Consider the following 57,103-nt stretch of genomic DNA (forward strand, 5'->3'; position numbering starts at 1 on the left):
CATGAAGCCCCCCTCAAGATGAGACTTCCCATCTATTCGATAGAGTAAGATCCCTCAGAGACGATGAGGTAGATAGGTTCGGGGTGGAAGCATGGTGACATGTGTAGCTGACGAATACTAATCGATCGAGGACTTATCTATACACCTTTTGTTTGACCTTGTCTTTCTTATCTAGTTTTTAGGGTATATATCCTATATATAGTCTGGTGGCAATAGCGAAGAGGTCACACCTGTTCCCATGCCGAACACAGCAGTTAAGCTCTTCAGCGCTCATGGTAGTTGGGTTTACCCCTGCGAGAGTAGGACGTTGCCAGGCACTTACAAAAACTCCTTAGTACATACACTAAGGAGTTTTTTGTGTTTAATCATTACGCCTTATCTGCTATCCTAATATGTAAGAAATAAGTAGATATGCATGTTATGTTATCCCGGCTAAGCATTACTAGCCATTGGCAGGGAGAAATTCTATTCTGACAAAAGGCAGACTTTATCGCCATATCGAGGAGGAAATAAACAATGGAAAAAATAAAACAATTAACGGAAGCAAATTATGAAGAAGTATTAGCACTAAATCAATACGCTTTCCAATATACATTAACAGAAGAAGAGAAAGCTCGTTACAAAAAGAAAATGACAAATCATACGATTTTGGGCTGGATGGAATTGGATGAACTAGCAGCCAAAGTACATATTATTCCTTTTCAAGTATATATTCATCGTGAGTTGATGGAAATGGGTGGAATAGCTGCAGTTGCGTCTTGGCCAGAACAACGCAGAGGAGGAAAAGTGAAACAGCTTTTACAAGAGGCCTTGCAAATTATGAAAAGGGAAGGAAAAACTTTATCTTATCTACATCCTTTCTCTGTGCCATTTTATCGTAAATATGGCTGGGAGCTTGCTTTTGACAACTTAGCTTCTTATATTCCAATTAAACATTTTCGAAAAGATTGGGGGAGCACAGGAACAGTTAGCCGATTGACTAAGAGCAGTGAAACGATAGCTTTACTGCAAGGGGTATACACTGCTTATGCCAAAACATTTAGCGGTACACTGAATAGAACAGAGCACTGGTGGGACATCATTTTAAATGACAAGGATCAAATAGCAGTCGCAAACCTGCAATCGCCAGAAGCTTACGTTATATATGAGATGAAAGGTAATGTTTTTCATGTAAAAGATGCCGCCTTTTCTACATTAAATGGACGAAAACAATTACTGGCGTTTATCGGTAACCATGATTCAATGGCAGAACATGTACAATGGCAGATGGCAGTTAATGATCCATTACCACTGCTTACAGAAGAACCACGATTTGAACAAAAACGAAGTCCTTATTTTATGGCACGAATCGTAGATGTGGAGGGGTTTTTACGTCAGTATCCATTTGCTGAAACCAGTTATGAGGCAGAACTTACAATAGCAGTGCAAGATGATTTTCTCCCTGAGAATACGGGACAATACCGATTAAGCATTAATCAGCGGCAAATAACAGTGACAACAGTAACGTCTGCTAAAACAGCAGATATAGTTATGGATGTTCAGCAACTCGTACAAATTCTTTTAGGGTATAAAAGACCTCAAGAATTATCAGCTGCAGATCTTATAAAAGGAGAGGCTCCCTCCATTGAGCTGTTGGAAGCAATCACTCCGAGAGCACAAACATTCCTCCCTGATTTCTTTTAAAGAGGATGTTCATGCACTTTAAGGTCGTAAATAACCTCTTAAAAGTAATGGACCACGGAGTAGTTATGCTTGATGCGAGGACTACGAAGAGTTCATTAATATAATACAAATAAACTTTTGCTTCCCGTCAATCTGTGTTTGACTGTCGAAAAGAAAGGTTATACTAAAAAGGGATTAAATTGTTTTCAATTAGAAGAAGTTACAGTATAATATAAGTATAGTCAAATATAGTCAAAGTCAGATTGGAGGAGGGAAAATGCGTAATATTTCAGATATTATAGAACAATATTTGAAAGAAATTATGTATGATAATCAACATCAAATTATTGAAATCAAACGAAGTGAAATTGCGAATCGATTTGAATGTGTGCCCTCTCAGATAAATTATGTCATCAATACGCGCTTTACGTTAGAGAAAGGTTATTTAGTGGAAAGTAAACGTGGAGGCGGCGGATATATTCGAATCAGCCGTATTACCAATAAGGACAAAGCGAAATTAATTGATGATATTATTGAGCTTATTTACCCTGCACTATCACAGCAGAAAGCCCATAATATTTTGGATCGCTTAGTGGAAGAAGAGCTGATTACAGTGAGGGAAGCGAAATTGATGAAGAGTGCAATTGACCGTGATACCTTAGTATTACAATTGCCATTACGCGATGAAATGCGCGCCAGAATACTCGCATCTATGCTTCATGCATTGAAATATCATTCTTAGGAGGTGTATGATGTGGAATGTCAAGAATGTCAGGAACGGCAAGCGACAGTTCATTTTACACAGGTAATTAACGGTGAGAAGATGGAAGTACATCTATGCCAACAGTGTGCGAAAGAGAAGGGCTATGTCTCTCAGGATGACGATCCGTACTCTTTACACCATTTGTTATCAGGACTTTTCCATCAAAAGGCAAACACATTGTCTCATTCCTCACAGCAAGCTCATTCATATCAGGAATTAGTTTGCGACAAATGCGGAATGACATATCCACAGTTTCTTAAAATTGGAAAATTCGGCTGTGCCCATTGTTATGACACATTTTCGGAACATCTGGATCCTTTGTTTCGCAAAGTTCATAGTGGTAATACGACACATGAAGGAAAGGTGCCAAAAAGAACCGGTTCAGATATACATCATCGAAAACAGCTGCGCCATTTAAAACTGTCCTTGCAGCAGGCTATAGCCGCTGAAGCATTTGAGGAGGCTGCTAGATTGCGAGATCAAATCAAAGCAATGGAGAAGCGTACTGAGGAGCAAGAGGAAGGTGATAAGCAATGAGCCTGGAACATTTTATGAGTGAGGCGGTCAGTCCATGGTTAAAAGAAGATGGTCCTGATAGTGATATTGTAATGAGCAGCCGTATTCGTTTAGCTCGAAATTTCTCTGCCTATCCTTTTCCATTAATTGCAGGCGATGAGCAAATGGAGCATATACTTCATATTATGCTAAATATCTTTGACCAACGTTCGTTTGCAGACTATAAAAAACTAGAGTTTGTCAAGATGTCAGACTTAAAAGCGATAGAAAAGCAAGTTCTTGTAGAGAAGCATTTGATTAGTCCGCATTTAGCAGATAAATCAGATTATGGGGCTGTGCTTATTTCAGAAAATGAGCAAGTCTCTATTATGATTAACGAAGAAGATCATATTAGGGCACAGTTATACTTCCCTGGATTCCAACTCGGGGGAGCGCTTGAGCAGGCATTTCAGCTGGATGATTGGTTAGAGGAGAAGGTTGATTATGCTTTTGATGAGGATAGAGGGTATTTAACATGCTGTCCTACTAATGTTGGCACAGGTTTGAGGGCTTCTGTGATGATGCATTTGCCAGCATTGGCTATTACTCGTAAAATTAACCGGTTGATTCCTGCTATTAATCAGTTAGGCTTGGCGGTCCGAGGTATATATGGAGAGGGCAGCGAAGCTTTAGGTAATATTTTTCAGATCTCTAATCAAATTACGTTAGGCCGGTCTGAAGAAGATATTATCGAAGATTTAAAAGGAGTGGTTGAGCAGCTGATTGAACATGAGCGACAAGCTAGAAGAGTCTTGGTAGAGCAATCTCCACTTGAACTGGAGAATCGCTTGTTCCGTTCACTGGGTGTTTTACAGCATAGCCGGATTATTGAGTCCAAAGAAACCGCCAAATGTCTGTCAGATGTGAGATTAGCTATTGACCTTGGATTTATTAATAATATATCGAAGTCAATTTTAAATGAACTGGTGGTGTTAACGCAGCCGGCTTTTCTGCAGCAATATGCGAAGCGGCGGTTATCGCCAAATGAACGAGATGTATTTAGGGCTTCTGTGATACGGGAGCGACTTAATATGGAACAGAAGGAGGAATTGTAACATGATGTTTGAACGTTTTACAGAACGGGCTCAGAAGGTATTGGCACTATCCCAAGAGGAAGCAGTGCGTTTAGGACATAATAATATAGGCACAGAACATATTCTCTTAGGCTTGGTAAGTGAAGGAGAGGGGATTGCTGCCAAAGCACTTCAGGCTATCGGCCTTGGTGCAGATAAGATTCGTAATGAAGTAGAAGCCCTTATCGGAAAAGGTAATCAAGTATCCCAGACTATTCACTACACTCCTCGTGCCAAAAAGGTGATTGAGTTATCCATGGATGAAGCTCGTAAATTGGGACATTCTTATGTAGGTACAGAGCATATCCTTCTGGGCCTTATTCGTGAAGGAGAAGGGGTAGCCGCCCGCGTCCTTAATAACTTGGGTGTAAGTCTTAATAAAGCCCGTCAACAGGTTTTACAGCTGCTGGGCAGTACAGAAACAAACTCACAGAACAGCCGCAATACGCAGAATAATAATGCCAGCACACCAACACTTGACTCCTTAGCTCGTGATCTGACAGCTATTGCAAAAGAAGGTAATATCGATCCGGTTATTGGCAGGGCCAAAGAAATTGAGCGTGTTATTCAAGTATTAAGCAGGCGTACGAAGAACAACCCTGTACTCATTGGTGAGCCTGGTGTAGGTAAGACAGCTGTGGCGGAAGGGCTGGCTCAGCAGATTGTCCAAAACGAGGTGCCAGAAACGTTACGGGAAAAGCGTGTCATGACATTAGATATGGGAACGGTTGTTGCTGGTACGAAATACCGCGGGGAATTTGAAGATCGTCTGAAAAAGGTAATGGAAGAAATTCGTCAAGCCAATAATGTGATTTTATTTATTGATGAGTTACACACTTTAATTGGTGCCGGCGGGGCGGAAGGTGCGATTGATGCTTCTAATATTCTGAAGCCATCATTAGCACGCGGAGAGCTGCAATGTATCGGCGCAACTACATTGGATGAGTATCGTAAATATATTGAGAAAGATGCCGCCTTAGAACGTCGTTTCCAGCCGATTCAAGTGGATGAGCCGACTGTGGAAGAAGCAGTACAAATACTTCGGGGATTAAGAGATCGCTATGAGGCACACCATCGTGTAACAATTACCGACGCAGCGATTGAAGCAGCCGCTAAATTCTCTGATCGTTATATTACAGACCGTTTCCTGCCAGATAAAGCAATAGACTTAATTGATGAGGCAGCATCGAAAGTTCGTTTGCGTTCTTATACGACTCCGCCTAACCTAAAAGAATTAGAGAATCAATTAGAAGAGGTGCGTAAAGAGAAGGATGCCGCTGTTCAAAGCCAGGAATTTGAGAAAGCTGCGGCACTTCGAGATACAGAACAACAATTGAAAAAGGAATTGGAACAGACAGAGGCCAAATGGAAGGAAAAACAAGGACAGGAGAACTCAGAAGTAACGGTTGAGGATATTGCCAGTGTAGTTTCCATTTGGACGGGAGTCCCGGTTTCGGCTTTAACAAAGGACGAAAGTGAGCGTCTATTAAATATGGAAGAGATCTTACATGACCGTTTGATTGGTCAAGAAGAGGCTGTTAAAGCGGTATCGAAGGCAATTCGCCGTGCTCGCGCTGGTCTGAAGGATCCGAAACGACCAATAGGTTCTTTCATTTTCTTAGGTCCAACTGGTGTCGGGAAAACAGAATTGGCACGTGCATTGGCAGAATCCATGTTTGGCGATGAGGATGCTATGATTCGGATTGATATGTCGGAATATATGGAGAAACATGCAACCTCCAGGTTAGTTGGTTCCCCTCCAGGTTATGTTGGATATGAAGAAGGCGGACAATTAACAGAAAAGGTTCGCAGAAAACCTTATTCCGTTGTTTTATTAGATGAAGTGGAGAAGGCTCATCCCGAGGTATTCAATATCTTGCTGCAAGTACTAGAAGATGGGCGCTTAACAGATTCGAAAGGTCGTACCGTAGATTTTCGGAATACGGTTCTGATTATGACATCCAATGTTGGAGCTAGTGAATTAAAACGTAATAAATATGTAGGCTTCAGCCTTGGTGAGGAAGAACAGAACTACAAAGATATGCGTTCCAAGGTTACTGCAGAATTGAAAAAGGCATTCCGTCCTGAATTCTTGAATCGAATTGATGAAACGATTGTCTTCCATTCTCTAGAGCGTAAACATATGAAAGATATTGTAGAATTAATGGTGAAAGAACTGCAGAAGCGACTAGTCGAACAGGGTATAGAATTCGAATTATCTGATCAAGCTGTTGAAAAAATCGCCAATGAAGGTTTTGATCCAGAGTATGGTGCAAGACCATTACGCCGGTCGATTCAAAAGAACGTTGAGGATCTGCTTTCTGAGGAGTTACTAAAAGGTAATATTAACAAAGGTCAGAAAGTCAAAATTGATATAGATAAATCGGAACAATTCGCCGTAAGCATTGTGGAAGATATAGGTGTATCATAAGAAAATCGGAAGGGTATTTATCCTTCCGATTTTTTACCACTATATATAGATACTCAACTTTCGCACCTAGAAAAACTGTATACTGTCCATAGACACAAGTATTTGTAGTTATTTCAGGGAAAAGAGCAAAATTATTGATAAATTCTACACTTTTTACATACACCTTTAACTAAATTGATAGATCTCTGTAACTTATGCGGGGGAAATTTCGTATATAATAGAGAGGGGAGATACCAATGGCTAAACGAAAATCCAAGTTTGTCTGTCAATCTTGTGGGTATGAATCACCAAAATGGATGGGAAAATGCCCTGGTTGTCATCAATGGAATACATTAGTAGAAGAAATAGAAGCAACGAAAAGTGCCAGAGGAAACTGGACTAAAGACAGCACGGCTGCACGGAAGCCAGAAAAGCTAGCCAACATACAATTACAAGATGAGCCGCGAATGAAAACACAAATGCAGGAATTAAATCGAGTATTAGGCGGAGGGATTGTGCCAGGCTCTTTGGTTTTAATTGGCGGTGATCCAGGTATCGGTAAGTCAACCCTCTTACTGCAGGTGTCACATCAATTAGCGTTAGACAAGTTAGACGTGTTGTATATCTCTGGAGAGGAATCGGCTAGACAGACGAAGCTAAGAGCAGATCGTTTAGGTATAGCTTCTGACAGCTTATATGTCCTGTCAGAAACTAATATGCTGGATATTGCCAATCAGATCGATCAGTTGAATCCTAGCTTTGTGGTCATTGATTCGATCCAAACTATTTTCAAAGAAGAGGTCACCAGTGCTCCAGGAAGTGTCTCGCAAGTACGTGAATGTACAAGTGAATTACTACGGATTGCAAAGCAGAAACATTTGCCGATTTTTATTGTTGGACATGTGACGAAAGAAGGATCTATCGCTGGGCCAAGGCTTTTAGAGCATATGGTAGACGCCGTTCTATACTTTGAAGGGGAACGACATCACACCTTCCGAATTTTACGAGGTGTCAAAAATCGGTTTGGCAGTACAAATGAAATGGGTATATTTGAAATGAAGGAAGAAGGTTTAGTAGAAGTACTTAATCCTTCTGAAGTTTTCTTAGAAGAAAGGTCTCAAGGGGCAGCAGGGTCGACGATTGTGGCTTCAATGGAAGGAACAAGACCTGTATTAGTCGAGATTCAATCTTTGATCTCACCGACAAGTTTCGGTAATCCAAGAAGGATGGCGACAGGGATTGATCATAACCGTGTACCATTATTAATGGCCGTATTAGAGAAACGGGTAGGTTTAATGCTTCAGAATCAGGATGCTTATGTGAAGGTAGCTGGCGGTGTCAAATTAGATGAGCCTGCGATTGATTTAGCAGTGGCCATCAGCATTGCTTCCAGCTTCCGCGATAAATCTCCTCAAACCGATGATGTATTAATTGGTGAGGTTGGCTTAACCGGAGAAATACGCCGGGTATCGCGTATCGAACAGCGAGTGCAAGAAGCGGCTAAATTAGGCTTTAAACGGGCGATTATTCCCGCCAAGAATATGGACGGCTGGACTGCTCCGAAACATATTGAGATTATTGGCGTTCAGTCAGTACAAGAGGCAATTAAAGTGACCTTGGGAGATTAGAGACAGGATGTTAACTTGATCGGCTGCTCAGGTATCTGTGCTGGACCCTGATAAGCTGGTCTCGGTTTTATCAGAAGTTATTTTCAGCAGTCCTATTTTTTGGACAAGCTTATAAAACTAGATTGTGTATAGGACTGCAGACAGCTATTACATCATTACAACAAGAAACTGGATAAGAAATTAAGTCTTGGATGTTTAAAATAAAGCTAGATGGAGAGAATACTAAATAGGAGGTGACCGTGGTGCTAAAACGTTTTGTACAAATTTTCTTTATTATTGCTGGTGGTACAGCAGGATATTTGTATATCCCGCTTTTACTAGAGTTAGTAGGTTTTGGTGAAGGAACATGGATTAGATCTGAATATGTAGCACCCTATGTTGGTTTAGTGGTTGGAGCAATCATATTATTTATTTTATCTCTATGGGTTTCAGATTACTTTATCCGGTTTTTTGGTTGGGTAGAAGAAATATTAATGAAAGCTCCAGTAGGCGATTTATTATTTGGTAGTTTAGGTATTATCATTGGTTTAATTATAGCTTACTTCTTGACTATTCCGATCCAAGCAATAGAAATTCGCATCATTTCGCAAATCGTACCTATCTTTTTGAGTTTGTTATTAGCCTATTTCGGTTTTCAGGTAGGTTTTAAGCGCAGGGATGAATTCCTGAATTTATTAACCTTGCCAAAGAAGGAAAAGAAAAAGGCACAGCCATCTGAAGAAATTAGTCAAGAGGTGCCGAAACCTAAAATTTTAGATACTAGTGTCATTATCGATGGGCGTATTGCGGACATTTGTCAAACGAGCTTCTTAGAAGGAACGATTATTATTCCTCAGTTTGTCTTAGAAGAACTGCAGCATATAGCTGATTCTTCTGATTCCTTGAAGCGTAATCGCGGACGCAGAGGATTAGATATTCTTAATCGAATCCAAAAAGATCTACCCATCAAAGTAGAGATTTATGAAGGGGACTTCGAAGAGATCAGCGAAGTTGACAGTAAACTGGTGAAACTGGCGAAGGTGATGAATGGTATTGTTGTAACGAATGATTTTAACTTAAATAAAGTTTGTGAATTTCAAAAAGTTCCCGTTTTAAACATCAATGACTTAGCTAATGCAGTGAAGCCAATTGTCTTGCCGGGTGAAGAATTAATGGTCCAAGTGATTAAAGATGGGAAAGAACAGAATCAAGGGGTGGCTTACTTGGATGACGGTACGATGATTGTTGTCGAGGAAGGAAAGAACTACATCGGACAGAATATCGGTGTTGTCATCACTAGTGTATTGCAGACATCAGCTGGCCGGATGATTTTTGCAAAACCAAAATTGCTTGAAAAAGCCTTGTAAAAAAGGTATAACTTATAAAGGGTATAAAAAAGTGATAACCTTGGTTATCACTTTTTTATATGGAAAGCGAATGTTAGAGTATAAGCAGCGGTTTACTTTTTCTAAATAATAAATAAATCAACGATCATCTTGTGTTTCATCCCACGTTATAGGGAGAATAGATGATATAATAGGTGTAAGCAGATTAGAAATAGATTGGGGTGGCCGCATGGAGAAATATACAGTGATTGTGCTGGCGGCGGGACAGGGAAAACGCATGAAGACAGGCAGGAATAAGCAATTTATTGAACTTTTGCATAAGCCTTTAATTATACATACTTTGGAGAAATTTGTCCGGGATAATTGGTGTGAACAAATCTATTTGGTGATTAACCCAGCAGATCAACAGGTAATGATGGAACTGATTTCAAGTTACCGTTGGCGGGGGCAAATCCAGTTTGTTCATGGGGGCAAGGAACGTCAGGAAAGTGGTTATAAGGGATTGTTAGCTGTCGAACCAGCACATCAAGAAAAAGTAGTGATGATCCATGATGGGGCAAGACCTTTTGTCGAAGAGCAGCATTTACATCATTTGGCTGTTGCTGCAAGAGCTAAAGGGGCGGCCTTATTGGCTGTGCCTGTGACAGATACGATTAAACGTAAAAATGGTGATCAGCTGGATACGTTGGACCGTTCTATCTTATGGGCAGCTCAAACACCACAAGCTTTCGATTACCAGCTTATTAAACGGGCGCATGAACATGCAGCTTCCGAACAGATTCTTGGAACAGATGATGTCTCTTTAGTAGAATTATTAGGGGCTCCAGTGGAAATTGTGCAAGGTTCCTATCAAAATGTAAAGCTAACAACACCGGAAGATATATTGCGGGCAGAAATGATTTTAAATAGCCAGGGCTAATCACTTCATAGTCCGATCTCTGAAAAAAAGAAGGCTGAATAGCTGATACTTTTAAGATAGATGTTGAACAACCTCTTGAACACTTTTTTACAAAAAATAAATAGGAGGACATACGATGTTTCGAATTGGACAAGGGTTTGACGTACACCAGTTAGTAGAAGGCAGGCCTTGTATTATTGGCGGGATAGAAATTCCTTATGCATTAGGTCTGTTAGGTCATTCAGATGCAGATGTGTTACTGCATACGATTACCGATGCTTGTTTGGGTGCTATTGGAGAAGGAGATATTGGCAAACATTTTCCAGACACTGATCCGGCTTTTAAAGATGCGGATTCTCAGAAACTCTTGCAAGAGGTATGGAAGCTGGTGCAAGAGCGCGGCTATCAATTAGGTAATCTCGATTGTACTGTCATTGCTCAAGCACCAAAAATGGCACCACATATTGACGCGATTCGTGATAATATTGCAAGGTTGTTGACATGTGATCCATCACGAATCAATGTGAAGGCTACAACGACCGAGCAATTAGGTTTCACCGGCAGGAAAGAGGGAATTGCTGCCCAGGCAGTTGTACTGTTAGAGTCGGGCACAAAATAAGCGGTAAGGTTGTCATCAGCGACCAGCCTGTTTGAGGATGTTACCAAATAATAATTACTCACGTATCTAAAATATATAGACCTTCTTGCAGCTGGAAGGTTTTTAAACATGCACTATTAGAGGATGTTCAAAAAGTCCAACAAAATGACGCATCGAATTTCTGCGTTGGCTTGCTTTTCCGTTACTCACGTATTTAAAAGTATACGCTCCGTTACTCAAAGCTACACCGCCTTGAACTTCTTGGTCCTTTTTATCGGACTTTTTGAACACGCACTATTAGATAAGATTTAGCATAAAACAATAACATTTTACAAAAGTTAATGATAAAATAGAGAATAAGGTTATACAGACGTAAATTCATACAAAGGAAACGTCATTTGACGGGATTTGAATCCCTAGGGAGTGACCGTTGAATCAATCGGAGTGTCAACATCTAGTATGCCACCTCCTGCAAACAAGCGGGCGGTTGATAGATATTGACTCCGGATAAATGGAGGGCATTGTATTATGGCAAATGAAGTACGTGTTCGTTATGCACCAAGTCCAACTGGGCACTTGCATATCGGAAACGCAAGAACTGCATTATTTAATTACTTGTATACGAAACACTTAGGTGGTAAGTTTATTATTCGTACGGAAGATACAGATGATAAGCGTAATGTCGAAGGTGGAGAGGAAAGCCAATTACGTTACTTAAAGTGGCTCGGTTTGGAATGGGATGAAGGTGCTGATATTGGCGGAGATTACGGCCCATATCGTCAGACAGAACGTTTAGATATTTACCAGCGCTATGTAGATGACTTATTAGAGCGCGGCCTGGCTTATAAATGCTACATGACAGAAGAGGAGTTAGAGGCAGAGCGTGAGGAACAGCGGGCAAATGGACAAGTTCCAAAATATTCAGGAGCACATCGTGATTTAACAGAAGAGCAGATGCAGCAATTTGAGGCGGAAGGCCGCAAGCCGAGTGTTCGCTTCCGAGTGCCTGAAGGAAAAACGTATGTATTCAATGATATAGTCCGTGGCAATATTACATTTGAATCTAGTGATTTTGGCGATTGGGTAATGGTCAAGAAAAACGGCATCCCTACGTACAACTTTGCGGTTGCGATTGACGACCATCATATGGAAATCAGTCATGTATTACGTGGAGAAGAGCATATTTCCAATACTCCAAAACAAATGATGATTTTTGAGGCTTTTGGCTGGAAGGCGCCAACTTACGGCCATATGACATTGATTTTGAATGAAAACCGCAAGAAATTAAGTAAACGTGATGAACATATTCTGCAGTTTATCGAGCAATATAAGAATCTGGGATATCTTCCGGAGGCAATCTTTAACTTTATTGCATTGCTAGGCTGGTCCCCAGTTGGAGAAGAAGAGTTATTCACCCAAGAAGAATTTATTCAAATGTTTGATCCAGAACGTTTGTCCACGTCTCCGGCAATCTTTGACCCGGCCAAGCTGAAATGGATGAATAATCAATATATTAAACAAATATCTTTAGATGAAGTCGTGGAATTAAGTTTGCCGCACCTTATCGAGGCAGGTAAATTACCGGAAGATCTGTCTGCCAAACAAAGGGAATGGGCCATCAATTTGATTGGCTTGTACCATGATCAATTATCATATGGTGCAGAGATTGTCGAGTTAACAGAACTTTTCTTCCAAACCAAAATCGATTATAATGAAGAGGCAATGGATGTATTGAAAGAAGAACAAGTACCAGAAGTGCTTGCCGGATTCCTTGAACAATTTAGTGCGATCGAGGAATTGACACCAGAAGCAGTGAAGGTGAGTATCAAGGCGACACAAAAACAAACAAAACAGAAAGGCAAGAAATTGTTTATGCCTATCCGTGTGGCAACAACAGGTCAAGTACATGGTCCAGAATTGCCAAACGCCATTCATTTGTTAGGAGCAGAAACAGTCAAGACAAGACTGGAGAATGCCCTTGCCTTAATAAAGTAACAAATTAAACGAGATGAACTATAATAGTGATAAAACGTGGATGAGGAGAAGTAAAAAAATAACCCTGCTTCACACAGAGAAAACCATCATTGGCTGAGAATGGTTCAAGCAGCTGTTTTTGAAATGCACCTCAGAGTTTTCTTTCTGAACTACAGTAAGAAAGAACGGTTAACCACCGTTACTTGGTGAAAGTGGAGGGGAGAGTCTGTCCCCTAAACAGAGTGGAACCGCGCGGGAAAGCGTCTCTGAGTATGATAACTTAGAGGCGTTTTTTTGTACTATAAGAAGTTGTTCAAAAAGTCCAATAAAAATGACACGGCGAATGTCGGAGTTGACGGTAGGGGAACTTCTACTAAGATCCCCCACATCGTGTGGGCAAAGCAGAAGTCAACACACCCTGTGCAAGTCCGTGGCTTAAAGCTGCGCCACCTTGAACTTCAACGTCTAGGGCGTCATGGGTTTAGCCTGCCGACGCACACGATGTGCTAGTATCGGTGCTGTAACAGGACGTTGCGAACTTAACTGATGATGGTCCTTTTTATCGAACTTTTTGAACACATATTAAAGGGAGCATAAAAGTCAGGCATAATTGCTTCAGAAACAATCTTGTTGAGAATAAACATAGGATGAAGATGAATAGATCAACTGTGTAACAAAGAGGGGGAATGATGTATGGGCTTCTTTAAGCAGTTAAAGGAAGATATGGATGTTGTCTTTGATCAAGATCCAGCGGCACGAACTTATTTTGAAGTTTGTTTGACGTATTCAGGGCTGCATGCCATTTGGGCGCACCGGGTAGCACATGCCTTTTATCGTAAGAAATTCTTTTTTATTGCACGGGCTGTCTCACAGATCAGCCGTTTCTTTACGGGGATCGAGATCCATCCCGGTGCTAAAATTGGGAAACGTTTTTTCATTGACCATGGTATGGGTGTTGTCATTGGGGAGACATGTGAAATCGGGGATAATGTAACTATTTTCCAAGGGGTTACCTTAGGTGGAACAGGAAAAGAAAAAGGCAAGCGCCATCCAACCATACATGATAATGCATTGATTGCTACAGGAGCCAAGGTATTAGGTTCGATTACAATTGGCGCCAACTCAAAAATCGGGGCAGGATCTGTTGTGTTGAAGGATGTGCCGGATCATTCGACAGTAGTTGGTATACCGGGTAAAGTAGTGGTGCAAAATGGAGAGAAGGTACGAAGAGATTTAGATCATCATAAGCTGCCCGATCCAGTGAGTGAAATCATGAAAGAGATGAGAGAGGAAATCCACCAGCTGCAAGGTGAGTTAAAGGAATTAAAAGAAGGAGTGAAGCAGTATGACGATTAAAATATATAATACTTTAACCCGTCAGAAAGAAGTGTTTGAGTCGATAGAGCCTAATCTTGTGAAGATGTATGTCTGCGGCCCGACAGTTTATAATTATATTCATATCGGTAATGCCCGGCCAGCTATTGTATTTGATACGGTTCGCCGCTATTTCGAATATAGAGGTTATCAAGTAGACTATGTGCTGAATTTCACCGATGTAGATGACAAATTAATTAAAGCGGCTAAAGAATTGGGAGAAGAAGTGCCAGTAATTGCTGACCGTTTTATTCAAGCCTATAAAGAAGATGTCAAGGCACTGGGTGTGAAAGAAGCAGCGGTTAATCCCCGTGTCACAGAATCAATGTCTGATATTATTGCGTTTATCGCAACACTGATTGACAAAGGCCATGCTTATGAGTCAGATGGAGATGTTTATTTCAAAACACGCTCATTTGACGGCTATGGAAAATTATCGCATCAATCGATTGACGAATTGAAGTCAGGTGCACGAATTCAAGTTGGAGAGAAAAAGGACGATCCACTTGATTTTGTTTTATGGAAGCAGGCGAAAGATGGGGAAATTTCTTGGGACTCACCATGGGGGAAAGGACGTCCCGGCTGGCATATTGAATGCTCTGCCATGGCGAAGAAATATCTTGGAGATACTATTGATATTCATGCCGGCGGTCAAGACTTAACCTTTCCGCATCATGAAAATGAAATTGCCCAATCGGAAGCATGCAATGGCAAGACTTTTGCTAATTACTGGATGCATAATGGATATATTAATATTGATAATGAAAAAATGTCGAAATCCTTAGGAAATTTTGTATTGGCACATGATCTCATTCAAAAACACGACCCAAAGGTAGTGCGTTTCTTCATGCTCAGCGTACATTATCGCAATCCGATTAATTTCAGTGATGCCTTACTGGAAAACGCAAAGAGCAGCTATGACCGGATGGAGAATGCGCTTATCAACTTAAATCATCGCAGACAAACCAGTATGGGTTTGACTAAGGATAATCAAGTATGGTTCGACAAAATCGAACAATATCAACAGCAATTCGAGCAAGAAATGGATGATGATTTTAATACAGCCAATGCGATTTCTGTTATTTTTGATGTAGTGAAGGAAGCAAACCTGTATTTACAATCCCAGCAGACGCATACAGCGGTAATTGATGCCTTTATCGAGACCCTTACGCAATTTCTGGAGGTGCTGGGCATTCCGCAGACTGGTGAAACAGAGTTACTAGATGATGAGATCGAGGCATTAATTGAAAAACGAATTGAAGCCAGAAAAAACAAAGATTTTCAGCTGGCTGATCAGATAAGAGACGATTTAGTGGAACGACACATCATCTTGGAGGATACACCGCAAGGTACAAGGTGGAAGCGAGGGTAATAATGGCAAATCAGAATCCAATAGAATTAAAAAGTTTGGCACTTGCTTATATGGGTGATGTCATTTATGAGAAATATATTCGGGAATATTTGATCACAGAGGGTATCGTCAAAGTACAGCAGCTTCATCAGCATGCGACTAAATTTGTCCGGGCGACAGCACAGGCAAAAGTGGTTCATTTCTGGATGAAACATGATATTTTAACAGATCAAGAACTCGCCATTGTCAAAAGGGGTCGAAATGCAAAATCTAGTTCGACTCCTAAAAACACGGGAGTGCAAGATTATCGGTATAGTACGGCATTTGAGGCTTTGATCGGTTTTTTATATTTAGATGGTCAGACCGAACGATTAGATACCTTAATTGCCCAAGCGATTGATATTACAGAGAAAGGGGATGTATAGCAATGAATGATGAATGGATAATGGGGAGAAATACAGTTATAGAAGCTCTCGAATCAGGCCGAACGGTGCAAAAGTTATGTGTATCAGATAGTTTAAACCCTGCCTTTTTGAGGAAATTACAAAAATTAGCCAAGGAACATGAGGCACCCTTACAGCGTGTCCCAAGGAAGAAGTTAGATCAGTTAGTGTCGGGAAACCATCAAGGTGTAGCTGCCCAAGTTGCGGCTTATGAATATGCGAGTCTGGAGGATTTGTTTGCAGCGGCAGATACGAAGGGAGAACCACCATTTTTTGTAGTATTGGACGGAATAGAAGACCCTCACAATTTAGGGTCTATTTTGCGTAGTGCCGATGCGACTGGCGTACATGGTGTGATTATTCCGAAACGTCGGGCGGTTGGTTTAACCTCCACCGTAGCCAAAACCTCCGTAGGGGCGATCGAGCATATTCCTGTTGCACGGGTGACTAATATTGTACAAGCGATTGAAGAATTGAAAGCCCGTCACGTCTGGGTAGTAGGGACGGAGGCAACAGCGACAGAAGACTACCGTCAATTGGATGGTAAGCTGCCAATCGCATTGGTTATGGGTAATGAAGGAAAAGGAATTAGTCGGTTAGTAAAAAAGAACTGCGACTGGACGATCAGTTTGCCTATGATCGGTTCTGTTTCCTCTCTAAATGCGTCTGTAGCGGCTAGCGTGTTGATGTATGAGGTGCTTCGTAAAAGAGATCAACAAGGTGAAGATTGATGGATGTATTGTTAGTCGATGGCTATAACATGATTGGGGCTTGGGAAGAATTAAAGGTATTAAAGGACACCGACTTGGAGCAGGCACGGCAGCTGTTGATTGAGAAACTAGCAGAATATCAGGCATATCGCAGCCGCAAAGTAATCGTTGTGTTTGATGCCTATGAGGTAAGGGGTTTAGAGAGCCGGGAAGAAAAATATAAGGTGGAAGTGATCTATACAAAAGAGAACGAAACCGCCGATCAATGTATTGAAAGGCTGGTTAAGGAATGGAAAGATGTGCGGACGAAAGTATTTGTCGCCACCTCTGATTATACGGAACAACGCACGATTTTTGCTCAAGGTGCTTTTCGGATGTCAGCAAGGGAGTTAGATATTGAAATCAAAAATATTCAAAGGGAAATTGAACTGGATATTCGTGAACATCAGGAGACAAAAATAAGAAGTAAGATCCCTTTAGATCAAGAAATGTTGAAAATTTTCGAAAAATGGCGACGTGGGAATAAATAACAAATCGGTTGTTGACGCCAAGTAAACGCTTCCTGTATAATGTGCTTAATATAGTCTTCAGTACCTAATTTTTCGGCTTTGAGGCCAGGAGGAGTCCTAGAAATCAGCATGCGAGTATATAATACAGACTTAAACTATCAGCATTTAGAGGATCAAGAATTAGTATTGTTAGTACAAGCCGGTGATACTCAGGCACTCGATTTTCTTATCAATAAGTATAAAATGTTTGTTCACGCCAAGACGAAAACTTATTTCCTTGTTGGTGCAGACCATGAAGATATCACACAAGAGGGAATGATCGGTCTATACAAAGCAATTCGGGATTTCCAAGTTGATAAGCCCTCTTCTTTTCGGGCATTCGCAGAATTATGTATTACAAGGCAAATAATTACGGCGATTAAAACGGCTACACGGCAGAAACATATGCCACTTAACTCTTACATATCATTAGACAAACCGATATATGAAGAAGGATCGGAACGAACGCTGATGGATGTCTTAGAGGCAACGATCGCGATGGATCCTCAGGAATTATTGGTTAACCGGGAGCGCTACGGGGATATGGAAAGTAAACTAGCTGAGGTTCTAAGCGGCTTAGAGAAAGAAGTACTGTTATTATATTTAGAAGGTAGGACGTATCAGGAGATATCTGTGGAATTGAATCGACACGTCAAATCAATTGATAATGCCTTACAACGGGTGAAAAAGAAGCTAGAGAAATACTTAGCAGAGAGCGGTATGGACATATCTTAAGGTAAGGTGCCTCGCATATTGAGGGATACCCAATAATATGCACAGCAATCAAGATCCCCCTGTCACCCATTTTATTGGATTCATGCGTAAACCCCAAGCAAGTACGGAGGTAGAATTTGCGTCATGATGTCATCATTTATCAAGTTTTTCAGCGACTTCTTCCTATAGATTGTCATGAGATAGCGTTGACAGCATGTAATAACCGTGCTACATTATAATAGGTGTAAACACCTATATTAAGATTGTTCAAAAAGTAAAATAATTTTATTTTAAGTAATATGCTGGTAAGTCTACCTTATAGAAATTGCTCAAAAAGCACGTTAAATTGTGTAATAACAAGTCTTGTTGATGAGACAAGTTATTTATAGACTCAGGACATGATAAATGTAACCGATGAAGGTCTTTTTTACCGCCTTTTTGAACAGATACTTATAGATGGACAAGTTCAGCTACTTCGCTCACCCTTTTTGAACACATAAATTGTAAGAGGTGGCCATAATGGGGAAGAAGATAGCACTTGCATGCGAGGTTTGCCATAGCCGAAATTATAGTACAGATAAGAACCTGTCGGATGCAAGACGAATGGAAAGAAAGAAATTTTGCAAGAATTGCAACCGACATACCATACATCGTGAGACGAAATGACTTGACGGTAGATTGAGAAAGTTTGGAGGTACTATCTGTGAAACCAGTTGCTTTTTTGAAGAATGTAAGTCGTGAAATGAAGAAGGTATCATGGCCCAAGGGGCGTGAATTGACTCGCTATACGATAACCGTAGTACTCACTGTTGCTTTTGTAACAGTTTTCTTCGCAGTTGTCGATTTGGGCATTACACAACTTCTTAATTTGTTATTTGAATAAATTGAAGTTATATATGTTATACTGTCATTAAATACAAAGAAAAAGAACCCGTCAGGCGGGTTTTTTAATTTCTTTAATTTTCTTAACGCGTGTCGTGAGAGAATGAGAATGTTTATCGCAGTGTAACTGGCTGTAAGACTCCTACTTCAAGAAATAAGGGAATATGTATGTCTAAGCGGGAGATCTAACAGCCAGTAACGGCCCGATTGGTTCAACTAACATTCCGTGGGGATGAAAAAACCACTGAACGAAGTTTCACTTTATGTAAAAGGGAGGGAAGGGCGAACGTTAGCCAAAGCAAAGATGGAAAAAAGATGGTATGTGGTGCATACTTATTCAGGTTATGAGAATAAAGTAAAGACAAACCTTGAGAAACGCTTGGAATCAATGGGAATGGAAGATAAGATATTTCGTGTACTTGTGCCTGAAGATGAAGAGACTGAAATCAAGAATGGAAAGAAAAAAGTTGCGAAGAAGAAAGTCTTCCCTGGTTATGTACTAGCCGAGATGATCATGACGGATGACTCTTGGTATGTGGTGCGTAATACGCCGGGTGTTACGGGATTTGTTGGTTCAGCAGGTTCCGGCTCGAAACCGACCCCATTGTTAGAAGAAGAAGTAGACATGATTCTAAAGCGAATGGGTTACGATCAGCCTGTTGTGGAAATTGACTTTGAATTAAAAGAAACAGTAGAAGTAACCGATGGTCCATTTAACGGTTTTTCTGGAAAAATTGAAAAAATCGACGCCGATAAACAAAAAGTAAAAGTGCATGTCGATATGTTTGGCCGTGAAACGCCAGTTGAGTTAGATTTTTCACAGGTAAGAAAACTATCTTAGAAAACTTTCCTATGAAATATTAAGAAACCTACTTGCATTTTACCCCAGATAATGCTAAAATTTTTATGTTCTTTATGCCTCGAGTATAAGAGTTATTTATGCATAATTTGAGTGGGAGGGTAAATATGTTGCCCTATTACCACATCACGGACTTAAGGAGGTGTGTCTCGTGGCTAAAAAAGTAAGTTCAATTGTAAAACTTCAAATCCCGGCAGGTAAAGCGAATCCAGCGCCGCCAGTTGGTCCTGCATTAGGTCAAGCAGGTATTAACATTATGGGATTTTGTAAAGAGTTTAACGCTCAAACACAAGATCAAGCTGGTATGATTATTCCAGTAGAAATTACGGTATATGAAGACCGTTCATATACATTCATTACTAAAACTCCACCAGCAGCAGTGTTGCTTAAGAAAGCAGCAGGTGTTGAATCTGGATCAGGCGAACCAAATCGTAACAAAGTGGCAACACTTAAACGTGATAAGGTAAAAGAAATCGCAGAATTAAAGATGCCAGATTTAAATGCTGCTGATGTTGAAGCTGCCATGCGAATGGTAGAAGGTACTGCGCGTAGCATGGGTATTGTTATCGAAGACTAATCTCACAGCGTTGTGCAAAGCAGAAGGTTGCGGTAGTGATGATAAAGCTAATTCATTACGCGCAACCTTTCATTTTGAATCATTCACATGCTATTCCGCTTGAATGAAGTGGGAGGTATAGCCGTTAAAACCACAAAGGAGGAAATGTAACAATGGCAAAGAAAACAAAAAAACAACAAGAAGCATTAAAGCTTGTTGACCGTACAAAAGTATATGGTGCAGAAGAGGCACTTGAATTAGTACAAAAGGCATCTACAGCAAATTTTGATGAAACAGTAGAAGTTGCTTTTCGTTTAGGCGTAGACCCTAAGAGAGCAGATCAGCAAATCCGTGGAGCAATGGTATTACCACACGGAACTGGTAAAACACAAACTGTATTAGTCTTTGCAAAAGGTGACAAAGCAAAAGAAGCAGAGGCAGCAGGTGCTGACTTTGTTGGAGATCAAGACTTAATCAATAAAATTAACCAAGGATGGTTTGAGTTTGATGTAGTAGTTGCGACTCCTGATATGATGGCGGAAGTTGGTAAATTAGGGCGCGTATTAGGACCTAAAGGACTTATGCCAAACCCTAAAACAGGAACAGTTACTTTTGAAGTAGAGAAAGCTATTCAAGAAATTAAAGCAGGTAAAGTAGAGTATCGTGTAGATAAGCAGTCAAACATCCACGTGCCAATCGGTAAAGTATCGTTTGATCATGTGAAGCTTGTTGAAAACTTTAATGCGCTAGCTGATACGATTGTAAAAGCAAAACCTCAAGCTGCAAAAGGTACTTACATCCGCAATGTAGCCGTTTCTTCTACTATGGGACCTGGTGTTCGCGTTGACGCAGCTGCTATTGCTAAATAATTTTCTTCTTGACTTTTGTCAGGAAGTTGGATATAATTCACAATGGTCAATCTGACTGAAATAAATAATAAAATACATTATACCGTAGACAGCAGGTGCTGCTTGCCAGCTTAATTTCCTGCCGAGGTGTGTCTGGATATATTACAGAGGCCCTTTTCTTGAGAAGGTCAGTCTGTTCAGCCATAATCCCTCATGTCTGCCTTAGATATGAGGGATTTTTGTTTGGGTGGATCGGGTATAATGATCGTGTTTTAGGAGGTGGAATCATGTCAAAGGTAATCGAACAGAAGAAACAAGTTGTTGCAGAAATCGCAGAGAAATTCCGTTCAAGCCAATCTACAATCCTTGTAGATTACCGTGGTTTGAATGTAGCAGAAGTGACAGAATTGCGTGCTCAGCTTCGTGAAGCGGGTGTAGAGTTCAAAGTATACAAGAATACCATGTCTCGCCGTGCTGTGGAAGAAGCGGAACTTAGTGAACTAAATGATCTATTAGTTGGCCCAACCGCTATTGCATTTAGTGAAGATGTTATTGCTCCTGCCAAAGTATTAAGCAACTTTGCAAAAGAGCACGAAGCATTAGAAATCAAAGGTGGCGTGGTTGAAGGGTCTGTGGCAACACTTGATCAAATCAAAGAACTTGCTAGCCTGCCAAACTACGAAGGTATGCTTTCTATGCTACTCAGCGTACTACAAGCACCAGTACGAAACTTTGCTTATGCAGCTAAGGCAATTGCTGAGCAAAAAGAAGAGCAAGGTGCATAATTATTATCGTGAATATGTTCAAAAGGAAGGGAAACTGAACCTTTTTGAACCATTATCTCGACAACAATGTTCGTAAAATAATATCATTAATTAGGAGGAAATGAACATGTCAAAAGATCAAATCATTGAAGCTATCAAAGAAATGTCTGTTCTTGAATTAAATGACTTAGTAAAAGCAATCGAAGAAGAATTTGGAGTAACTGCAGCAGCTCCTGTAGCAGTAGCAGGTGGAGCAGCAGGCGGCGAAGCAGCTGCTGAGCAAACTGAATTTGATGTAGTACTTACAAGTGCTGGATCTTCTAAAATCAAAGTGGTTAAAGCTGTTCGTGAAATCACTGGTCTTGGCCTTAAAGACGCAAAAGAACTTGTTGATAACGCACCAGGTGCTATCAAAGAAGGCGTAGAAAAAGAAGAAGCGGAAGAAATTAAATCTAAGCTTGAAGAAGCTGGAGCATCCGTAGAATTAAAATAGTAATTACTAAGCAGAAAAAGCTCGCTATAATATATGGCGGGCTTTTCTTTCACGTAAAGAGGTTGTTCAAAAAGTCTCACAATGGATCACTTTGTGAGATGTAGAGCTTTTTGAACGTACACATTAAAGAAAGTTGGTGAATGTGTTGGATCAATATTTCTCGAATTCTCCTGCAGCGAAGAGTGAGCCTAAGACATGGAGTTATACGTTAAAAGGAATTAGTTTTACATTTACAACTGATAATGGTGTATTCTCTAAAAATGAGGTTGACTTTGGTTCGAGCTTGCTGATTGAACAGTTTCAGCCTTCTAGTGTGACGGGGGCATTATTAGATTTGGGCTGTGGCTATGGCCCAATTGCAATTGCGTTAGCTGCTGTCTATCCGGAACGGTCTGTAATCGGTGTTGATGTCAACCAGCGGGCATTGCATTTGGCAGAACAGAATGCCCGTCAGAATCAGGTCGATAATGTGACCTTTATAGAGAGTAATATACTAGACAATCTCCCTGAACAATCTTTTGCGGCGATTCTCACTAACCCGCCTATTCGTGCAGGTAAAGAAATTGTTCACCAAATGTTTGAGCAAGCTGCTCATGCATTATTGCCAAACGGCGAACTGTGGGTAGTCATTCAAAAGAAACAAGGGGCGCCATCTGCCCAGAAGAAGCTGGCCGAATTGTTTGAGGAAGTGGAGGTCGTGAAGCGGTCAAAAGGCTATTTTATTTTGCGTGCAAAATAATTTGACTCTTTATTCTATTTGTGGTAGTATTGAAAAATGCCAATAGAACGAAAGGTATGTCAAGTAAAAATCTAAAATTATGTATAATTTTAAGCAAAACAGGCAATCCTGCTTGTTATGATGATTTTTCTGCTTGGCATATTTGTTGTTACTATCTCAGGTTATTAGCTAATAGACTTTTTCTACGTAAATCCTTTTTTATTTCTCCGTAACACTATTAGTCATTGCATCACATTTGCCTTTGCAAATGTTTATATAAAAGCTTGTGTTGATTGCATTCACAAGTGTGTTCGGTATGCTACCGAACAAGTATCGAACACTTACTAAATTTATACGATCTATAGCAAATTGTCAAATGTCTCATTCTATAGTGGAGTAAAAAAGTAAGTGTGATTTCATTTGTGCTATTTTCATAGCAATTATCTTTAATTTTGATTGAGGGGTGAATCAGTTGACAGGTCAACTAGTTCAATATGGACGACACCGCCAACGTAGAAGTTATGCGCGTATTAGTGAGGTATTAGAGTTACCAAATTTAATCGAGATTCAAACCGCATCCTATCAATGGTTCTTAGATGAAGGCCTAAGAGAAATGTTTCAAGATATTTCTCCTATCGAGGATTTCGCTGGTAATCTTTCATTAGAATTTGTAGATTACAGCCTTGGAGAGCCAAAGTATCCCGTCGACGAATCGAAGGAAAGAGATGTAACCTATAACGCTCCTCTTCGAGTAAAAGTTCGTTTGTTAAATAACGAAACCGGTGAAGTAAAAGAGCAAGAAGTATTTATGGGTGATTTCCCATTAATGACGGAAACAGGTACATTTATCATCAATGGAGCAGAGCGTGTTATTGTATCACAGCTTGTTCGTTCACCAAGTGTTTACTTCAATGAAAAGATTGACAAAAATGGTAAACGTGGTTATGGAGCTACCGTTATTCCAAACCGTGGTGCTTGGCTGGAATTTGAAACAGATGCCAAGGATGTTGTACATGTAAGAATAGACCGTACAAGAAAGTTACCAATTACTGTCTTGTTAAGAGCACTAGGATTTGGTGATGATCAAGAAATTATCGATCTATTAGGTGAAAATGAGTACTTAAGAAATACATTAGAGAAAGACAATACGGAAACCAGTGAAAAGGCATTGTTAGAAATTTATGAGCGCCTGCGTCCTGGTGAACCGCCAACTGTCGAGAACGCCAAGAGCTTATTGGTATCCAGATTCTTTGATCCAAAGCGATATGACTTGGCACATGTTGGTCGTTATAAAATCAACAAAAAATTACATTTAAAGAACCGTTTGTTTAATCAAATCTTAGCGGAGCCATTGGTGGATCCTGAAACAGGAGAAGTGATTGCCAACCGTGGAGACAAATTAGATAGACGTTTATTAGATAAGATCTTGCCGATTTTAGACTCTGATGAGAATCGTTTTGGTGAGAAAATATTAGAACCTCATGAAGGCGTGTTAGATGATCCTGTTAAGGTTCAATCAATCAAGATCATGGATCCAACTGATCCTGAAGGTGAAAGAACACTGACTGTTTTAGGTAACTGTAATGTAGATAGCAGCATTAAGCATATTACACAAGCAGATATCTTATCAGCTATCAGTTATTTCTTTAATATTTTACACCAAGTTGGTGACACAGACGATATTGACCATCTAGGAAACCGTCGTCTGCGCTCGGTTGGAGAATTGCTGCAAAATCAATTTAGAATTGGTTTATCCCGTATGGAGCGTGTTGTTCGTGAACGTATGTCTATTCAAGATACGTCCTCTATCACACCGCAGCAGTTAATCAACATTCGTCCGGTTATTGCTTCTATTAAAGAATTCTTTGGTAGTTCGCAATTGTCACAATTTATGGATCAAACCAATCCATTAGCCGAATTAACGCATAAAAGACGTTTATCTGCATTAGGTCCAGGCGGTCTTACCCGTGAACGTGCTGGCTTCGAAGTGCGTGACGTACACTATTCACACTATGGACGTATGTGTCCAATCGAAACGCCAGAGGGTCCAAACATCGGGTTAATTAACTCCTTGTCTTCTTATGCAAAAGTTAATAAATTCGGTTTTATTGAAACACCATATCGCCGTGTAGATCCTGAGACTGGTAAAGTCACATCGCAAATGGATTATTTAACGGCGGATGAAGAAGATAATTATGTGGTAGCGCAAGCGAACGCGAAGTTAACTGAAGATAATACATTTGCCGAGGAAGAAGTTATTGCTCGATTCCGTGGTGAGAACACGATTGTGAAACGTGAGAAGATTGACTATATGGATGTTTCACCTAAGCAAGTAGTATCTGCAGCGACTGCTTGTATCCCATTCTTGGAGAACGATGACTCTAACCGTGCCTTAATGGGTGCCAACATGCAGCGTCAAGCAGTGCCGTTAATGCGTCCGAAAGCTCCAATTGTTGGTACAGGTATGGAATATGTATCTGGTAAAGACTCGGGTGCCGCAGTTATCTGTAAACATGATGGTATCGTAGAGCGAGTAGAGGCGAAAGAAGTACTTGTGCGTCGTATTACTACAGTAGACGGTAAAGAAGTAGAAGGAAACTTAGATCGTTACCGCCTGCAGAAGTTTATCCGTTCTAACCAAGGAACTTGCTATAACCAGCGTCCAATTGTTGCTAAAGGAAATCGTGTGACGAAAGGAGAAATCCTTGCTGATGGCCCATCAATGGAACAAGGAGAACTTGCGCTAGGTCAAAACGTATTAGTAGGATTTATGACTTGGGAAGGTTATAACTACGAAGATGCGATTATCATGAGTGAGCGTCTAGTGAAGGACGACGTATATACGTCTATCCATATCGAGGAATATGAATCAGAGGCACGCGACACGAAATTAGGGCCAGAAGAAATCACAAGGGACATTCCGAATGTCGGAGAAGATGCATTGCGTGATCTGGACGAACGAGGAATCATCCGTGTCGGTGCAGAAGTAGCAGATGGTGACCTTCTTGTAGGTAAGGTTACACCGAAAGGAGTAACAGAGTTATCTGCAGAAGAGCGCTTATTACATGCTATTTTTGGTGAAAAAGCTCGAGAAGTGCGCGATACATCACTTCGTGTACCACACGGTGCTGGCGGAATTGTTTTAGACGTTAAAATCTTTAATCGTGCAGACGGAGACGAGTTACCACCAGGTGTAAACCAACTCGTTCGTGTCTATATCGTACAAAAGCGTAAAATTCATGAAGGAGATAAGATGGCTGGTCGTCACGGTAACAAAGGGGTTATCTCTAAGATTTTACCAGAAGAAGATATGCCATTCTTACCAGATGGCACTCCGATTGACATTATGCTTAACCCTTTAGGGGTACCGTCACGTATGAACATCGGACAAGTGCTTGAACTTCACCTAGGTATGGCAGCAAGACAACTGGGTATCCATGTTGCTTCCCCGGTATTTGACGGGGCTTCAGAAGATGATGTGTGGGAAACACTTGAAGAAGCAGGGCTTCCAAGAGATGCGAAGACAATCTTATATGATGGCCGGACAGGAGAACCATTTGATAATCGTGTATCGGTTGGTGTGATGTATATGATTAAACTAGCTCACATGGTAGACGATAAACTTCATGCTCGTTCAACTGGTCCATATTCATTAGTAACGCAGCAGCCATTAGGCGGTAAAGCACAATTTGGTGGACAGCGTTTTGGTGAGATGGAGGTATGGGCGTTAGAAGCATATGGTGCAGCTTATACATTACAGGAGATTCTAACGGTTAAATCAGATGATACTGTAGGACGTGTCAAAACATACGAAGCGATTGTGAAAGGGGAAAATGTACCAGAACCAGGTATTCCAGAGTCATTCAAGGTATTGATTAAGGAATTGCAAAGTCTTGGTATGGATGTCAAGATGTTGTCTGGAGACGAAGAGGAAATTGAACTTCGTGACGATGATGAAGATGACACACAATCAGCTGATAATTTCAATTTGGAAATTGAAGAAACGCCTAGTTAATTATACAGGAACTGAATCATGTATCACTTGAGCCCGGTTAGCTCTTGATCAAGGTGTGAACCGTTCGTGGAGGCCTCTGCACCAAGTCAAGCAGAGTTAATGAACGTTGCGCCTTGATAAGTTTCACTTTACTATCCGTAGAGGTAAAACCCCTACGGATAGAAGTCTCACTTGATAGATAACTAACTGGGTGTGAGTGACTCTTAATATAATGGAATGAAAACCCAAAGATGAAAAGGGAGGTTTACCCTTTGCTAGATGTAAATAATTTTGAATATATGAAAATTGGATTAGCCTCACCAAATAAAATCCGTTCTTGGTCATTTGGTGAAGTGAAAAAGCCTGAAACGATCAACTACCGTACGCTAAAACCAGAAAAAGATGGTTTATTCTGTGAGCGTATTTTTGGTCCGCAGAAAGACTGGGAATGTCATTGTGGTAAATATAAGCGAGTAAGATATAAAGGTGTTGTCTGTGATCGTTGTGGTGTGGAAGTAACGAAAGCCAAAGTACGCCGTGAGCGTATGGGCCACATTGAATTAGCTGCACCTGTTTCACATATTTGGTATTTCAAAGGAATCCCAAGCCGTATGGGACTTGTGTTAGATATGTCACCTCGTGCCTTGGAAGAGGTTATTTATTTTGCTGCTTATATAGTAACGGACCCAGGGGATACTGCCTTAGAGAAGAAACAATTACTTTCTGAGAAAGAATACCGTGCATACTATGAAAAATACGGCAGCTCCTTCAAAGCACAGATGGGTGCAGAAGCGATTAAGAAAATTTTGCAGGATATTGATTTAGAAAAAGAAGTTGAAATCTTGCGAGAAGAATTGAAATCAGCTCAAGGTCAACGCCGAACAAGAGCAATCAAGCGTTTAGAGGTGCTGGAGGCATTCCGTAACTCCGGTAATGAACCAAGCTGGATGATCATGGACGTACTACCAATCATCCCGCCAGAATTACGCCCGATGGTTCAATTAGATGGTGGACGTTTTGCAACATCTGACCTTAATGATTTATATCGTCGTGTGATTAACCGTAACAACCGTTTGAAACGACTTCTTGACCTAGGCGCACCAAGTATTATCGTACAGAACGAGAAACGTATGCTTCAAGAAGCAGTGGACGCCCTGATTGATAATGGCCGTCGCGGCCGACCAGTAACTGGACCAGGTAATCGTCCATTAAAATCCCTTTCTCATATGCTGAAAGGTAAACAAGGTCGTTTCCGTCAGAACCTGTTAGGTAAACGTGTGGATTATTCGGGCCGTTCCGTAATCGTAGTAGGCCCTCATTTGAAAATGTATCAGTGTGGTCTGCCAAAGGAAATGGCAGTAGAGTTGTTTAAGCCTTTTATCATGAAGGAATTGGTTGAACGTGGTTTGGCACACAACATAAAATCAGCAAAGCGTAAAATCGAAAGATTACGTGAAGAGATTTGGGATGTGCTCGAGGATGTTATTAAGGAACACCCAGTCTTACTAAACCGTGCTCCAACACTTCACCGATTGGGTATCCAGGCATTTGAACCGACATTAGTAGAAGGGCGTGCTATTCGTTTACACCCACTTGTGTGTACGGCATATAATGCTGACTTTGATGGTGACCAAATGGCAGTTCACGTACCATTATCAGCAGAAGCACAGGCAGAGGCACGTATCCTTATGCTTGCGGCTCAAAATATTTTGAATCCAAAAGATGGTAAACCAGTTGTTACACCATCTCAGGATATGGTATTAGGTAACTATTATTTAACACTAGAGCGCAAGGACGCTATCGGCGAAGGGATGATTTTCAAAGACTTGAACGAAGCCATTATTGCTTATCAGAATGGTTATGTACACCTTCATACCCGTGTAGCTATCCAGCCGTTATCGTTAAATAAAGAATCATTTACAGATGAGCAGAAGAACAAGCTGTTAATTACCACTGTTGGTAAATTAATCTTTAATAATATGTTGCCAGAATCATTCCCTTACATGAATGAACCGACTCAGCAAAACCTAGAGGTGGCAACACCAGATAAATATTTTGTGGAATCCAGTGTGAATGTGAAGGAAGAGATCGCTAGCCGTGACCTGCTTCCACCATTCAAGAAGGGCATTCTTGGGAACATCATTGCCGAAGTATTTAAGAAATTCAAAATTAGTGAAACATCTAAAATGTTGGACCGAATGAAAGATTTAGGTTTTGCCTATTCTACCAAAGCGGGAATTACCGTTGGTGTGTCTGATATTGTAGTATTAGCTGAAAAAGAAGATATCCTGGACGAAGCGCAGGCTAAAGTGGATAAAGTATTGCAACAGTTCCGCCGTGGTTTAATAACAGATGAAGAACGTTATGACCGTGTCATTTCGATCTGGTCACAAGCGAAAGATACCATTCAGGATAAACTAATGCAGTCATTAGATCCTCGGAACCCGATTTTTATGATGAGTGATTCCGGAGCCCGTGGTAATGCCTCTAACTTTACCCAGCTTGCTGGTATGCGTGGTTTGATGGCTAACCCGGCTGGCCGAATTATCGAATTACCAATCAAATCAAGCTTCCGTGAAGGTTTAACGGTATTGGAATACTTTATTTCTACACACGGTGCTCGTAAAGGTCTTGCCGATACAGCGCTGAAAACAGCTGACTCAGGTTACTTGACTCGACGTCTTGTAGATGTGGCACAGGATGTTATTATTCGAGAAGACGATTGTGGCACAGATCGCGGATTAACTGTTTCTGCTATTACAGAAGGAACAGAAATGATTGAGCCGTTAATCGACCGTCTAATCGGAAGAACTTCTTTCCAGAAAGTTACACATCCTGAGACTGGTGTAGTGCTTGTTGATAAAAACGAAGTGATTTCTGAAGATACCGCTAAAGCAATTGAAGAAGCGGGTATCGAAGAAGTAACTATTCGCAGCGTCTTTACATGTAACACTAAACACGGTGCTTGTAAGAAATGTTATGGCCGTAACTTGGCGACAGGCGAAGAGGTAGAAGTTGGTGAAGCAGTCGGTATTATTGCCGCTCAATCTATCGGTGAGCCAGGTACCCAGTTAACCATGCGTACCTTCCACACAGGCGGGGTTGCCGGAAGCGATATTACCCAAGGTTTACCGCGTATCCAAGAGATCTTTGAAGCGCGAAATCCGAAAGGTCAGGCTGTTATCAGTGAAATCGAAGGTGTTGTCAAAGACGTCACCGAAGTGAAAGACAAACAAGAAGTTGTGGTGCAAGGGGCAGTAGAAACGAAAACATATACCGCTCCATACGGCTCAAGACTGAAAGTTTCCATTGGAGACGAGGTTGTAGCTGGAGAGGCGCTGACAGAAGGTTCTATCGATCCAAAAGAACTGTTAAAGGTTCAAGGCATTGATGGTGTTCAATCTTACTTGTTGAAAGAAGTACAGAAGGTATACCGTATGCAAGGGGTAGAAATCGGAGATAAGCACGTCGAGGTAATGGTAAGACAAATGCTTCGCAAAGTGCGTATTGCTGATTCTGGAGATACAGAAGTATTACCTGGTTCACTGCTTGAAATCCATCAGTTTAACGAAGCGAATAAACAGTCGCTTCTTACAGGAGGCCAACCAGCAGTTGGACGCCCAGTCCTGTTAGGTATTACCAAGGCGTCACTTGAGACAGATTCATTCTTGTCTGCTGCATCTTTCCAAGAAACAACACGAGTCTTAACAGATGCTGCAATTAAAGGAAAACGGGATGAATTATTGGGTCTTAAAGAGAATGTTATCATTGGTAAACTAGTTCCTGCTGGTACAGGGATGCAGCGCTATCGCCGTATTAAAAGCAAATTAGCCGTCGATCCTGCTCAAGTAGAAGAAACAGACTCTGAAGAAATTACCCAACCTTAATAGGAGAGAAGATTACCCAGTACTGGGTAATCTCCCTCTACTATGGTTTGAATGAATACAAGGCATAGATGGGAACACCTTATAAGGTGATTCAAAAAGACGGTATTACAGCTGGGGAAACAGACACGACGCTCTCGTCCGGTACTTTTTGAATCTACATATAAATAATTATCTATTTTCGCAAATAAAAGTTGACATTAATTTTTGGTGATGGTAGTATATTTAAGGTGCTTCTGTTATCCTTGTTACTTTGGAGGATATAAAGAATGTCTTATGAAAAAGTGACACAGGCAGAAACAAACACGATTATTGGAACAAAACAAGTGCTGAAAGCCATCAAGAATGGCCATGCAAAAGAAGTGATTATTGCTAGTGATGCAGATTTGTATATCACAAGTAAGGTATCACAGCTGGCAGCTGAACATAATGTTCCTTGCGCCTATGTAGATTCCATGAAGAAACTAGGCAAGGCTTGTGGCATTGATGTAGGAGCTGCAACCGTAGCGATCAAACAATAAAGTTTTGGCAGATATATGCGAAGACTTTGTTTTTTGCTCTATTATGAACCACCTGGATGTGTGGTATTACATTTTAGTAGAAGAAGGGAGGAAATAAACATGCCAACTATTAATCAGTTAGTACGTAAAGGCCGAGTATCTAAGACAAAAAAATCTGACTCTCCAGCTTTAAACAGAGGTTATAACAGTCATAAAAAGGTTGCAACTAACCAAAATTCTCCACAAAAACGTGGTGTTTGTACTCGTGTAGGTACACTAACTCCAAAGAAACCGAACTCTGCACTTCGTAAATATGCGCGTGTGCGTTTGTCTAACCAAATCGAGGTAACAGCTTATATTCCTGGAATTGGCCACAACTTACAAGAGCACAGTGTTGTATTAATCCGTGGAGGTCGTGTAAAGGACTTACCAGGGGTACGTTATCACATTGTTCGTGGTGCACTTGATACATCAGGTGTTGACGGCCGTATGCAAGGTCGTTCAAAATATGGTGCGAAGAGACCTAAAAAATAATTTGTTATGATACATTCATAAATAGGAAGGAGGGAAAGATATGCCACGTAAAGGACCAGTACCAAAGCGTGATGTCTTACCAGATCCGTTATACAATTCTAAACTTGTTACACGTCTAATCAACCAAATCATGGTGGATGGAAAAAGAGGAAAGGCTCAAAAAATTCTATATCGTTCATTTGAACTTGTGCAAGAGCGCAGTGGTCAAAATGCAATGGAAGTATTTGAGCAAGCAATGAAAAACGTTATGCCAGTACTTGAAGTTCGTGCCCGCCGTGTGGGTGGTTCTAACTACCAAGTACCAGTTGAGGTTCGCCCTGAACGTCGTCAAGCACTTGGATTACGCTATATCGTAAATTATTCTCGCTTACGCGGTGAGAAAACAATGGAAGAACGCCTAGCTAATGAAATCCTTGACGCTTCTAATAACACAGGTGCTTCTGTGAAACGACGCGAAGATATGCATAAAATGGCCGAAGCTAACAAAGCTTTCGCCCATTACCGCTGGTAAGAAAACAAACTATATTCGTCATAGGAAGGAGAAAGATTCATGCCTAGAGAGTTCTCCTTGGAGAATACACGTAACATCGGTATCATGGCTCACATCGATGCCGGTAAAACAACATGTACTGAACGTATTTTATTCTACACAGGACGTATCCACAAAATTGGAGAAACGCACGAAGGTGCTTCTCAAATGGACTGGATGGAACAAGAACAAGAGCGTGGTATTACCATTACATCTGCTGCTACAACGGCTCAATGGAAAGGCCACCGTATCAACATCATTGATACACCAGGACACGTAGACTTTACAGTCGAAGTAGAACGTTCCTTGCGTGTACTTGATGGTGCAGTTACGGTTCTTGATGCACAATCAGGTGTAGAACCACAAACAGAAACCGTATGGCGCCAAGCAACAACTTATGGTGTTCCGCGTGTTGTTTTTGTTAATAAAATGGATAAAACGGGTGCAGATTTCCTTTATTCTGTAGGGACATTAGGAGATCGCTTAGGAGCGAATGCTCACCCAGTACAACTTCCAATTGGTGCAGAAGATGAGTTCGAAGGAATTATCGACCTTATCACTATGCAAGCATACTATTATCTTGATGATGAAGGTACAAAATCAGAAGCGAAAGAAATTCCTGATGAGTACAAAGATCAAGCAGAAGAGTATCATACCAATTTAATTGAAGCTGTTGCTGAATTCGACGAAGATCTTATGGAACGCTACCTTGAAGGTGAAGAGATCTCACAAGCAGAATTAAAAGCTGCCGTTCGTAATGCAACATTAAAAGTAGAATTTTACCCAGTATTCTGCGGTTCAGCCTTCAAAAACAAAGGGGTTCAATTATTAATCGACGGTGTGGTTGATTACTTACCATCACCAGTGGATATCCCGCCAATTGAAGGTGTTCTTGCTGGAACAGAGGAGAAAGTTACTCGTAAAGCTGACGATAATGGTCCTTTCGCTGCCTTAGCATTTAAAGTAGCAACTGACCCATTTGTTGGTAAACTTACATTCTTCCGTGTATACTCTGGTACATTGAAATCAGGTTCTTACGTGAAGAACTCAACGAAGGATAAACGTGAACGTGTAGGTCGTATCCTGCAAATGCACGCTAACTCTCGTGAAGAAATAAGTGAAGTATACGCAGGTGATATTGCTGGTGCGGTAGGCTTGAAAGATACTGGAACTGGTGATACATTGTGTGAAGAAAAAGATACAGTAATCTTGGAATCAATGGAATTCCCAGAACCAGTTATTGATGTTGCAATTGAACCTAAATCAAAAGCTGACCAAGATAAAATGTCTGTTGCTTTAGGTAAACTTGCAGAAGAGGATCCAACCTTTAGAACCGAAACAAACCCTGAGACTGGCCAAACTATTATTGCAGGTATGGGTGAATTACACCTTGATATCATTGTTGATCGCTTGAAACGTGAATTTAAAGTGGAAGCCAATGTTGGTGCTCCACAAGTATCTTATCGTGAAACATTCCGTGGTTCTGCGGAAGTAGAAGGTAAGTTTGTTCGCCAATCCGGTGGTCGTGGTCAATATGGTCACGTATGGGTGAAATTCGAGCCAAATGAAGAAGGTGCCGGATTTGAATTCGTTAATAACATTGTCGGTGGTGTTGTACCTCGTGAATACATCCCATCTGTTGAAGCTGGTATTAGAGATGCAATGGAAAATGGTGTATTAGCTGGTTACCCATTAATTGATGTAAAAGCTACATTATATGATGGAAGCTACCATGATGTTGACTCCAACGAAACAGCCTTTAGAGTAGCTGCTTCAATGGCGCTTAAAGCTGCGAAAAACAAATGTAACCCTGTTATTCTTGAACCAATGATGAGGGTGGAAGTTGTTATCCCTGAAGAATACATGGGTGATATCATGGGAGATATTACATCTCGTCGTGGACGTGTAGAAGGAATGGAAGCTAGAGGTACTGCTCAAGTAGTTAAAGCATTTGTTCCCCTTGCAGAGATGTTCGGCTATGCCACAGCTCTACGTTCTAATACACAGGGGCGAGGCGTCTATACAATGCACTTTGATCACTATGAAGAAGTTCCTAAGAGCGTTTCAGAAGAAATTATCAAGAAAAACGCTGGTGAATAATTGATTTTTTTCGCAATCTAACGTATAACTTGTATTAGGGTTTAGGTAAAAAAAACTGAGCCTAAAATACATGAAAATAAATTCTATTTTACTTAATTAAAAGGAGGAAATACACATGGCTAAAGAAAAGTTTGACCGTTCCAAAGACCACGTTAATATTGGTACAATTGGACACGTTGACCATGGTAAAACAACTTTAACAGCAGCAATTACTAACGTTCTTTTCAACAAAAATGGTAGCGGGGAAGCTCGTGCGTACGATCAAATCGATGGTGCTCCAGAAGAAAAAGAACGTGGAATCACTATCTCAACTGCACACGTTGAGTACGAAACTGATACTCGTCACTATGCACACGTTGACTGTCCAGGTCACGCTGACTATGTTAAAAACATGATCACTGGTGCTGCGCAAATGGACGGAGCTATCCTTGTAGTATCTGCAGCGGATGGTCCAATGCCACAAACTCGTGAGCACATCCTACTTTCTAGAAACGTAGGTGTACCTGCGATCGTTGTATTCCTAAACAAATGTGACATGGTAGATGACGAAGAACTTCTTGAATTAGTAGAGATGGAAGTACGTGATCTATTAAGCGAATATGATTTCCCTGGTGATGATGTACCAGTAATCAAAGGTTCAGCTCTTAAAGCACTTGAAGGTGACGAAGAGTATGTAAATGCTATCCTTGAGTTAATGGATGCAGTTGACGACTATATCCCTCGTCCAGACCGTGATACTGAAAAACCATTCATGATGCCAGTTGAGGATGTATTCTCAATCACTGGTCGTGGTACTGTTGCAACAGGACGTGTTGAGCGTGGTGTTGTAAAAGTTGGTGATGAAGTAGAAATCATCGGTCTTGCTGAAGAAGCAGCTAAAACAACTGTAACTGGTGTTGAAATGTTCCGTAAGCTTCTTGACTATGCAGAAGCTGGTGACAACATTGGTGCATTACTTCGTGGGGTTGCTCGTGAAGATATCAACCGTGGACAAGTATTGGCTAAACCAGGTTCAATCACTCCACACACTGAATTCAAATCAGAAGTTTATGTACTTTCTAAAGACGAAGGTGGACGTCATACTCCATTCTTCTCTAACTACCGTCCGCAGTTCTATTTCCGTACTACTGACGTAACTGGAGTTATCGAACTTCCAGAAGGTACTGAAATGGTAATGCCTGGTGACAATACTGAAATGACAGTTAAACTTATCTCTCCAATCGCGATTGAAGACGGAACTCGTTTCTCAATCCGTGAAGGTGGACGTACTGTAGGTTCTGGTGTTGTATCAACAATTATCAAGTAATAACTTATAATATAAAAAATAGAGCAGCTTTAGCTGCTCTATTTTTTATGGTGTTTTTTTAAGAGTAACACCAAAATCGTTTCTAGCCCCAAACCTTTTTGACCAATTTTGATGAGTGAGGGAGATCCTCTTGTAGTTATATGTCGCTGAAGGCAGAAAGAAGTCAATCGCAGATAGAAGGAGAGCGTGAAGTAGCTGCTCTCCTTTTCTTTAATTATTCAATCTCAATCGCACCATTGGCTGTTCGTACGGTTATTTTATTTTCTCCATCACCATACACGCTTTCCCAGTCTTTTGTACCAAAGGCTCTGATTCTGCCATTGCTTGTTCGCAGATCTAATATGGCATTGGTTGGCTGCTGTTGTGAGATAATATGCACCCGACCGTTGTCTGTGCGCAAGTTCATTGGATAATCAAAACCTTTTATTTGTAAGTTGATCGAGCCATTATCTGTCTCAGCCGTTATTTCACCAGTTATATCATTTCCTGTGATTTTGCCATTGTTGGTTCTGGCGTTGGTATTAGCAGTTATCGAAGTAAGTGAGATTTTACCATTGTTGGAACGAGCGGAAAAGGTACTTCCAGCCATTCCTGTTGCTTCAACCGTGCCATTATTGGTAGAGAGGGCGAGTACGTCACCTTCTAACTGTTGAACTGTTAATTTCCCATTTGCTGTATGTGCTTGCACAGATTCGTAAGTTTCTACGGGTAAATACACGGTCAAGTTGGAAGAGCGCGGAAAGAAATCAAAACTAAACCACGAAAAGCGTTCTTTTACTTTTACAACTAAGGTATTGCCATCTAACTCGGTATCGAATTGATATTTATTGCTTCTGCTACCTTTGGCTTCAAATTCCACCCGTGCTTCCTGTTCGTCTGTTGATTGTAAGAATATGCGGGTATTATCTGTGTTGATGTCTACCCGGTCAAAACTCCAATCTTGAATCGATACAGTTTCTTCCATTGTTTGTTGTGCTCCTTCCTTATAGCTAGAAAAAGTAATAAGCATACCAATAATACCAATGATAATAAAGGCGAGGGCTGTGTAAATTATTTGTCGAGCTGGTTTCACCACTAAGATTCCCCCTTTACAATGCGAATATTAAATGCTAGGTATCTCACAAACCATCGCAGTGTATATATTGTGACAAAATACATCCCAAGAGCCAGCAGTATACCAATTCCTGCTATTGTAATAGAAGCAAATAAATGAAAGAGATAAAAATCATCTGCACCCACAATCAGCTGTATTACTGGTCCAGCCAATTGAATAATAAAGGAGAAAGCAGCTATCCATAATGCGAGTATGGCTGCTGCTATTGCGATAAAGGGGCCTAGTACTAGGATAAGATTTAGAAATCCTAATCCAATTACTGCCCATATGGCTCGAAATACATTTCCCGTCGATGTATGGGCCTGTGCTTGTTCTACATGGTAATTGGCTTGTAAGTCTTTAGCTAACTGCTGTGGAGAACCTAATGCAGCAACAATCTCCTCTTCTGTTTTCCCTTCCGTTAATCCCATATCAAAGTATTCCTGGAAATCACGCAGAATATCATCTTTTTCTGCCTCTGTCAGTCGCACTAAGCTGCTGCGAAGCTCTTGCATAAACCTATCTCTATTCAACTTCTTTTTCCTCCTCCATTAAGGCATTTACGCCATAAGTAAATGCTCGATATTCTGCTTTTAATTCGTGCAGGTGGGCCTTTCCTTCTGCCGTTAATTGATAATACTTTCGGCTAGGCCCCTCTGTAGACTCTTGAAGGTAGCTGGTGCATAGACCTTGCTTTAGGATGCGGCGAAGGATAGGATAGATGGAGCCTTCGGAAATTTCAATTTTTTCGGTAATCCGCTTAATTAGTTCATAGCCATATAAGTCTTGTTTTTCTAATAACACTAAGACACACAGCTCCAAGACACCTTTTTTGAATTGACTATTCAACAAGACACCTTCTTTGTTGTTTGATAATGTAACTATAACACCCACTACTATTCTATGCAAGGTACTAGATAATAAACATTAAAAATTAGTTTATAGATATAACGGAAAACACTGTAGGCATCAATTATGGAAGCAAAATAAAAAAACGAAAAAAATTTCATATAAATGTTGCAATGGCTTGTAAATTTCTATATAATAAAGAATGTTGGTCATAAAACAGGCGATGATGCGGAAGGTTGTTGGAACACCCGGCCCCTTTGCCATGGCTAGTGTACCAAGAAATTTTCGCGGAGAATGTCTATTATTTAAATGGGCGAAAAGGAGGGAAAATAATGGCAAAAGAAAAAATTAGAATTCGTTTAAAAGCGTATGATCACCGTATTTTAGATCAATCTGCAGATAAAATTGTGGATACTGCAAAAAGATCTGGTGCAGGAGTATCTGGTCCGATTCCACTTCCAACAGAAAAATCGGTATACACTGTCTTGCGTGCAACGCACAAGTACAAGGATTCTCGTGAGCAGTTCGAAATGCGTACTCACAAACGTCTAATTGACATCGTAAGTCCAACACCAAAGACGGTAGACTCATTAATGCGTCTTGATTTACCATCTGGTGTAGACATTGAAATCAAATTATAATATACAATTTACAATATAGGAGGTGTGACGGATGACGAAAGGAATCTTAGGTCGTAAAATCGGTATGACACAGCTTTTTTCAGAACAAGGAGAGGTAATTCCTGTAACTGTAGTAGAAGCTGAACCAAATGTTGTATTACAAAAACGCACAAACGAAAATGATGGCTACGAAGCTATTCAGCTAGGATTTGCTGATCAGAAAGCAAATCGTGCAAACAAACCTGCTAAAGGACATGCAGAGAAAGCTAATACAGCCCCTAAGCGCTTCGTTCGTGAAATCCGTGACGTGAATCTTGACGAGTTTGAATTAGGTCAAGAGATAAACGTAGAGATTTTTGAAGCTGGAGATATTATTGATGTAACAGGTACTTCTAAAGGGAAAGGTTTCCAAGGTTCGATTAAACGCCATAACCAATCACGTGGACCAATGTCTCATGGTTCTCACTATCACAGAGGCCCTGGTGCAATGGGAGTAATTGACCCTATGCGCGTATTTAAAGGTAAGAAATTACCTGGACAAATGGGTGGCGAGCAAATCACTATCCAAAATCTAGAAGTAGTTAAAGTAGATGCCGAACGCAACCTGCTTTTAATCAAAGGGAACGTTCCTGGTGCAAAAAAATCATTCGTGAAAATTACGAGTGCAATAAAGGCTAACTAATTAATCATCGAAGGGAGGATATGTCATGCCTAAAGTAGCACTATATAATCAAAGTGGATCACAAGTTGGTGATGTAGAAATCAACGATGCGGTATTCGGAATTGAACCGAACGAACATGTACTGCACGACGCAGTGTTAATGCAGCGCGCTTCATTACGTCAAGGTACACATGCAGTGAAGAACCGTTCTGAAGTACGCGGTGGAGGTCGTAAACCATGGCGTCAAAAAGGAACAGGCCGTGCACGTCAAGGTTCTATCCGTTCACCACAATGGGTTGGCGGTGGAACAGTATTTGGTCCTACGCCAAGAAGCTATAGCTACAAACTTCCTAAAAAAGTTAGAAGATTAGCACTTAAATCTGCTCTTTCTTCTAAAGTAAAAGAGGACAGCTTAGTAGTATTAGAAGGAATTGCTATCGACACTCCAAAAACAAAAGAAGTAGTTTCTATGTTAACTTCTTTAAATGCGGATAAGAAAGCATTGATCATAACAGCAGAGAAAGATGAAGTATTAGCAAAATCAGCTAACAACCTTCAACATGTCAAGGTATTAACAGTAAGTGAAGTAAATGTACTAGACTTGCTTACGCATGACAAGCTGATCTTAACAAAAGAGGCAGCTGAAAAAGCAGGGGAGGTGCTTGCATAATGGCAGATGCACGCGATATTATTAAGCGCCCAATTATTACAGAACATTCTGCAGATCTAATGGCAGACAAGAAATACACATTCGAAGTGGAGAAAAAAGCTACTAAAACACAAATCAAAGCAGCAGTTGAAGAAGTCTTTGGTGTAAAGGTAGTCAACGTGAACACTTTAAATAAAAAAGGTAAATTCAAGCGTATGGGACGTTACGGCGGCTACCGCCCTGACCGCAAGAAAGCAATTGTTCAATTGTCTGAGGACAGTAAAGAACTAGATTTCTTTGAAACGCTATAATCTGACTTATAAAGGAGGGAAAACAGATGGCGATTAAAAAGTATAAACCAACTTCTAATGGTCGTAGAGGTATGACAACATTAGACTTCGCTGAGATTACTACTAATCAACCAGAAAAGTCTCTACTTGCACCATTAAGCAAGCGTGGTGGACGTAATAATCAAGGTAAATTAACCGTTCGTCATCAAGGCGGTGGACACAAACGTAAGTATCGTATTATCGATTTCAAACGCGACAAAGATGGAGTACCAGGCAAAGTTGCTACAATCGAGTATGATCCAAACCGCTCAGCAAACATCGCATTAGTTAACTATGCAGATGGAGAAAAACGATATATTCTTGCACCAAAAGGTATCAAAGTAGGTCAGCCGATCGAATCAGGATCTAATGCAGACATTAAACCAGGTAATGCATTACCATTAATTGATATCCCAGTTGGTACAGTGATTCATAACATCGAATTAAAGCCAGGACGTGGAGGTCAATTAGTACGCTCTGCTGGTGCACAAGCACAAATCCTTGGTCGTGAAGGTAAATATGTATTAGTTCGTTTATCTTCTGGTGAAGTTCGCTTAATCCTAGCAACTTGCCGTGCAACAGTTGGTCAAGTTGGTAACATTGAGCATGAATTAATTAACGTTGGTAAGGCTGGACGTTCTCGCTGGTTAGGCAAGCGCCCAACGGTTCGTGGTTCTGTAATGAACCCTAATGATCACCCGCATGGTGGTGGTGAAGGACGCGCACCAATCGGACGTAAATCACCAATGTCACCTTGGGGTAAACCAACGCTTGGCTACAAAACGCGTAAACGCAACAAGCCATCAGATAAATTTATTGTACGTAAACGTAAAAAATAACGGGATTGTACGACGGGGAATTTCACCCGTCTGGCAATCGCGAAGGGAGGCTTATCCATGGGTCGCAGCTTAAAAAAAGGACCTTTCGCAGATGACCATTTATTGAAAAAAATTGATAAATTAAATGAAGATGACAAGAAAACTGTAGTAAAGACTTGGTCTCGTCGTTCTACTATTTTCCCAAGCTTCATCGGTCATACGATTGCGGTATATGATGGTCGCAAACATGTACCAGTATATGTAACAGAAGATATGGTTGGACATAAATTAGGCGAATTTGCTCCAACACGTACGTATAGAGGGCATGCCGGAGATGACAAGAAAACAAAACGTTAATTGAGAGGAGGTACTCCTAATGCAAGCAAAAGCTGTTGCAAAATCAGTTCGTATTGCTCCTCGTAAAGTTCGCTTAGTGATCGATTTAATTCGCGGCAAAGCGGTAGGAGAAGCAATTGCTATTTTAAAACATACACAACGTGGTGCTTCACCAGTTGTTGAAAAATTATTAAACTCTGCGATCGCAAATGCAGAGCACAACTATGAAATGAACCCTGATAATTTAGTAGTGTCAGAAGCGTTTGTCAATGAAGGTACTACATTGAAACGTTTCCGCCCACGTGCACAAGGACGTGCATCACAAATCAACAAACGAACTAGCCACATTACAGTGGTTTTATCTGAGAAAAAGGAGGGATAATCTGTGGGTCAAAAAGTAAATCCAACGGGTCTTCGTGTCGGTATTATCCGTGATTGGGAATCTAAGTGGTATGCAGGAAAAGACTATGCAGACCTTTTACATGAAGATATTAAGATTCGCGAATATATTGAAGAACGCTTAAAAGATGGTGCTGTATCTAAAGTTGAAATTGAAAGAGCAGCCAATCGTGTAAACATCTCTATTTCTACAGCTAAGCCAGGTATGGTAATCGGTAAAGGTGGTTCCGAAGTAGAAGCACTTCGTAAATCATTAAACAGCCTAACTGGTAAAAGAGTTCACATTAACATCGTAGAAGTGAAAAAAGCAGATTTAGATGCGAAATTAGTAGCGGAAAACATTGCTCGTCAATTAGAAAACCGTGTATCTTTCCGTCGTGCTCAAAAACAGACTATCCAACGTGCTATGCGTGCTGGAGCGAAAGGTATTCGTACGCAAGTTTCTGGTCGTCTTGGTGGAGCAGATATGGCAAGAGCAGAGAGCTACAGTGAAGGAACAGTTCCACTTCATACTTTACGTGCAGATATTGATTATGGTACTGCAGAAGCAGATACAACATATGGTAAATTGGGTGTTAAAGTATGGATCTATCGTGGAGAAGTCCTTCCAACTAAAAACAATAAATAAGGAAGGGGGCAACTTATTATGTTAATGCCTAAACGTGTAAAACATCGTAAGCAACATCGTACAAGTTTGAAAGGTAAAGCAAAAGGCGGTACGGAAGTAGCATTTGGAGAATTTGGTCTTCAAGCAATTGAACCAGCATGGATTACCAGCCGTCAGATCGAAGCAGCTCGTATAGCGATGACTCGTTATATGAAGCGTGGTGGTAAAGTTTGGATCAAGATTTTTCCAGATAAGCCTTATACAGCTAAGCCGTTAGAGGTTCGTATGGGTTCTGGTAAAGGTGCTCCTGAAGGATGGGTAGCCGTAGTTAAACCTGGTAAGATTATGTTTGAAATTGCTGGTGTATCGGAAGAAGTAGCTCGTGAAGCACTTCGTCTTGCAGCTCATAAATTACCGATCAAAACGAAATTTGTAAAACGAGAAGAAATTGGTGGTGAAATCAATGAAGGCTAAAGAAATTAGAGAACTAACCACTGCCGAAATTGAACAAAAGATCAAATCATTAAAAGAAGAGCTTTTCAATTTGCGTTTCCAATTAGCCACTGGTCAATTGGAAAACACAGCACGTCTGCGTGAAGTGCGCAAGTCAATTGCACGCATGAAGACGGTTGTCCGCCAAAGAGAGCTAAACGTAAATAACGGATAATAAAGGAGGTTAGCCTCGATATGAGTGAACGTAATAATCGTAAGGTATACACTGGACGTGTTGTATCTGACAAAATGGATAAAACAATCACTGTCGTAGTTGAAACATATAAATTCCATAACTTATATGGAAAACGTGTAAAATACTCAAAGAAATTCAAGGCTCATGATGAAAACAATACTGCTAAAATCGGCGACATTGTACGAATCATGGAAACAAGACCACAATCTAAAACAAAACGTTTCCGTTTGTTAGAAGTTGTGGAAGAAGCAGTTATTATTTAATTAAAGTTCGCTCGGAGTAATTCCGAAGGGAGGGTACTTAAAGATGATCCAACAGGAATCTCGATTAAAAGTTGCAGATAACTCAGGAGCACGTGAAGTACTAACTATTAAAGTACTAGGCGGTTCCGGAAGAAAAACAGCGAACATTGGTGATGTGATTGTTTGCACGGTGAAACAAGCAACACCAGGGGGCGTTGTTAAAAAAGGTGAAGTAGTAAAAGCTGTAATCGTACGTACGAAGAGTGGAGTAAGACGTAAAGACGGTTCTTATATTCGATTTGATGAAAACGCAGCGGTTATCATTCGTGATGACCAAAGTCCAAGAGGTACTCGTATTTTTGGGCCAGTTGCACGTGAATTACGTGACGCGAAATTCATGAAAATCGTATCTCTAGCTCCAGAAGTATTATAAGCAGATTACGACATATCGTGTAAGGAGGTGCGGATAGCATGCACGTAAAAAAAGGTGATAAAGTACAAGTGATTTCAGGTAAGGACAAAGGCAAGCAAGGAGAAATCTTAGCTGCTTTCCCTAAGAAAAACCGTGTACTTGTTGAAGGTGTTAACATCGTGAAGAAACACGCAAAACCTTCTCAAGAGAATCCACAAGGCGGTATCTTAAATCAAGAAGCAGCCATTCATGTATCTAATGTTATGCCATTAGATCCGAAATCAGGTGAGCCGACTCGTGTTGGTTATAAAGTAAGTTATGAAGAAAGAAAAGACGGAACGAAAAAACGTGTTAGTCAGCGTATCGCTAAAAAATCTGGTGAGCTATTAGATAAATAGTCGTAGCGGTGAAAGGAGGTTTACGTGATGAACACTTTAAAAGAAAAATACAACAACGAAATTGTATCTTCATTAGTGGAGAAGTTTAATTATAAATCTGTAATGGAAGTACCAAAAGTAGAAAAAATCGTGATCAACATGGGTGTTGGTGATGCAGTACAAAACTCTAAAGCTCTAGATTCAGCTGTCGAAGAGTTAAGTCTAATCACTGGACAGAAACCAGTTGTAACAAAAGCGAAAAAATCAATTGCAGGCTTCCGTTTGCGTGAAGGAATGCCAATCGGTGCCAAAGTAACATTACGTGGAGAGCGTATGTACGACTTTCTTCAAAAGCTTATCGATGTATCACTTCCACGTGTACGTGACTTCCGTGGTATTTCTAATAAAGCATTTGACGGCCGTGGTAATTACACATTAGGTGTAAAAGAACAATTAATTTTCCCAGAAATTAATTATGACCGAGTAAGTAAAGTTAGAGGTATGGACGTTGTTATCGTAACGACTGCTAATTCTGATGAAGAAGCTTCTGAACTATTAACTCAACTTGGCATGCCTTTCCAAAAATAAGTGAAAAGCTAATATAAGGAGGGAAAAGAGTGGCTAAAAAATCAATGATCGCTAAGCAAAAACGCCCAGCAAAATTTAAAGTGCAAGAATATACTCGCTGTGAACGTTGCGGACGTCCACATTCCGTAATTCGCAAATTTAAACTTTGCCGTATTTGTTTCCGTGAACTTGCATATAAAGGTCAAATTCCTGGTGTTAAAAAAGCAAGCTGGTAAATCCCCGAAGAGGGAAGGAGGTAAAAATAATGGTTATGACAGATCCAATTGCAGATATGCTTACTCGTATTCGTAACGCTAACATGGTTCGCCATGAGAAATTGGAATGCCCAGCGTCGAATCTTAAAAAAGAAGTTGCAGATATTCTTAAACGTGAAGGATTTATCCGTGACTATGAATTAGTAGAGGACAACAAACAAGGAATCCTTCGTATCTTTTTGAAGTATGGAAAGAACGATGAGCGTGTAATCACTGGTTTGAAACGTATTAGTAAACCTGGTTTACGTGTTTATGCAAAAGCTGACGAACTACCTAAAGTATTAAACGGCTTAGGAATCGCAATCGTTTCTACTTCTAAAGGTGTATTATCTGATAAAGAAGCACGTTCACAAGCTATCGGCGGCGAAGTGCTAGCATATATTTGGTAAGATTATTTTCTAGATGACAGGAGGTGCCAGAGCATGTCTCGTATAGGTTTAAAACAAATCGAAATACCACAAGGCGTAGAAGTAAAAGTTGATGGTAATCACGTTTCTGTTAAAGGACCAAAAGGTGAATTAAGCCGTACTATTAACAGCGACATGAAAGTTAATATTGAAGAAAATGTACTATCTGTTGAACGTCCAACTGATAGCAAAGAACATAAAGCATTACATGGTACAACCAGAAGCCTGATCGCAAACATGGTAGAAGGAGTACACAAAGGATTCGAGAAAGCACTTGAAATCCAAGGTGTAGGTTACCGTGCACAAAAGCAAGGAAACAAGCTAGTTGTCAATGCTGGTTATTCTCACCCAGTAGAAATCGATGCCGTAGAAGGTATCGAAGTCGAAGTACCTGCTAACACAAGAGTAGTGGTAAAAGGTATTGATAAACAATTAGTTGGTGCTATTGCAGCGAATATCCGCGCAATCCGCCCGCCTGAACCATACAAAGGTAAAGGTATCCGTTATGAAAATGAATATGTACGTCGTAAAGAAGGTAAAACAGCTAAGTAAGGTTAGGTAGGGAACAGAAAGGAGTGACCTAGATGATCACAAAGCCTGATAAAAACAGTGTACGTAAAAAGAGACATCAGCGTATCCGCAAGAACCTATTCGGTACTCAGGAACGCCCGCGTCTAAACGTATTTCGTTCAAATAAACACATCTACGCACAGTTAATCGATGACGTAAACAACGTTACATTAGCAAGTGCATCAACTGTAGATAAAGAATTAAACCTTGAAGCAACTGGTAATGTTGAGGCAGCACAGCAAGTTGGCGAATTAATCGCTAAGCGTGCTATCGATAAAGGTTTTAAGAATGTTATCTTTGATCGTGGTGGATATTTATATCATGGTCGAGTTAAATCTCTAGCAGATGCTGCTCGCGAAGCAGGTCTTGAATTTTAATCAAAAAAGGAGGGACATATGTTGCGTACTAACATCGACCCAAACAAATTAGATTTAGAAGAACGCGTAGTAACAATTAACCGTGTAGCAAAAGTGGTAAAAGGTGGACGTCGCTTTCGTTTTGCTGCATTGGTAGTAGTCGGAGATAAAAATGGTCACGTTGGATTTGGTACTGGTAAAGCGCAAGAGGTACCAGATGCGATTAGAAAAGCAATCGATGATGCGAAGAAAAACTTAATTGAAGTACCGATCGTTGGTACTACTATTCCACACGAAATCCACGGCCAATTCGGAGCTGGTAACATTTTAATGAAGCCTGCTGTAGAAGGTACTGGAGTCATCGCTGGCGGACCTGTACGTGCCGTATTAGAACTTGCTGGTGTAGGAGATATCCTTTCTAAATCATTAGGATCTAACACACCAATCAACATGGTTCGTGCAACAGTAAGTGGTTTAAGTGAATTAAAACGTGCGGAAGAAGTAGCATCACTTCGCGGAAAATCTGTAGAAGAATTGTTAGGATAAGGAGGGATATCGAATGTCTAAATTAGAAATTACCCTCAAACGCAGTGTCATCGGTAGATCAGAAGGACAAAAGGCTACTGTTCAAACACTAGGTCTTAAAAAGATTCATCAATCAGTAGTCCGTGAAGATACTCCTGTCGTGCGAGGCATGATTAACAAAGTATCACATTTAGTTGACGTAAAAGAAGTTTAATTAATTCAGTTATAAGAGGAGGTGCTCAGATGAAGCTTCATGAATTAAAACCAGCACAAGCGAAAAAACAACGCAACCGCGTTGGTCGTGGTATGGCTTCAGGTAACGGTAAAACATCTGGCCGTGGTCATGGTGGTCAAAATTCTCGTTCAGGCGGGGGTGTACGTCCAGGTTTTGAAGGTGGTCAAATGCCACTTTTCCAACGTCTGCCGAAACGTGGTTTTACAAACATCAACCGCAAAGAGTTTGCCATTGTAAATCTTGAAACATTGAACAACTTTGATGAAGGTACAGAAGTAACACCTGAGCTTTTACTTGAATCTGGTACCATCAGCAAGGTAAAGTCTGGCGTTAAGATTCTTGGTAATGGTAAATTAGAGAAGAAATTAACAGTAAAAGCTCATAAGTTTTCTGCTTCAGCGAAAGCAGCTATCGAAGCAGCGGGCGGTCAAACTGAGGTGATCTAATGTTCCGTACAATTTCCAATTTTGTGCGTGTGGCTGATATAAGACAGAAAATCATTTTTACACTTCTGATGTTAATAGTATTTCGGATCGGAACTTTTATTCCGGTTCCTTTTACCGATCGTACAGCTATTGACTTCATGAATGAGCAGAATGTATTTGGTTTACTGAATACATTCGGCGGCGGGGCTTTGCAAAACTTCTCCATCCTGGCGATGGGAATTATGCCTTATATCACGGCTTCGATTATTATGCAATTATTGCAAATGGATGTCGTTCAGAAGTTCTCTGAATGGAAGAAGCAAGGTGAGATGGGCCGTAAGAAGCTGGCGCAAGTCACCCGTTACGCAACAATCGTGTTGGCCTTCATTCAGGCATGTGCCATGTCTGTAGGTTTTAATGCTATGTCAGGTGGGATGTTAATTACTGACCCTGGTATAGGGAAATTTCTAGTCATTGCCATTGTATTAACCGGTGGAACTGCATTTTTGATGTGGTTAGGTGAACAAATAACAGCACACGGTGTCGGTAATGGTATTTCGATCATTATCTTTGGCGGTATCGCAGCTGGTATTCCAAATGGCATTAATCAAATCTACGCACAATACTTTGGATCTGGTGCTGGAGATGAGCTATTCATAAATATTGTTATTGTTGCGTTGATTGCCTTGATTATCCTTGCTGTTATAGTAGGTGTTATTTACATTCAACAGGCATTGCGTAAGATTCCAGTACAATATGCGAAACGAGTAGTGAATCGTTCACCAGTAGGAGGACACAGTACGCATTTACCATTGAAAGTAAATGCAGCCGGGGTTATTCCGGTAATCTTTGCAGTTTCGTTTATTATTGCACCTCGAACGATTGCAGGATTCTTTGAAGATAATCAATTTGCAGCAACAATTTCAAGAATTTTTGACTATACAAACGTAACTGGTATGATTATCTACGTGGTGCTAATCATCGCATTTACGTATTTCTATACATTTGTTCAAGTGAATCCAGAACAAATGGCTGACAATTTGAAAAAGCAAGGTGGTTACATCCCAGGTATTCGCCCGGGTAAGACAACGGAGACTTATTTAACACGTGTTATGTATCGACTAACATTTGTTGGAGCACTTTTCTTAGCTGCGGTAGCTGTTTTACCTCTAGTATTAGGGGATATAGCGAACTTACCACAAACAGTTCAGATTGGTGGAACAGGGCTTCTAATTGTTGTTGGTGTTGCACTGCAAACCATGAAGCAACTAGAAGGACAGCTAGTAAAACGTAACTATAAAGGTTTCATTCAATAAAACGTTGATATGTCGCAAATGACAGAGAGCGAGGGGAAAACCTTGAATTTAATCCTTATGGGGCTTCCTGGTGCAGGGAAAGGTACCCAGGCAGAAAAGATTGTAGAGAAATATAATATTCCTCATATCTCAACTGGGGATATGTTTCGTTTAGCTATCAAAGAAGGAACAGAGCTTGGACAGAAAGCGAAAAGCTATATGGATGAAGGTGCTCTGGTTCCTGATGAGGTTACTATCGGTATAGTAGAAGAGAGGCTTAGCAAGGAAGATTGCCAAGATGGTTTTTTACTAGATGGTTTTCCACGCACATTGGCACAGGCTGAGGCGTTAGATCAATTGCTGTCTAATTTAGGACGTCAAATTGATTATGTGCTGCATGTGGATGTTGATCAGGAAGAGCTGGTAGAAAGACTAACTGGCCGCTGGATTTGTCCCGAGTGTGGAACAGCCTATCATGTACGTTTCAACCCTCCAAAGGTAGAGGGGAAATGTGATAAAGATGGTGCAACACTGATTCAGCGCAAAGATGATCAGCCAGCCACTGTGAAGAATCGTCTAGAGGTAAACATCCAGCAAACACAGCCAATGTTAGACTTCTATTCTGCAAAAGGCGATTTAGTAGCGATTAATGGCGCTCAAGATATCAATCAAGTATTTGCTGATATTGATGAGAAATTACAAGCAATTTCTTCATGATATGTGATTAACTTGGTATAATAATATCAGGTTTGAACATGATGAATAAGGTATAACGTAAACCTAATTGAAGGTGAAGATGATTGAGTCAATCAGATAATTATCCGGAGTTGGGTCAGGTTGTTCAAATCCTACAAGGACGCGAAGCAGGTCAGTTTGCAATTGTAATTAAACAATTAGACAGCCGTTTTGTGTTGTTGGCTGATGGAGATAAGCGTAAGTATAACAATCCTAAGAAGAAGAACTTGCAGCATATTGCATATACACGATATATATCTCCTGAAGTACAAAGAAGCCTTCTCGAAACAGGGCGCGTAACCAATGGCAAGTTACGTTATGCTATAAATAAATTTGTCGAAGAATACGAGAGACAGATTTGAAGAAGGGAGATCAACTCGATGGCGAAAGACGATGCAATTGAAGTAGAAGGTACTGTAGTTGATACACTGCCTAATGCGATGTTTAAAGTAGAACTTGAGAACGGTCATACCGTATTGGCTCATGTGTCTGGTAAAATTAGAATGCACTTTATTCGTATTTTACCAGGAGACAAGGTTACGGTTGAACTTTCTCCATATGATTTAACAAGAGGTCGAATAACGTACCGTTATAAATAAAATGCTCCGATACAAGAGGAGGTATGGAAGATGAAGGTAAGACCATCTGTAAAACCAATTTGTGAAAAATGCAAGGTTATTCGTCGTAAAGGAAAAGTAATGGTAATTTGCGAAAATCCTAAGCATAAACAAAAACAAGGATAAGAGGAGGTGTAAGTAATCTATGGCACGTATTGCTGGTGTAGATGTTCCGCGTGATAAACGCGTTGTAATTGCTTTAACTTACATTTATGGTATTGGTAAAACAACTGCAAAGAAAGTATTGGAACAAGCTGGTGTCAATGAAGACACTCGTGTTCGCGATTTAACAGAAGAAGAATTAAGCCAAATTCGTCAAAATATTGACAACTTTACTGTAGAAGGTGATCTTCGCCGTGAAGTATCCCTAAACATTAAGCGTCTGATTGAGATTGGCTCTTATCGTGGTGTTCGTCATCGCCGTGGTTTACCAGTTCGAGGACAAAAAACGAAAAACAACTCACGTACTCGTAAAGGTCCTAGAAAGACAATGGCTAACAAAAAGAAATAACATATAAAGGAGGTTTACTTATCTATGGCACGTAAAACAAATACACGTAAACGTCGTGTGAAAAAGAATATAGATACGGGTATTGCACATATCCGCTCTACTTTCAATAATACGATTGTAACGATTACAGATGTGCAGGGAAATGCAATCAGCTGGAGCAGTGCAGGTGCACTAGGATTCAAAGGCTCTAAGAAATCCACTCCATTTGCAGCTCAAATGGCTGCAGAATCTGCTGCAAAAGCGGCACAAGATCATGGATTAAAAACTTTAGAAGTTACTGTGAAAGGACCTGGTGCTGGACGTGAAGCAGCAATCCGTTCCCTTCAAGCAGCAGGTTTAGAAGTAACTGCCATTGTTGATGTTACACCAGTTCCTCACAATGGTTGTCGCCCGCCAAAACGTCGTCGAGTTTAATTAGTATATTATTTGTTAATCTGTCTATAATGGTTTATGATAGCTTAATAAAGTTTTAATGGTATATCACTGCCCTTTTTTTAGAGGGTGCGTGGATTGAAATAACTTTTGAGTCACACACACCATTGCATCGATAGAAGACAAAGTCACAATTGCATAGTGCAGAAACGGGAACTGCCTACCTGGGGAATTTCGGTTAGACTTGGGGTCTAACCGGGGTTTCGACGTTTTAAAGGAGGGTTTAATGAATGATCGAAATTGAAAAACCAAAAATTGAAGCAGTAGAGATCAGCGATGACGCTACTTACGGTAAATTCGTTGTAGAACCACTTGAACGTGGATACGGTACTACACTTGGTAACTCCTTGCGTCGTATTCTACTATCTTCACTGCCAGGCGCTGCTGTCACATCTGTTCAAATAGATGGAGCTTTACACGAGTTTTCCACAGTAGAAGGCGTAGTAGAAGATGTAACAACTATTATTCTCAACTTAAAGAAACTTGCGTTAAAGATCTATTCTGATGAAGAGAAGACATTAGAGATAGATGTACAAGGAGAAGGTAAAGTTACGGCTGCGGATATTATTTTTGATAGTGATGTTGAAATTCTAAATCCAGATCTTCACATCGCTACTGTGGCTAGCAATGGCCATTTAAAGATGAGAATCTCCGCACAAAGCGGCCGAGGATATCGTCCAGATGATTCTAATAACCATGAAGATCGTCCAATTGGAGTGATTCCAGTGGATTCTATCTTCACTCCAGTTTCTAAAGTAACTTATCAAGTTGAAAATACTCGTGTTGGTCAAGACGCCAATTATGATAAATTAACATTTGATGTGTTAACAGATGGAAGTATCCGTCCGGAAGAAGCAATTTCTTTAGGGGCTAAGATCTTCACCGAACATATGGATATTTTTGTGAGTTTAACCGATGAGGCGAAGAACGCTGAAATCATGATTGAAAAAGAAGAAGATCAGAAAGAGAAAGTTCTAGAAATGACGATTGAAGAACTTGATCTATCTGTCAGATCTTATAACTGTTTAAAACGTGCAGGAATCAATACTGTACAAGAGCTGGCTTATAAATCGGAAGAAGATATGATGAAAGTACGAAACTTAGGTCGTAAATCACTGGAAGAAGTGAAACATAAGTTAGAAGATCTAGGTTTAGGCTTGCGCAAAGAAGATTAATAAAGTCATCTGAGATATCGAACGAAGGAGGGATATTCCATGGCTAGAAAATTAGGTCGTACATCAGATCAACGCTTAGCTTTACTTCGCGGATTAGCTACAGATTTAATTATCCATGAACGTATCGAAACAACAGAAGCGAAAGCGAAAGAACTACGCTCAGTAGTAGACAAAATGATCACACTTGGTAAACGTGGTGACCTTCATGCACGTCGTCAGGCTGCTGCATACTTATATAAAGCAGAGGCGAACGAAAATGAAGACGCGGTTCAAAAGCTTTTCAATGACGTTGCAAAGCGCTATGAAGATCGTCAAGGTGGATATACGAGAGTGCTAAAATTAGGACCTCGTCGTGGTGACGGTGCAAATATGGCAATCATTGAATTGGTATAAACAATTCCATATCATCAATGTTAAGGGGCAGGACTTAATCTCGTTTAGAGGTCAATCCAGGCCCTTTTTTGCTTGGAATCTGTAAAATGAAAAAGGAAAATAACCAGCAGTAATTTTAAATAACCACTTATAATATAGCATGGCCATGTGAAAGGAAATATGTATAATACTGATTATGTATAGCGACATACTTAGTCCCAACTTAACAGAGGATAGGTGCAAGGCCACGCTTCAGCCAACCACTCTGCTTTTCGTGGGCGCGGCCTCAGCTAACTTGAAAAAGAAGCACACTTTTTCAAGTGGATCTTCAACCCGTGATGTTCCCGCAAAAGTCTACGTGGTTGGCTTACGCTAGAATAAAGTTCTATTATTAATGCATGCAATAGCATAGAGCTTGATAGTTTTAAAATATTTATCGGATTTCTTTTCTATGTTTATAAGTTAATCATCGAACCTAGAGTACTTGATTTTGGCAGTTGTAATCGCTGAAGCACTTCCATCTAGCGTAGGAAATATGCGAAGACTCCTGCGGGGATAGCGCAGTGCGAAGACCCCGCAGGAAAAGTGTTTTGCTTTTCTGAGGTTGCTGAAGCAAGCCCGCGGAAAGCGAAGCATATTTCCGAAGCGATGCCAAGCAGAATAAAACTTTCTTAATCCAAACATAGAAAATAGTTCCTATACATAATCTGTATTATTTATCTTTAGTTTTTCGACAAATTCTTATAGTATTCTCCATCGATAACCTGATAGAATATAGTTATTACCTGGGAAATAATGATGTAAGGAGCAAATAATAATGGTTGCTATTGAATTTCGTGATGTGTATTTCCGCTATAACGAAGATACTCCATGGGTACTGAAGAACTTCAACTTGAAGATAGAGAGCAAGGAGACCGTTGCTATCCTAGGGCACAATGGTTCAGGTAAATCCACTATTGCCAAATTGGCAAATGGTTTGTTAATGCCGCAAGCAGGAGAGATCTTTATTGATGATCGAAAAATAACGCCGACAAATGTTTGGGAAATACGACAAAAAATCGGGATGGTATTTCAAAATCCAGAAAATCAATTTGTGGGTACAACCGTACGTGATGATGTAGCATTTGGTTTGGAGAATAGAGCAATTGCCCGTGAAGAAATGCTGCGCCGCATTCAGGAGAGCCTGCAGCAGGTAGGGATGGAAGCCTATGAGAATCATGAACCCCACCATTTATCCGGAGGACAAAAGCAGCGTGTAGCAATTGCCAGTGTGATGGCCATACATCCGCAAGTATTATTGTTAGACGAGGCAACTGCCATGTTAGACCCAAGAGGAAAGAAAGAGATTCTTGCTACTGTGTTGTCATTAAAAGAACAGTTGGCCATTACAACCGTTATGATTACCCATGATTTACAAGAGATATCAATTGCTGATCGCGTCATTGTGATGAATAAAGGAGCAATCTTCAAGGATACGACGACCGATAAGTTGTTCAATAGCCATCAAGAATTGCAATCTATTGGCCTAACCATTCCATTATCTGTACAATTAGCTATAGAATTGGAGCAATATGGCTACCCATTTTCTACGTATCCATTGAAGCAGGAGGAGCTTATAGAAACATTATGGAAATCACATTTAAAGATGTAAGTTATACCTACCAGCCAAATACGCCGTTTAGCCATCAAGCACTGACCAATATGAACCTCACCATCCGAGATCAAGAATTTGTGGCAGTAGTAGGTCATACTGGTTCTGGTAAATCGACATTGCTTCAGCATATCAATGGGCTTTTAATTCCCTCTAGCGGAGAAGTACAGATTGGTTCATTTGTCCTGTCTAAAGGTCAGAAAAAACAAGACTTGAAAAAATTAAGAGAAAAAGTAGGGGTCGTTTTTCAATATCCTGAGCATCAATTATTTGAGGAAACAGTAGAGCGAGATATTCGTTTTGCAATGGAGAATTTCCATATACCTAAGGAAGACATCCAACCGCGTATTATGGAAGCATTGGCACAAGTGAACCTGGAAGAAGAGGTGCTTGCCAAATCTCCGTTTGAATTAAGCGGGGGGCAAATGCGCCGAGTAGCCATTGCGGGGGTATTAGCTATGAAACCAGAGGTATTAATTCTAGACGAGCCAACTGCCGGTCTGGATCCGCAAGGGCAACAAGCAATCATGGATTTGTTTTATCGAATTCACAAAGAAAGAGGTACCACTACGATTTTGGTAACCCACCAAATGGCGGATGCTCTAGCCTATGCAGACAGAATAATCGTTCTGGCAAAAGGGAGTATGCTAATGGAAGGAACACCAGAGCAAGTCTTTGCTAATCCAGATTTGCTTGCTGAGGCGAATTTGGATATGCCAGAGGTGCTAACTTTGCTGAATCACTTTGAGGAACGATTTGGTATCCATATCGCTTATCAACGGCAATCAGCGCACGACTTAGCCAAAGAGATGATAGAAAAGTTAAGGGAGACTTAGTGATGAAGTCTTATATGATTATAGGGCAATATGTGCCAGGGCATTCGTTTATCCATCGACTGGATCCGAGAACCAAGTTAATGATTATTTTTACCTTTGTCTTTATTGTTTTTTTTGCTAATAACTTGGTTAGTTACAGTTGGTTAACTCTCTTTGCCTTTGCGGCTGTCCTGCTGACTCAGCTGCGTCTTGGATATATTATCAAAGGGATCACCCCTGTATGGTTTTTGATTGTGTTTACGCTACTTCTACATATAATTGTGACAAAGGAAGGGCCGATTTTGTTGGAGATAGGCAGCTTTGCTATCCACCAAGGCGGTATCGAGCGCGGGCTGATGATTTCATGGCGCTTTATGTTGTTGGTTTTGGTTACATCTTTGCTGACGTTGACGACCGCGCCAATGGAGATTACCGATGCCTTAGAGATGCTGTTAGGTCCTTTCAAGAAGCTGCGCATACCTGTCCACGAGCTGGCTTTGATGATGTCGATATCCCTGCGCTTTATCCCGACTTTATTAGATGAGACAGAGAAGATATCTAAAGCACAAGCATCAAGGGGTGTCGATTTCCGTACAGGTTCGATGAAGAGCCGTATTTATGCGATTGTTCCGTTGCTAGTTCCTTTATTTATCAGCGCCTTTAAGCGGGCGGAAGACCTGGCGATGGCAATGGAAGCCAGAGGTTATCGCGGAAGTGAAGGAAGAACCAAGCTGCGTCAGCTGCAGTTTAAGCGGATAGACTATATAACGGCGATTGTCTATCTTGCTGTTATGATAATGTTCCTATTCTTACGTCAATAAGGAGTTAAACAGATGAGATGGAAAGCAAAGATTCGATATGATGGTACACAATTCTCCGGTTATCAAATTCAGCCTAACACGCGGACGATTCAGGGGGAACTGGAAGCTGTCTTAAGCAAAATGCATAAAGGAAGATCGATACGTGTAACTGCTTCTGGGCGTACTGATCAAGGCGTACATGCGATTGGACAGGTGATTCACTTCGACACTGATTTAAATATCCCTGCTCCAAATTGGGTAAAGGCATTAAACACCATGCTTCCCGATGATATAGAAGTTGCTGATATGATGCAGGTTTCAGAGAGCTTCCATGCTCGTTTTGATGTAGCAGAGAAGGAGTATCATTATGTGATCGGTACGGGTGAATATAACTTATTTCAGCGTCATTACCGCCATTTTATCGAAGATCGATTAGATGTTAAGGCTATGCAGACTGCCAGCCAGTTTTTGTTGGGAACCCACGATTTCAGTTCGTTCTGTGCAGCCAATCATACATTAAAAGGGGATAAGGTGCGCACGATTACGGCGGTGAAGGTAGAACCACAAGCAGATCAGTTAATTATAGCTGTCCGCGGGACCGGTTTTTTATATAATATGGTGCGGATTATTGCTGGTACCTTAATTGAAGTGGGTTTGGGCCAGCGTGAGCCAGAACAGCTGCAGAAAATTATTGCAGCAGAGAACCGATCCGCAGCAGGAAAGACTGCCCCGGCTCAAGGTCTTTATTTATGGGCGGTTAAATATAAAAACTAAATGAAGTAAACTATTGACATTTAGGACAACTTGTTATATTATGGTCTATGGCATTTTATTTTCTAAACCACGAATAGCCCCGGAAACTACTCGTGTTAGAATATAAATCGGACTATAATGAACAATGGAATCATGAACTAGGAGGTAAGATCATGCGTACAACTTTCATGGCGAATGAAAATAATATCGAACGTAAATGGTTTGTTGTCGACGCAGAAGGAAAAACGTTAGGTCGTTTAGCAAGTGAAGTTGCTTCTATCCTTCGCGGAAAACATAAACCAACATATACACCGCATGCTGATACTGGTGATTATGTAATCATTATCAACGCGGAAAAAATCGAACTTACAGGTAAGAAATTGAGTGACAAACTATACTATCGTCATTCTAACCACCCAGGTGGATTAAAATCACGTACTGCTGGTGAAATGCGTGAAAAATATCCAGAACAAATGTTAGAGCTTACTATTAAAGGTATGTTACCAAAAGGTAA

The 57,103-nt window shown here is 40.6% G+C and carries 68 protein-coding genes, 2 rRNA genes, 1 pseudogene and 2 other annotated features (1 of these 73 cut by a window edge); of the genes and pseudogenes, 68 read left to right on the forward strand and 3 right to left on the reverse strand.

Translation table 11 applies throughout. From position 1 onward, the window contains the following. The 33 genes from JOD18_RS11545 to tuf form a co-directional block, all read left to right on the forward strand. Positions 1–141: ribosomal RNA gene (locus JOD18_RS11545) — 23S ribosomal RNA — on the forward strand; the annotation flags it as partial. A gap of 61 nt (positions 142–202) precedes the next feature. Beyond that, positions 203–316: ribosomal RNA gene (rrf, locus tag JOD18_RS11550) — 5S ribosomal RNA — on the forward strand. Between the two features lie 200 nt (positions 317–516). Next, positions 517–1,683, forward strand: a complete 1,167-nt coding sequence (locus JOD18_RS11555; RefSeq protein WP_204669192.1) for a GNAT family N-acetyltransferase — start codon at positions 517–519, stop codon at positions 1,681–1,683. Positions 1,684–1,939: 256 nt separating this feature from the next. Next, entirely contained in the window at positions 1,940–2,404 is a 465-nt protein-coding gene (locus tag JOD18_RS11560; protein ID WP_204669193.1) for a CtsR family transcriptional regulator, read from the forward strand. Positions 2,405–2,416: 12 nt separating this feature from the next. Continuing rightward, positions 2,417–2,962 carry a protein-arginine kinase activator protein McsA gene (locus tag JOD18_RS11565; RefSeq protein ID WP_204669194.1) on the forward strand — a complete coding sequence of 182 codons (546 nt, stop codon included), beginning with the start codon at positions 2,417–2,419 and terminating at the stop codon, positions 2,960–2,962. Continuing rightward, positions 2,959–4,035 carry a protein-arginine kinase McsB gene (locus JOD18_RS11570; protein WP_204669195.1) on the forward strand — a complete coding sequence of 359 codons (1,077 nt, stop codon included), beginning with the start codon at positions 2,959–2,961 and terminating at the stop codon, positions 4,033–4,035. The genes JOD18_RS11565 and JOD18_RS11570 overlap by 4 nt, the downstream gene beginning before the upstream one ends. Position 4,036: 1 nt before the next feature. Then, positions 4,037–6,484 carry an ATP-dependent protease ATP-binding subunit ClpC gene (clpC, locus tag JOD18_RS11575; protein WP_204669196.1) on the forward strand — a complete coding sequence of 816 codons (2,448 nt, stop codon included), beginning with the start codon at positions 4,037–4,039 and terminating at the stop codon, positions 6,482–6,484. Positions 6,485–6,720: 236 nt separating this feature from the next. Continuing rightward, complete coding sequence (gene radA / locus JOD18_RS11580) at positions 6,721–8,091, forward strand: DNA repair protein RadA (protein WP_204669197.1); 1,371 nt, start codon at positions 6,721–6,723, stop codon at positions 8,089–8,091. 242 nt (positions 8,092–8,333) lie between these two features. Then, the gene (locus JOD18_RS11585) at positions 8,334–9,437 is read left to right on the forward strand and encodes a PIN domain-containing protein (protein WP_204669198.1); all 1,104 of its coding nucleotides are present in this window, start codon (positions 8,334–8,336) and stop codon (positions 9,435–9,437) included. A 208-nt stretch (positions 9,438–9,645) separates the two neighbouring features. Beyond that, positions 9,646–10,335: a 2-C-methyl-D-erythritol 4-phosphate cytidylyltransferase gene (gene ispD / locus JOD18_RS11590; RefSeq protein ID WP_204669199.1), complete on the forward strand. Its 690-nt coding sequence runs from the start codon at positions 9,646–9,648 to the stop codon at positions 10,333–10,335. 115 nt (positions 10,336–10,450) lie between these two features. Next, the gene (ispF, locus tag JOD18_RS11595) at positions 10,451–10,933 is read left to right on the forward strand and encodes a 2-C-methyl-D-erythritol 2,4-cyclodiphosphate synthase (RefSeq protein ID WP_204669200.1); all 483 of its coding nucleotides are present in this window, start codon (positions 10,451–10,453) and stop codon (positions 10,931–10,933) included. Between the two features lie 507 nt (positions 10,934–11,440). Further along, a complete protein-coding gene (gltX, locus tag JOD18_RS11600; RefSeq protein ID WP_204669201.1) occupies positions 11,441–12,907 on the forward strand; it encodes a glutamate--tRNA ligase in 1,467 nt (488 codons plus the stop codon). A 28-nt stretch (positions 12,908–12,935) separates the two neighbouring features. Further along, positions 12,936–13,157: a binding site (T-box leader), on the forward strand. 422 nt (positions 13,158–13,579) lie between these two features. After that, entirely contained in the window at positions 13,580–14,242 is a 663-nt protein-coding gene (epsC, locus tag JOD18_RS11605; protein WP_204669202.1) for a serine O-acetyltransferase, read from the forward strand. Then, positions 14,232–15,632, forward strand: coding sequence for a cysteine--tRNA ligase (gene cysS, locus JOD18_RS11610; protein ID WP_204669203.1), 1,401 nt, complete (start codon positions 14,232–14,234; stop codon positions 15,630–15,632). The genes epsC and cysS overlap by 11 nt, the downstream gene beginning before the upstream one ends. After that, entirely contained in the window at positions 15,632–16,036 is a 405-nt protein-coding gene (locus JOD18_RS11615) for a Mini-ribonuclease 3 (protein ID WP_420827803.1), read from the forward strand. Before cysS ends, JOD18_RS11615 begins: the two co-directional genes overlap by 1 nt. A gap of 2 nt (positions 16,037–16,038) precedes the next feature. Beyond that, positions 16,039–16,785, forward strand: coding sequence for a 23S rRNA (guanosine(2251)-2'-O)-methyltransferase RlmB (rlmB, locus tag JOD18_RS11620; protein WP_204669205.1), 747 nt, complete (start codon positions 16,039–16,041; stop codon positions 16,783–16,785). Then, a complete protein-coding gene (locus JOD18_RS11625; protein ID WP_204669206.1) occupies positions 16,785–17,294 on the forward strand; it encodes an NYN domain-containing protein in 510 nt (169 codons plus the stop codon). Before rlmB ends, JOD18_RS11625 begins: the two co-directional genes overlap by 1 nt. A 108-nt stretch (positions 17,295–17,402) precedes the next feature. Further along, positions 17,403–18,047, forward strand: a complete 645-nt coding sequence (gene sigH / locus JOD18_RS11630) for an RNA polymerase sporulation sigma factor SigH (protein ID WP_204669207.1) — start codon at positions 17,403–17,405, stop codon at positions 18,045–18,047. Positions 18,048–18,545: 498 nt separating this feature from the next. Next, positions 18,546–18,692: a 50S ribosomal protein L33 gene (gene rpmG, locus JOD18_RS11635; RefSeq protein ID WP_204669208.1), complete on the forward strand. Its 147-nt coding sequence runs from the start codon at positions 18,546–18,548 to the stop codon at positions 18,690–18,692. Positions 18,693–18,729: 37 nt separating this feature from the next. Further along, positions 18,730–18,909 carry a preprotein translocase subunit SecE gene (secE, locus tag JOD18_RS11640; RefSeq protein ID WP_204669209.1) on the forward strand — a complete coding sequence of 60 codons (180 nt, stop codon included), beginning with the start codon at positions 18,730–18,732 and terminating at the stop codon, positions 18,907–18,909. Positions 18,910–19,212: 303 nt separating this feature from the next. After that, positions 19,213–19,749, forward strand: a complete 537-nt coding sequence (gene nusG / locus JOD18_RS11645; protein WP_204669305.1) for a transcription termination/antitermination protein NusG — start codon at positions 19,213–19,215, stop codon at positions 19,747–19,749. Between the two features lie 169 nt (positions 19,750–19,918). After that, entirely contained in the window at positions 19,919–20,344 is a 426-nt protein-coding gene (rplK, locus tag JOD18_RS11650; protein WP_204669210.1) for a 50S ribosomal protein L11, read from the forward strand. 152 nt (positions 20,345–20,496) lie between these two features. Next, positions 20,497–21,192 (forward strand): 50S ribosomal protein L1, encoded by a 696-nt coding sequence (gene rplA / locus JOD18_RS11655; protein ID WP_204669211.1) that lies wholly within the window; start codon positions 20,497–20,499, stop codon positions 21,190–21,192. A 64-nt stretch (positions 21,193–21,256) separates the two neighbouring features. Then, positions 21,257–21,421, forward strand: a sequence feature (ribosomal protein L10 leader region). A 37-nt stretch (positions 21,422–21,458) separates the two neighbouring features. Beyond that, positions 21,459–21,956: a 50S ribosomal protein L10 gene (gene rplJ, locus JOD18_RS11660; RefSeq protein WP_204669212.1), complete on the forward strand. Its 498-nt coding sequence runs from the start codon at positions 21,459–21,461 to the stop codon at positions 21,954–21,956. Between the two features lie 106 nt (positions 21,957–22,062). Beyond that, a complete protein-coding gene (rplL, locus tag JOD18_RS11665) occupies positions 22,063–22,428 on the forward strand; it encodes a 50S ribosomal protein L7/L12 (RefSeq protein ID WP_204669213.1) in 366 nt (121 codons plus the stop codon). A gap of 142 nt (positions 22,429–22,570) precedes the next feature. Beyond that, a complete protein-coding gene (locus JOD18_RS11670; protein ID WP_204669214.1) occupies positions 22,571–23,167 on the forward strand; it encodes a methyltransferase in 597 nt (198 codons plus the stop codon). 451 nt (positions 23,168–23,618) lie between these two features. After that, positions 23,619–27,161 carry a DNA-directed RNA polymerase subunit beta gene (gene rpoB, locus JOD18_RS11675; protein WP_204669215.1) on the forward strand — a complete coding sequence of 1,181 codons (3,543 nt, stop codon included), beginning with the start codon at positions 23,619–23,621 and terminating at the stop codon, positions 27,159–27,161. A 251-nt stretch (positions 27,162–27,412) separates the two neighbouring features. Continuing rightward, positions 27,413–31,027, forward strand: coding sequence for a DNA-directed RNA polymerase subunit beta' (gene rpoC / locus JOD18_RS11680; RefSeq protein ID WP_275583003.1), 3,615 nt, complete (start codon positions 27,413–27,415; stop codon positions 31,025–31,027). Between the two features lie 266 nt (positions 31,028–31,293). Further along, entirely contained in the window at positions 31,294–31,545 is a 252-nt protein-coding gene (locus JOD18_RS11685; RefSeq protein WP_204669217.1) for a 50S ribosomal protein L7ae-like protein, read from the forward strand. Between the two features lie 99 nt (positions 31,546–31,644). Then, a complete protein-coding gene (gene rpsL / locus JOD18_RS11690) occupies positions 31,645–32,058 on the forward strand; it encodes a 30S ribosomal protein S12 (protein ID WP_204669218.1) in 414 nt (137 codons plus the stop codon). 40 nt (positions 32,059–32,098) lie between these two features. Continuing rightward, positions 32,099–32,569, forward strand: a complete 471-nt coding sequence (rpsG, locus tag JOD18_RS11695) for a 30S ribosomal protein S7 (RefSeq protein WP_204669219.1) — start codon at positions 32,099–32,101, stop codon at positions 32,567–32,569. A 39-nt stretch (positions 32,570–32,608) separates the two neighbouring features. Then, on the forward strand, positions 32,609–34,687 hold the full coding sequence (fusA, locus tag JOD18_RS11700; protein WP_204669220.1) for an elongation factor G: 2,079 nt from the start codon (positions 32,609–32,611) through the stop codon (positions 34,685–34,687). Between the two features lie 115 nt (positions 34,688–34,802). After that, positions 34,803–35,993: an elongation factor Tu gene (gene tuf / locus JOD18_RS11705; RefSeq protein ID WP_204669221.1), complete on the forward strand. Its 1,191-nt coding sequence runs from the start codon at positions 34,803–34,805 to the stop codon at positions 35,991–35,993. 214 nt (positions 35,994–36,207) lie between these two features. Here the strand turns inward: tuf and JOD18_RS11710 are convergent, their stop codons facing one another. The 3 genes from JOD18_RS11710 to JOD18_RS11720 are packed head-to-tail and all read right to left on the reverse strand — an operon-like array spanning position 36,208 to position 37,935. Beyond that, the gene (locus tag JOD18_RS11710; RefSeq protein WP_204669222.1) at positions 36,208–37,068 is read right to left on the reverse strand and encodes a DUF4097 family beta strand repeat-containing protein; all 861 of its coding nucleotides are present in this window, start codon (positions 37,066–37,068) and stop codon (positions 36,208–36,210) included. Beyond that, on the reverse strand, positions 37,068–37,619 hold the full coding sequence (locus tag JOD18_RS11715) for a DUF1700 domain-containing protein (protein WP_204669223.1): 552 nt from the start codon (positions 37,617–37,619) through the stop codon (positions 37,068–37,070). The genes JOD18_RS11710 and JOD18_RS11715 overlap by 1 nt, the downstream gene beginning before the upstream one ends. Continuing rightward, complete coding sequence (locus JOD18_RS11720) at positions 37,612–37,935, reverse strand: PadR family transcriptional regulator (RefSeq protein WP_204669224.1); 324 nt, start codon at positions 37,933–37,935, stop codon at positions 37,612–37,614. Before JOD18_RS11720 ends, JOD18_RS11715 begins: the two co-directional genes overlap by 8 nt. Before the next feature lie 332 nt (positions 37,936–38,267). Between JOD18_RS11720 and rpsJ the strand changes: the two genes are divergently transcribed. From rpsJ to rplM, 35 genes and pseudogenes are all read left to right on the forward strand, one after another. After that, positions 38,268–38,576: a 30S ribosomal protein S10 gene (gene rpsJ / locus JOD18_RS11725; RefSeq protein ID WP_204669225.1), complete on the forward strand. Its 309-nt coding sequence runs from the start codon at positions 38,268–38,270 to the stop codon at positions 38,574–38,576. Between the two features lie 31 nt (positions 38,577–38,607). Beyond that, positions 38,608–39,237 carry a 50S ribosomal protein L3 gene (rplC, locus tag JOD18_RS11730; protein ID WP_204669226.1) on the forward strand — a complete coding sequence of 210 codons (630 nt, stop codon included), beginning with the start codon at positions 38,608–38,610 and terminating at the stop codon, positions 39,235–39,237. A gap of 25 nt (positions 39,238–39,262) precedes the next feature. Then, positions 39,263–39,886, forward strand: coding sequence for a 50S ribosomal protein L4 (gene rplD / locus JOD18_RS11735; protein ID WP_204669227.1), 624 nt, complete (start codon positions 39,263–39,265; stop codon positions 39,884–39,886). Continuing rightward, a complete protein-coding gene (rplW, locus tag JOD18_RS11740) occupies positions 39,886–40,176 on the forward strand; it encodes a 50S ribosomal protein L23 (RefSeq protein ID WP_204669228.1) in 291 nt (96 codons plus the stop codon). Before rplD ends, rplW begins: the two co-directional genes overlap by 1 nt. 26 nt (positions 40,177–40,202) lie before the next feature. Beyond that, positions 40,203–41,033, forward strand: coding sequence for a 50S ribosomal protein L2 (rplB, locus tag JOD18_RS11745; RefSeq protein WP_204669229.1), 831 nt, complete (start codon positions 40,203–40,205; stop codon positions 41,031–41,033). 57 nt (positions 41,034–41,090) lie between these two features. Then, positions 41,091–41,369, forward strand: a complete 279-nt coding sequence (rpsS, locus tag JOD18_RS11750) for a 30S ribosomal protein S19 (protein WP_204669230.1) — start codon at positions 41,091–41,093, stop codon at positions 41,367–41,369. Between the two features lie 19 nt (positions 41,370–41,388). Continuing rightward, positions 41,389–41,730: a 50S ribosomal protein L22 gene (gene rplV, locus JOD18_RS11755; RefSeq protein WP_204669231.1), complete on the forward strand. Its 342-nt coding sequence runs from the start codon at positions 41,389–41,391 to the stop codon at positions 41,728–41,730. Between the two features lie 3 nt (positions 41,731–41,733). Further along, positions 41,734–42,375, forward strand: a complete 642-nt coding sequence (gene rpsC / locus JOD18_RS11760; protein WP_204669232.1) for a 30S ribosomal protein S3 — start codon at positions 41,734–41,736, stop codon at positions 42,373–42,375. A gap of 18 nt (positions 42,376–42,393) precedes the next feature. Further along, on the forward strand, positions 42,394–42,828 hold the full coding sequence (gene rplP, locus JOD18_RS11765) for a 50S ribosomal protein L16 (protein ID WP_204669233.1): 435 nt from the start codon (positions 42,394–42,396) through the stop codon (positions 42,826–42,828). Next, entirely contained in the window at positions 42,818–43,021 is a 204-nt protein-coding gene (gene rpmC / locus JOD18_RS11770) for a 50S ribosomal protein L29 (protein ID WP_204669234.1), read from the forward strand. Before rplP ends, rpmC begins: the two co-directional genes overlap by 11 nt. 20 nt (positions 43,022–43,041) lie before the next feature. After that, complete coding sequence (gene rpsQ / locus JOD18_RS11775; protein WP_204669235.1) at positions 43,042–43,305, forward strand: 30S ribosomal protein S17; 264 nt, start codon at positions 43,042–43,044, stop codon at positions 43,303–43,305. A gap of 43 nt (positions 43,306–43,348) precedes the next feature. Next, on the forward strand, positions 43,349–43,717 hold the full coding sequence (gene rplN, locus JOD18_RS11780; RefSeq protein ID WP_204669236.1) for a 50S ribosomal protein L14: 369 nt from the start codon (positions 43,349–43,351) through the stop codon (positions 43,715–43,717). A 38-nt stretch (positions 43,718–43,755) separates the two neighbouring features. Next, the gene (gene rplX, locus JOD18_RS11785) at positions 43,756–44,094 is read left to right on the forward strand and encodes a 50S ribosomal protein L24 (RefSeq protein ID WP_204669237.1); all 339 of its coding nucleotides are present in this window, start codon (positions 43,756–43,758) and stop codon (positions 44,092–44,094) included. A 27-nt stretch (positions 44,095–44,121) separates the two neighbouring features. Continuing rightward, the gene (rplE, locus tag JOD18_RS11790) at positions 44,122–44,661 is read left to right on the forward strand and encodes a 50S ribosomal protein L5 (RefSeq protein ID WP_204669238.1); all 540 of its coding nucleotides are present in this window, start codon (positions 44,122–44,124) and stop codon (positions 44,659–44,661) included. 29 nt (positions 44,662–44,690) lie between these two features. Continuing rightward, positions 44,691–44,876, forward strand: coding sequence for a 30S ribosomal protein S14 (gene rpsN, locus JOD18_RS11795; RefSeq protein WP_054787917.1), 186 nt, complete (start codon positions 44,691–44,693; stop codon positions 44,874–44,876). Between the two features lie 29 nt (positions 44,877–44,905). Beyond that, entirely contained in the window at positions 44,906–45,304 is a 399-nt protein-coding gene (gene rpsH, locus JOD18_RS11800; protein WP_204669239.1) for a 30S ribosomal protein S8, read from the forward strand. Positions 45,305–45,337: 33 nt separating this feature from the next. Continuing rightward, positions 45,338–45,874, forward strand: coding sequence for a 50S ribosomal protein L6 (rplF, locus tag JOD18_RS11805; protein ID WP_204669240.1), 537 nt, complete (start codon positions 45,338–45,340; stop codon positions 45,872–45,874). A 32-nt stretch (positions 45,875–45,906) separates the two neighbouring features. Then, entirely contained in the window at positions 45,907–46,269 is a 363-nt protein-coding gene (gene rplR, locus JOD18_RS11810; protein ID WP_204669241.1) for a 50S ribosomal protein L18, read from the forward strand. A gap of 18 nt (positions 46,270–46,287) precedes the next feature. Continuing rightward, positions 46,288–46,794: a 30S ribosomal protein S5 gene (gene rpsE, locus JOD18_RS11815; RefSeq protein ID WP_338029533.1), complete on the forward strand. Its 507-nt coding sequence runs from the start codon at positions 46,288–46,290 to the stop codon at positions 46,792–46,794. Positions 46,795–46,807: 13 nt separating this feature from the next. Beyond that, positions 46,808–46,987, forward strand: a complete 180-nt coding sequence (gene rpmD / locus JOD18_RS11820) for a 50S ribosomal protein L30 (RefSeq protein ID WP_204669242.1) — start codon at positions 46,808–46,810, stop codon at positions 46,985–46,987. A 29-nt stretch (positions 46,988–47,016) separates the two neighbouring features. Continuing rightward, the gene (rplO, locus tag JOD18_RS11825; protein WP_204669243.1) at positions 47,017–47,454 is read left to right on the forward strand and encodes a 50S ribosomal protein L15; all 438 of its coding nucleotides are present in this window, start codon (positions 47,017–47,019) and stop codon (positions 47,452–47,454) included. Then, positions 47,454–48,749, forward strand: a complete 1,296-nt coding sequence (gene secY, locus JOD18_RS11830) for a preprotein translocase subunit SecY (protein ID WP_204669244.1) — start codon at positions 47,454–47,456, stop codon at positions 48,747–48,749. Before rplO ends, secY begins: the two co-directional genes overlap by 1 nt. 42 nt (positions 48,750–48,791) lie before the next feature. After that, on the forward strand, positions 48,792–49,445 hold the full coding sequence (locus tag JOD18_RS11835; RefSeq protein WP_204669245.1) for an adenylate kinase: 654 nt from the start codon (positions 48,792–48,794) through the stop codon (positions 49,443–49,445). Between the two features lie 83 nt (positions 49,446–49,528). After that, positions 49,529–49,866: pseudogene (locus JOD18_RS11840) on the forward strand (KOW domain-containing RNA-binding protein). Next, entirely contained in the window at positions 49,844–50,062 is a 219-nt protein-coding gene (gene infA / locus JOD18_RS11845; protein ID WP_062321807.1) for a translation initiation factor IF-1, read from the forward strand. Before JOD18_RS11840 ends, infA begins: the two are co-directional and overlap by 23 nt. A 30-nt stretch (positions 50,063–50,092) precedes the next feature. Continuing rightward, positions 50,093–50,206 (forward strand): 50S ribosomal protein L36, encoded by a 114-nt coding sequence (gene rpmJ / locus JOD18_RS11850; protein WP_003156543.1) that lies wholly within the window; start codon positions 50,093–50,095, stop codon positions 50,204–50,206. Positions 50,207–50,225: 19 nt separating this feature from the next. Continuing rightward, positions 50,226–50,591 (forward strand): 30S ribosomal protein S13, encoded by a 366-nt coding sequence (rpsM, locus tag JOD18_RS11855; protein ID WP_204669246.1) that lies wholly within the window; start codon positions 50,226–50,228, stop codon positions 50,589–50,591. A gap of 24 nt (positions 50,592–50,615) precedes the next feature. After that, on the forward strand, positions 50,616–51,005 hold the full coding sequence (gene rpsK, locus JOD18_RS11860) for a 30S ribosomal protein S11 (protein ID WP_204669247.1): 390 nt from the start codon (positions 50,616–50,618) through the stop codon (positions 51,003–51,005). 248 nt (positions 51,006–51,253) lie between these two features. Further along, the gene (locus tag JOD18_RS11865; protein ID WP_204669248.1) at positions 51,254–52,198 is read left to right on the forward strand and encodes a DNA-directed RNA polymerase subunit alpha; all 945 of its coding nucleotides are present in this window, start codon (positions 51,254–51,256) and stop codon (positions 52,196–52,198) included. 39 nt (positions 52,199–52,237) lie between these two features. Then, the gene (rplQ, locus tag JOD18_RS11870; protein WP_204669249.1) at positions 52,238–52,591 is read left to right on the forward strand and encodes a 50S ribosomal protein L17; all 354 of its coding nucleotides are present in this window, start codon (positions 52,238–52,240) and stop codon (positions 52,589–52,591) included. A gap of 796 nt (positions 52,592–53,387) precedes the next feature. Beyond that, positions 53,388–54,221, forward strand: a complete 834-nt coding sequence (locus JOD18_RS11875; RefSeq protein WP_204669250.1) for an energy-coupling factor transporter ATPase — start codon at positions 53,388–53,390, stop codon at positions 54,219–54,221. Further along, positions 54,197–55,057: an energy-coupling factor transporter ATPase gene (locus tag JOD18_RS11880; protein ID WP_204669251.1), complete on the forward strand. Its 861-nt coding sequence runs from the start codon at positions 54,197–54,199 to the stop codon at positions 55,055–55,057. Before JOD18_RS11875 ends, JOD18_RS11880 begins: the two co-directional genes overlap by 25 nt. 2 nt (positions 55,058–55,059) lie before the next feature. Then, complete coding sequence (locus tag JOD18_RS11885) at positions 55,060–55,857, forward strand: energy-coupling factor transporter transmembrane component T family protein (protein WP_204669252.1); 798 nt, start codon at positions 55,060–55,062, stop codon at positions 55,855–55,857. A gap of 12 nt (positions 55,858–55,869) precedes the next feature. Further along, on the forward strand, positions 55,870–56,610 hold the full coding sequence (gene truA, locus JOD18_RS11890) for a tRNA pseudouridine(38-40) synthase TruA (RefSeq protein ID WP_204669253.1): 741 nt from the start codon (positions 55,870–55,872) through the stop codon (positions 56,608–56,610). A 152-nt stretch (positions 56,611–56,762) separates the two neighbouring features. Continuing rightward, positions 56,763–57,103: the 5' portion of a 50S ribosomal protein L13 gene (gene rplM, locus JOD18_RS11895; protein WP_204669254.1), read on the forward strand. It continues 97 nt past the right edge of the window; only the first 341 of its 438 coding nucleotides appear in the window; its start codon is at positions 56,763–56,765; its stop codon lies off the right edge, out of view.

The sequence above is a fragment of the Gracilibacillus alcaliphilus genome (genome assembly GCF_016909015.1).
Classification (GTDB): Bacteria; Bacillota; Bacilli; order Bacillales; family Amphibacillaceae; genus Gracilibacillus; species Gracilibacillus alcaliphilus.

Excerpts from the sequence above, each read along its gene's own strand:
- rpsS (WP_204669230.1), top strand. The coding sequence starts at position 41,091 with ATGGGTCGCAGCTTAAAAAAAGGACCTTTCGCAGATGACCATTTATTG.
- rplB (WP_204669229.1), top strand. The coding sequence starts at position 40,203 with ATGGCGATTAAAAAGTATAAACCAACTTCTAATGGTCGTAGAGGTATG.
- rplJ (WP_204669212.1), top strand. The coding sequence starts at position 21,459 with ATGTCAAAGGTAATCGAACAGAAGAAACAAGTTGTTGCAGAAATCGCA.
- rpmJ (WP_003156543.1), top strand. The coding sequence starts at position 50,093 with ATGAAGGTAAGACCATCTGTAAAACCAATTTGTGAAAAATGCAAGGTT.
- rplE (WP_204669238.1), top strand. The coding sequence starts at position 44,122 with ATGAACACTTTAAAAGAAAAATACAACAACGAAATTGTATCTTCATTA.
- truA (WP_204669253.1), top strand. The coding sequence starts at position 55,870 with ATGAGATGGAAAGCAAAGATTCGATATGATGGTACACAATTCTCCGGT.
- rpsQ (WP_204669235.1), top strand. The coding sequence starts at position 43,042 with ATGAGTGAACGTAATAATCGTAAGGTATACACTGGACGTGTTGTATCT.
- clpC (WP_204669196.1), top strand. The coding sequence starts at position 4,037 with ATGATGTTTGAACGTTTTACAGAACGGGCTCAGAAGGTATTGGCACTA.
- rplQ (WP_204669249.1), top strand. The coding sequence starts at position 52,238 with ATGGCTAGAAAATTAGGTCGTACATCAGATCAACGCTTAGCTTTACTT.
- rplP (WP_204669233.1), top strand. The coding sequence starts at position 42,394 with ATGTTAATGCCTAAACGTGTAAAACATCGTAAGCAACATCGTACAAGT.
- rplA (WP_204669211.1), top strand. The coding sequence starts at position 20,497 with ATGGCAAAGAAAACAAAAAAACAACAAGAAGCATTAAAGCTTGTTGAC.
- gltX (WP_204669201.1), top strand. The coding sequence starts at position 11,441 with ATGGCAAATGAAGTACGTGTTCGTTATGCACCAAGTCCAACTGGGCAC.
- rpmC (WP_204669234.1), top strand. The coding sequence starts at position 42,818 with ATGAAGGCTAAAGAAATTAGAGAACTAACCACTGCCGAAATTGAACAA.
- JOD18_RS11685 (WP_204669217.1), top strand. The coding sequence starts at position 31,294 with ATGTCTTATGAAAAAGTGACACAGGCAGAAACAAACACGATTATTGGA.
- rpsK (WP_204669247.1), top strand. The coding sequence starts at position 50,616 with ATGGCACGTAAAACAAATACACGTAAACGTCGTGTGAAAAAGAATATA.
- tuf (WP_204669221.1), top strand. The coding sequence starts at position 34,803 with ATGGCTAAAGAAAAGTTTGACCGTTCCAAAGACCACGTTAATATTGGT.
- rpsE (WP_338029533.1), top strand. The coding sequence starts at position 46,288 with ATGTTGCGTACTAACATCGACCCAAACAAATTAGATTTAGAAGAACGC.
- rplD (WP_204669227.1), top strand. The coding sequence starts at position 39,263 with ATGCCTAAAGTAGCACTATATAATCAAAGTGGATCACAAGTTGGTGAT.
- JOD18_RS11555 (WP_204669192.1), top strand. The coding sequence starts at position 517 with ATGGAAAAAATAAAACAATTAACGGAAGCAAATTATGAAGAAGTATTA.
- rpsH (WP_204669239.1), top strand. The coding sequence starts at position 44,906 with ATGGTTATGACAGATCCAATTGCAGATATGCTTACTCGTATTCGTAAC.
- rplW (WP_204669228.1), top strand. The coding sequence starts at position 39,886 with ATGGCAGATGCACGCGATATTATTAAGCGCCCAATTATTACAGAACAT.
- JOD18_RS11880 (WP_204669251.1), top strand. The coding sequence starts at position 54,197 with ATGGAAATCACATTTAAAGATGTAAGTTATACCTACCAGCCAAATACG.
- rplV (WP_204669231.1), top strand. The coding sequence starts at position 41,389 with ATGCAAGCAAAAGCTGTTGCAAAATCAGTTCGTATTGCTCCTCGTAAA.
- rplL (WP_204669213.1), top strand. The coding sequence starts at position 22,063 with ATGTCAAAAGATCAAATCATTGAAGCTATCAAAGAAATGTCTGTTCTT.
- rplR (WP_204669241.1), top strand. The coding sequence starts at position 45,907 with ATGATCACAAAGCCTGATAAAAACAGTGTACGTAAAAAGAGACATCAG.
- rpmG (WP_204669208.1), top strand. The coding sequence starts at position 18,546 with ATGGGGAAGAAGATAGCACTTGCATGCGAGGTTTGCCATAGCCGAAAT.
- cysS (WP_204669203.1), top strand. The coding sequence starts at position 14,232 with ATGACGATTAAAATATATAATACTTTAACCCGTCAGAAAGAAGTGTTT.
- rpsG (WP_204669219.1), top strand. The coding sequence starts at position 32,099 with ATGCCACGTAAAGGACCAGTACCAAAGCGTGATGTCTTACCAGATCCG.
- rplO (WP_204669243.1), top strand. The coding sequence starts at position 47,017 with ATGAAGCTTCATGAATTAAAACCAGCACAAGCGAAAAAACAACGCAAC.
- rlmB (WP_204669205.1), top strand. The coding sequence starts at position 16,039 with ATGAATGATGAATGGATAATGGGGAGAAATACAGTTATAGAAGCTCTC.
- rpmD (WP_204669242.1), top strand. The coding sequence starts at position 46,808 with ATGTCTAAATTAGAAATTACCCTCAAACGCAGTGTCATCGGTAGATCA.
- sigH (WP_204669207.1), top strand. The coding sequence starts at position 17,403 with ATGCGAGTATATAATACAGACTTAAACTATCAGCATTTAGAGGATCAA.
- radA (WP_204669197.1), top strand. The coding sequence starts at position 6,721 with ATGGCTAAACGAAAATCCAAGTTTGTCTGTCAATCTTGTGGGTATGAA.
- epsC (WP_204669202.1), top strand. The coding sequence starts at position 13,580 with ATGGGCTTCTTTAAGCAGTTAAAGGAAGATATGGATGTTGTCTTTGAT.
- JOD18_RS11875 (WP_204669250.1), top strand. The coding sequence starts at position 53,388 with ATGGTTGCTATTGAATTTCGTGATGTGTATTTCCGCTATAACGAAGAT.
- secY (WP_204669244.1), top strand. The coding sequence starts at position 47,454 with ATGTTCCGTACAATTTCCAATTTTGTGCGTGTGGCTGATATAAGACAG.
- rpsM (WP_204669246.1), top strand. The coding sequence starts at position 50,226 with ATGGCACGTATTGCTGGTGTAGATGTTCCGCGTGATAAACGCGTTGTA.
- rplC (WP_204669226.1), top strand. The coding sequence starts at position 38,608 with ATGACGAAAGGAATCTTAGGTCGTAAAATCGGTATGACACAGCTTTTT.
- JOD18_RS11865 (WP_204669248.1), top strand. The coding sequence starts at position 51,254 with ATGATCGAAATTGAAAAACCAAAAATTGAAGCAGTAGAGATCAGCGAT.
- JOD18_RS11625 (WP_204669206.1), top strand. The coding sequence starts at position 16,785 with ATGGATGTATTGTTAGTCGATGGCTATAACATGATTGGGGCTTGGGAA.
- rplF (WP_204669240.1), top strand. The coding sequence starts at position 45,338 with ATGTCTCGTATAGGTTTAAAACAAATCGAAATACCACAAGGCGTAGAA.
- ispD (WP_204669199.1), top strand. The coding sequence starts at position 9,646 with ATGGAGAAATATACAGTGATTGTGCTGGCGGCGGGACAGGGAAAACGC.
- fusA (WP_204669220.1), top strand. The coding sequence starts at position 32,609 with ATGCCTAGAGAGTTCTCCTTGGAGAATACACGTAACATCGGTATCATG.
- rplN (WP_204669236.1), top strand. The coding sequence starts at position 43,349 with ATGATCCAACAGGAATCTCGATTAAAAGTTGCAGATAACTCAGGAGCA.
- rplX (WP_204669237.1), top strand. The coding sequence starts at position 43,756 with ATGCACGTAAAAAAAGGTGATAAAGTACAAGTGATTTCAGGTAAGGAC.
- JOD18_RS11885 (WP_204669252.1), top strand. The coding sequence starts at position 55,060 with ATGAAGTCTTATATGATTATAGGGCAATATGTGCCAGGGCATTCGTTT.
- rpsL (WP_204669218.1), top strand. The coding sequence starts at position 31,645 with ATGCCAACTATTAATCAGTTAGTACGTAAAGGCCGAGTATCTAAGACA.
- nusG (WP_204669305.1), top strand. The coding sequence starts at position 19,213 with ATGGAAAAAAGATGGTATGTGGTGCATACTTATTCAGGTTATGAGAAT.
- ispF (WP_204669200.1), top strand. The coding sequence starts at position 10,451 with ATGTTTCGAATTGGACAAGGGTTTGACGTACACCAGTTAGTAGAAGGC.
- JOD18_RS11560 (WP_204669193.1), top strand. The coding sequence starts at position 1,940 with ATGCGTAATATTTCAGATATTATAGAACAATATTTGAAAGAAATTATG.
- rpsJ (WP_204669225.1), top strand. The coding sequence starts at position 38,268 with ATGGCAAAAGAAAAAATTAGAATTCGTTTAAAAGCGTATGATCACCGT.
- JOD18_RS11570 (WP_204669195.1), top strand. The coding sequence starts at position 2,959 with ATGAGCCTGGAACATTTTATGAGTGAGGCGGTCAGTCCATGGTTAAAA.
- infA (WP_062321807.1), top strand. The coding sequence starts at position 49,844 with ATGGCGAAAGACGATGCAATTGAAGTAGAAGGTACTGTAGTTGATACA.